Below are 42141 nucleotides of genomic sequence, written 5' to 3' on the forward strand. Positions count from 1 at the left end.
CGGTGATGAGGTGATCGTGCCCGCGATAAGTTTTGCCTGCAGTGCGAATGTCATTCTGCGTGCCGGTGCACGTCCGGTGTTTGTGGATGTCGACTTGACCGGTCGAAATCTCAAACTTGATCAGGTTGCAACAGCAATCACCAAACGCACCAAGGCCATCATGCCGGTGCATTTTGCCGGGTTGCCGGTGGATTTGGATGCACTCTATCGTTTGGCCAACGAGCATCATCTACGGGTCATCGAGGATGCGGCGCATGCGATTGGGAGTGGATGGGGAGGTCGCAAGATTGGTGGATGTGGTGATCTGGTGTGCTTTAGCTTTCATCCCAACAAAAACATCACCACGATAGAGGGTGGTGCCCTCTCTGTCGGTGATCCTGCCCTTGTCCCGGAGCTAGAGAAGCTTCGGTTCCACGGCATCGCGCGCGATGCTCAAGGCTCCATTGATGTGGTCGTCGCAGGGGGAAAGCTCAATTTATCAGACGTATCGGCTTGCATCGGCTTGCACCAACTTCGGCGCCTGGACGAATTCGTGACGCGGCGGACGGAACTGGCCGGCCAATATTTTACGTTGTTTGGGGATCGTTCCGATCTCCTGCTTCCGGCACGCGGGGATGAAGGCCATAGTTGGAATATGTTCACCGTGTTGATTCCGTTTGCAGACCTCGGCATAGAGCGGAGTCGCTTCCAACGAGCGATGGCGGATCGTGGTATCAGCATAGGTGTTCACTACCCCGCCATTCCAGGATTTAGTCTGTACCAAAGCCTTGGTTACCGTGAGACCGAGTTTCCTAATGCCCGGCGCATCGGGCGTGAGACCGTCACCCTTCCGCTGTTTCCTGCCATGACTCATGCAGATGTGGAACGAGTGGGTTCCGCGCTTGTTGAAGTGTTGGACACCGGATCATGAGTCAAGTCGGCAATGAGGTTCATGCTCCTGCTGCAAACAGGGTTGCCCCGGAACTCACCGTGATCATTCCGGTGTATAACGAAGAGGCCATTTTGCCCGCGTTATTTTCCAGGCTTTACACCGCTGCCGATGGGTTGGAGCGAAGTTACGAATGCTTGTTTATCGATGATGGCAGCACGGATCGCTCTGCAGCCATGTTACGGGAACAATTCGATAAGCGCCCGGCCCACACGCGTATCATTTTGTTCAACGGCAACTTCGGGCAACATGCCGCTATTCTAGCCGGGTTCGATTATATGCATGGCCGGCGCGCCGTCACGATCGACGCCGATCTGCAAAATCCGCCGGAAGAGATTGCCAAACTGCTTGGTAAAATGGATGAAGGCTATGATTATGTCGGAACCATTCGCATGAAGCGCCAGGACTGCTGGTGGCGTCGAGCCGCATCGCGCTGCATCAATAAACTGCGCGAAGGGACGACCAGGATTCGCATGACAGATCAAGGCTGCATGTTACGGGCCTATGATCACTCCATCGTCCAAGCCATCAAACGGTCTCAAGAGATCAACACCTTTATTCCTGCGCTTGCCTACCTTTACGCCAGGAATCCCACGGAAATCGAAGTCGCCCATAGCGAACGCCAAGCGGGCGAGTCGAAGTATTCGTTGTACAAGCTCGTTCGTATCAATTTCGACCTGTTGACCGGCTTTTCGTTGGCTCCGTTGCAGATATTTTCAACGGTCGGCATGGTGATCGCCATGTTGTCCGGGTTGCTTGTGGTGGTCCTCGTGCTGCGGCGGCTGTTCGTTGGACCAGAAGTTGAAGGGGTGTTTACCCTGTTTGGGATTATGTTTTTCCTCATTGGGGTCGTGCTGTTCGGTATCGGGATGTTAGGAGAGTATGTCGGGCGCATCTATCAACAGGTGCAGAACCGTCCGCGCTACATTGTTCATGCCACACTGGAGAATCCTGCTCCAGGTCAAGAGATGAGAAAATGACCAGAGCTGTTGTCTTTGCCTACCATAATGTGGGTGTGCGCTGCCTGTCCGTTCTCCTTGCCGGTCAGGTCGAGGTCCCGTTGGTGGTGACCCATGACGATTCCTCTGACGAGAACATCTGGTTCGAGAGCGTGGCGGCATTGGCGGAAGAGCATTCAATTCCCTTCGTGACGCCGGAAGATCCCAATCGGCCGGATCTTATTGAACGGATACGCAAGCTTGCTCCCGAATTTATTTTTTCCTTTTATTACCGGCGAATGCTGGGAGCGGAATTACTGGCATGTGCTTCCCGTGGGGCCTTAAATATGCACGGGTCGTTGCTGCCAAAATATCGTGGACGCGCCCCGGTGAACTGGGCGGTGCTCAAAGGGGAAACGCAAACAGGGGCGAGCCTTCATTATATGGAAATCAAGCCGGATGCCGGCGCGCTGGTTGATCAGCAAGCCGTCCCCATACTGCCGGATGATATCGCGCTGGACGTATTCAACAAGGTGACCTGGGCCGCTGAGTTGGTTCTACACCGAAGCTTGCCTTTGTTGATTGAGGGTCGGGCCCCAGGTCAGCCGCTGAACCTTAAGGAGGGATCCTATTATGGTGGACGTCGGCCGGAGGATGGGGTCATCGATTGGCGGGAAAGTGCGGAGACGGTCCATAACCTGATCCGGTCGGTTGCCCCTCCCTACCCAGGGGCGTTTTGTCTCCTGGATTCTTTACCCATGCGGATCCTGAGAAGTCATCTTGATGGGGAACCGGCACGCCATCCTCCTCGTGCGCCCTGCTTCTACTGGGAGACGGGGCGGTGCTACGCCGATTGCCGTGATGGACGTCGTCTCCACATCGGCCAGTTTGAACTGGAGGATCAACGCATAACCCCTGAGGCATTTCATGCCCGTTATGGGGAACAGATAAAGGATTTGGGTCAACAAAAATGAAAAAAGTTTTAATTCTTGGCGTCAATGGGTTTATTGGTCATCATTTGAGTAAGCGTATCCTGGAGACCACCGATTGGGAGCTTTATGGAATGGATATGCAAGCCGATCGCCTGGCCGACCTGCTGCCAAATTCAAAATTTCATTTTTTTGAAGGGGACATCACGATCAATAAGGAATGGGTGGAATACCACATACGCAAATGCGACGTGGTGCTTCCGTTGGTCGCTATCGCGACACCGGCGACCTATGTGAAAGAACCGCTCAGAGTATTTTCGCTCGATTTTGAAGCCAATCTCGCGATTGTTCGGCAGTGCGTCCAACACAAAAAGCGGATTATCTTTCCCTCAACCTCCGAAGTCTATGGGATGTGCGAGGAGAAGGAATTTGATCCCGAGACTTCGAATCTGGTGCTCGGTCCAATCCACAAGCAGCGCTGGATCTACTCTTGCTCGAAACAAATGCTGGACCGGGTCATCTGGGCCTACGGTGTGGAATGTTCCTTGGATTTCACGCTGATCCGTCCCTTCAACTGGATTGGCCCAGGACTTGATAGCCTGTTTACAGCCAAAGAGGGGAGTTCGCGGGTGATGACGCAATTCTTGGGGCACATCGTGCGGGGTGAGAATATTTCTCTCGTGGATGGGGGCATGCAAAGGAGGACCTTCACCTATGTGGACGACGGCGTTGATGCGCTGATGGCGATTATCGAAAACCCAAACCGGATCGCCAGCGGTCAAATCTATAACATCGGCAATCCGGCCAACCAGTACTCCGTGCGTGAACTCGGAAAAATGATGGTGGCCCTCGCCTTAGAATATCCGGAATATGCCGAAACGGCTTCAAAGGTACAGTTCATCGATATTAGTTCAAATATATATTACGGCGAGGGCTACCAAGATGTTCAACACCGCGTTCCTGCCATTGTTAATACATGCCGTGATCTGAATTGGTCTCCCAAGACGACGATGGACCAGATGTTGCGCCTCATTTTTAATTCTTACCGCAGTGAAATTGCGCAGGCCAGGGCGTTGTTGGAATAACGCCCCATGCGCATCGCACTCAAAGTCGATGTTGACACTCTTCGTGGCACATTAGAAGGTGTGCCTAACCTGGTGCGTATATTGGAGCATCATGGCGTCAATGCGACTTTCCTGTTCAGCCTTGGGCCTGATCATACAGGCCGTGCCCTGCGCCGGATCTTTCGGCGCGGATTTCTAAAAAAAGTTATGCGCACCTCAGTCGGGGCCAATTACGGGTTCAAGACGTTGTGTTATGGCACGCTGCTCCCTGGTCCGGACATCGGGCGAAAGACCGCCCCTATCATGCGGAAGGTGCGTGATGCCGGCTTTGACGTCGGTATTCATTGCTATGATCACATTCGCTGGCAGGACAATGTTGCCACCAAGGGAGGGGAGTGGACCCGGCGTGAAATGACCTTGGCGGGCGAACGGTTTATGGAGATTTTTGGCGTGACTGCGCGTACACACGGTGCGGCCGGATGGCAGATGAACGACCAGGCCTTTCGCATGGAGGAAGAGTTTAAATTTGCCTATTGCAGCGATACCAGGGGTACGCACCCGTTTCTTCCTTTTGTAGCCGGTAAACTCGTCGCATGCCCGCAGTTACCCACGACATTGCCCACACTTGATGAGCTGATCGGAGTCGATGGAATTACTGAAGATACTGTGGCTGATGAATTTCTGAGACGGAGTGAACTATCAGGTCCTTACGGACACGTGTACACCCTGCATGCAGAGCTTGAGGGTATGCGATTTATGCCCATGTTTGAAGCGTTGCTTACTGGTTGGAGGGAACGCGGGTATCAGATCAACTCCATGGAAGAACTCTCTCTCGGTCTCGATATCTCTTCTTTACCTGCGCATCGCATAATGTCTCAAGAAATAGAAGGACGCACTGGGACGTTGTCAGTCCAGGGAGAGGAAGTCAGTCCTCCACCTTTGAGATCTGCAGGACTACGGAAACCACAGGGCGTCTAGGAAATCTTCTGCCCCCATACTCTCAGATACATCACTGCGGTCGGGCTCCTTCAATGGGGGGGCGCGGGTCCGGCAAAAAATCATAAAGCACGTAGCGTCCCTCGGCCATCTCCCAAATCTTGATCTCTCGAAGCCTGTCCCCAAGATCATCGGAAAGTGATGGGGGGCGATACTTCCCGATGAGCAAGAGTCCACTCGGATTCTCCTGCATATAGCGATGAACTTCTTCCGGTGATTGCAGATTTTGCACAATAATGCCGGTGTAAAATGGCAGTGCTGCCCGCATCTCTTCATGTAGCTTATAGCCAACCAGTCGGGGCGGGAGGGCATCCAGGGCCGCAAGATTGACGGTGATGGGACGCAAGAACCGTCCGCTCCCCAGAACCGGCCATACAAACAGATTAACCGTCAGCATGATTGTGAACATCAATCCGGCAAAGGCCGGGATGGCCCGCGCCTCTGTGCGCCATGATTTGGCGATAGAGAAAACGGCAGCGGACCGGCTCCGCAAATTTTCGGGAAGACCGGCCAAAGAAAACTTGTGGTCAGTACGGGGTCTAAGAAGACCAAGAGGTGCCAATAGGAGGGCAAAGATGCGAATGATGAGTGATGCGAGAGCAGGAAGGATGGCTGACACTGTACCGAAGAGGTTGGCCGTCACGCGTGAGATCCTTGCTGGTGTCTCTTGTCTGGCCATTGCAGCAGCCCAGGTCCCAATGAATACGGCAAGAGGAGCAAGAAGGGGCATGAGATATACTTCACGTTTGGTGCCGGGAAGGCTCAGCAGTAAGAGCCCGAACGGGAAAATCATGGAAATGAAGCGAAGTCCTGCATGGTTCCAACCCTGGGGCATCTTGTCACGAAATGCCCAGAAATAGGCTGCAGGAAGCGTAAGGAGCCATGGTCCTATTTGATTGAATAACTTGGGGAAATAAAACCAGAAGGGTTTTTCATGCCCGCCTGTATATTGCTCAGGATCTGGAGCGATACGATACAGTATGTTGTGGACGACAAACTCATTGAATAGGGCTTCCCCTTCGTAGAGGTAAAGCAGTAAAGGCCAAATGAGGCATCCTGTGGTAAGAATGAGAAGACCGGGAAGGTGAACCCAGGACCGCAAAAAATCCCAGCGACCCCAAAATATGATTGCCAGAGCCAATGGACTTCCGAGCAGGATAACTCCCACAGGCCCCTTAGTCAGGAATGCCATCGCCCCTGCAAAATAAATGACTAAGACCAGGGCACAGAAGGGTAAAGGCGAATGTGTACCGATCCTGGGTTTTTCCCTGAACATGGCGAGCGCAAATGCCCAATATCCAAGCATGACGAACAACGCGAGCAACGGGTCCACCATGCAGCGATGCGCATGCCGAAAGAATCCCCACATGGTGCTTAAAACCAGTACTGTCAGTAAGCCGCTACCCGGGCCGGCAAGCCGCCGGCTGAGGTCAAAGGCAAGTAAGAGGGTCAAACATCCAGCGATGGCACTGGGAAGTCGGGCGATGCCGTCGGAGACGCCAAAAGCATGGAACGCCGCCGAAATCAACCAGTAATACAGTGGCGGGTGCTCCATAAAGGGTTCCCCTCCAAGCGTAAGTACCAGTAGGTTGCCACTCGTGAACAATTCCCGCCCGATCTCGCCGACTCGAATCTCGTCAGAGGCGATGAGCTCATGATCGAAAATTCCCGTAAACGAGATCAGCACACTCAGCCCAATAGCGGCGAGGACACTCAGACGCCGTATTACGGCGTCATCTATGAGAGATGTGCTGATTGAGAAGGGAGATGTGGTCACGGTATCTTCGAGGTCAATTGATTATCTGCTAACTGGCTTTTTCGCATCTTGGCTGACAGCTTCAGGGGGATATGCTTCCTGGCTATGGTGAAGTTCGCTCGCCAAGGATCACTTAGGACCTGGGTATCTGTAGAAAAGGGTTCTTTGAGGCCTGTCCGTCCGTAGCCGTGGGAATACCCGATAGAAGCGCAACGAGATAGGTTTATCCTGCAACCATACTCATTGGCTATGAGTTGGCCTGGATGTGGCTATACGCCTTATTGCTCTCACACACTTTTATGAAGCCGGAGACCCAGCACCATAACGACGGTGATCCCTATCGAAATCCCTTCCGCACGTGGTCCTATTGATAACGGGCCTCTTTAACGGAGCCATTTAAAGGGATATTAGTTGGTCGACATAAGCTGGAGATACTTTTCCGCGATCCGGCCAACCTCGAACTCCCTAGCGCGGGCATGCAACTGCTCTTGGCCAAGGGGATGGTCAAGAACTCCGAGAATAGCTTCAGCCATCGCTTTGTCATCACCTACTGCTACCAATGGGCCAAAGGCCCCATTTTGGAGAATCTCGGAAGGACCGCTCGGGCAGTCTGTGCTGACAATCGGACAGCCACACGCCAACGCTTCGATCAGCACATTCGGACAGCCTTCCCATGCCGAAGAGAGCACAAATACCGAAGCTCTGGCCATAAAGGCGAAGGGATTGTCGACAAATCCCGGCATGGAAATATCTTGGGTGAGGCCCAAGGTTTCAGCCAGCTCTTCAAGCTCATTCCGTATTCTTCCCTCCCCGAGGATAACCAATCGGGCTGGACGCACAGAACGAACTCGGCCAAAGGCCTTTATGAGACACGCGAAGTCCTTTTGTGGCACATGTCTCCCTACACCTAAAATGATCGGCAGCGTGTCTGCTGGAAACCACGGATGGTCAACCTGGATGCGTGCTTTTTCTTGTACCTGGGTGAGAGCCACCGGATTGTAAATCGTCGTAATACGATCACGATGGATTCCCGTTAACGAGGCTACATCTTCGGCGACGCCATCCGACACGGTCAGGATTTCATCTGCCCATGGGTATACACGTTGTAAGAGAGGTGCAAGGAAACGCCAACGCCACTTTTTGGAAGTCTTGATAATGGGAGACAAGCTGGTTTGCTCGTTGATCACCATGCGAGTTGTTCCACCTGCCAGGCGTGCGGCTAACAAGGCTATGAGGTTCGCAGGAGTTTTCGCGGTGAGCATCGTATCTGGTTTCTCACGCCGTAAGTATTCAACCAGATCCGGGAGATACCCGATAGTTTTGGGAGGATGGGACGAGAGCACGATCGGGAGGAGCATCGACCAAAGAGCACCAAAATCAGCTGACACGGCATGGAAGCATCCCCGCCATTTTGTCCCTCCCTTGAGCCCGATGACCTTAACCTTCGGAGAAACGCTGTCCAGGTAAGGCCCTGAGACCTGACATAAGATCAGGTCCACCCTGTGGTTGCGATCGGCAAAGGCCTCTGAGAGATAGAGCATGGCCCTTGCGACACCGCCTCCGGCTAGAGATGGCAGAAATATCGCAAGATGTTTACGGTCCGGAGTTTCACTTTCTCTATTTAATACTTGATTCGAGGGTGAGGCTCTATCCGAGTAATTCGACGTCATCATTTTATTACAGGTTGCTTGAGGCTTAATTGAATGTATGTTGGGCTGATCGAGTGAGGACGTGTTCTCGTATGGTATTCCCGAGGCTTTTGCGAAGGGGCGAGTGAAAATAATATTTCAGGGCGACCCACCCCATGCCGTTCCAGGCCGACCAACAGGCCCGCATCCATTTTTCGCTGACCGCTTGCGCAAATGCTCGCTCCGAATACCGGCGTGTCTGCAAATTAGCCTCTTGAAGTTTCAGTAACCAATTTTCCGCCCATTGAAGATAATCATGGTCCGGCGTGAAGTGGCATTTTCGCATGCGGGACAACGTCAAATGTGGACCGAGATCCTCCTCCGTAAAGGGTGCCCCCAATATATTGAGTTGATGGCGGATGATTTCCCGTTTTTTTTCATCACCCAGCTCTACCGTTTGACTGGTAATTTGATCGGCATGTATGCGGCCGTAGACCAGGCATTCAGGGAGGTTGCCGAGTTTATATTTTTGGGCCAGTCTCACGTGGAGGTCATAATCCTGGCAGCGTGGGTAGTCATTTCGATAACCATATTCACGCAAAATTTTGGTTCGAGCCATAATAGACCGGTTACTCAGGGAACACCGGAACAGAAGTTGCGTATCAACGTCCTCCGGTGAAACGGGCTGGCGCTTAATCTTTTTTAAGGGCTGACCTTGTTCGTCCATCATGCGGCACCAGCTTCCCACTTGGGCATAATCATGATGGGCATCCAAAAAGTCGACCTGTTTCTCCAATCGTGTCGGGAACGCCCGATCATCGCTATCCAGCATAGCGATATATTCGCCACGAGCATGCTCAATACCTTTGTTGCGGGTCCTGGGAATCCCGAGATTGCTTTCATTCCTGATTATGCGCACACGGGGATCGTGATAAGAACGCATGATTTCAATAGTTCTGTCTTTCGAACCATCATCTATCAGGAGTATTTCAAAATTGGTGAAAGTTTGTGCCAAAATACTTTCAATGGCGTCTCCAATATATTTTTCGCGGTTATAAGCCGGGATAAATACGGTCACTTTTGGATTGTCGAGCATAGTCGTCTGACCGGAATGTTTCAGTGGAACCAGAGGAGTACCCAATTCATGCGCGATTGGAGTTAAAATCGGATAAGATGTTGACTCTATTCTAAAAAAAGTTCATAACACGTGTCCTGAAGGCTAACGCGCCGATAAAGTCATCGGAGCTTCTCAGGCACTTGGCCGTAACGCATTCTTCTATAGGGGTTGCAAATCATATCCGATGTATCCCCCGTTTTCCAAATTTTCGGGTATTTGACACGACCAGTTTACACCGGACAATCCTCAACGCGATGTCTTTTCAATTACGAGTCAAACAACGATCGCCTTTCTTATGGAAGCGAGTCCGATATTTTTTATCCCGGCTTTTTGGAGTTCGCTTGCAAAAGGCGAAAAGCCTACATTTTGTGACCATCAATGGGCAGCAATTTAAGCGATTGGTCTTTTGTGATTCTTTTCTGGCTTTTGAAATTGAGCGAAATCTCGAGTGCTTCCGGGGGGACGGGATTTTCCCCAATATTGTGATTCGTTATGAGCGGGAAATCTGGGTGGAGTTTGTTCACGGGCAGTTCATCAGGGAGATTAATGAACCACTGGTTGAACAAATGGCCATTTTTTATAGTCGTTTATATTCTGAAGCTCCCCGTTTGGTGGAAACGAACAAGACCCTTTTCCCCGATCGCCTGGATAGGGATCTGCATTTTCTCAATCAGGTTGGAATCCTTTCAAATGGATTGTTGGAGGAAATCAGAAAATCCGTGGATGTCCTGCAGCCCACACACTGTTGGATCGGGTTTGATTATACCGACCCCGTCAAGAAAAATTTTGTCCTCAATCCCAAGACTCAGATGCTGTGTGCCGTCGATGTGGAAGGCCTCGTCAACGAGCATCTCATAGGCATGGGTGCTGCCAAAGCCTTGGTGCGGTGGTTGAATCCCTTCAAGGAGGAATTCCTCCAATCGCTGACAAACAAGGGCGTCCCGGATATTCAAGCCTATTATGGATTTATCGAATTGTGTTTTCTCGCCCAGTGGATGAAACGGGCATTTTTTGAAAGAGATTGGAAAGCCATAAAGCCTGCGTATTTTGAAGGGTATCGGAGACTGTAGGGAGTATCGGCAATGGGCGTTGGAGCGTATTGAGAAATTTAGTACCCCTTAGGTCTTTTTCCCAGGACCCGCTGGATTCGGTCAAGCAGAGAGAGCCGATTGATGACGACAATGAACACCTTTCGCATGTGCCCTTCCGGGCATTGAACGGGGCGCACCCCATGCCAGGATTTATCCAATCTTTGAAATAACAGACTGAAATTTCCAATGGCTGTTGAAGCCAACGACTGTGGGAAATCTTCAAAGCTGGGAGCGCTTTTTCGACTAAACTGCCCTTGATCGTCGAGAATAACGGTCTCCCCACCCCAAGTGGGGTCCCAATCCTCTTTTGTGTTGAAGTAGAAAATGTGAGATCCAAGTTTATGTTGAGCATCACAGTGTGGAGAAACAGAGCATCCATTGGGGGTATAGTGCCAATGGAAATTCAATTCAAGTGATTTGACCCCAAACAAACGTTTTAAAAAATTGGAATAGGGTTTTCCCTGAAGTTCGGCCAGGAATTGATCCCAATGGGGGGAGAGAGATAAGCCTTGGCGATAGTCCAATGTATAGCGATCGTGACTTTGTTGACCATGAGCACGCTTGACCCCAAAACGTTTTGCAAACATGGAGACATCCGGAAGTGTCTCAACCAGGCGTTGATAACCCTCATCGGTCAGAAACCCGGACGGATTCATCCAAGGATAGGGCTTTGCTTCCTGAAAGGATTGGGGTGAAATAGCTTCTAGAGCGGGAAAGTTCAAATAGTTCATGGTATTACCGGATTTTTCAGAATAATTTAAGGCAAAATAGTATGGAGAAATCGATGAGCGTAATCCTGTATTTTTGGCTTCCATCGGAGATAGGAGTAACCTCCAAAATTTCCCTTTTCGTCAAATTTGCATATGACCGGTTCGGCGGTTTTTAAGGTGACTTTTGGGATGTCCTGATCACTGATGCCGGCAAGATATTTTAACAAACTTCGCAGGCTATTTTGATGGGCAATGATCAGAATATTCCTGTTCTGAAGGAGCGATGGGAAAATTTCCGTCTGCCAATAGGGAACAAGGCGGTTTTGCGTGTCTTCCAAGCTTTCCGAACATGGAAGATCTTGAGAGTCGACAGTTGCATATTGGGAATCATTTCCCGGAAAACGGGGATCGTCCTGGGTCAATGCCGGCGGTTTGGCGCTAAAATGTCTTTGCCAAATCAGGACTTGTTTTGTGCCATAGCGGGTGGAGGCTTCCCACCATGTCAATCCTTGCAGTGCTCCATAGTGACGCTCATTGAGCCGCCAACTCCTATGAACAGGGATGGATTCCTGCCCCATCGTTTGTAAGACAATTTTGACGGTGTCCGCCGCCCGGCTTAATAGGGAGGTATAACACATATCAAAGGTCATGTGTTGAGCTTGCAGTACGTGTGCGGCCCTCCGGGCTTCCTTCATGCCTTTTTGGCTTAAGGGCGTGTCTGTCCAGCCAGTGAACCGTTTTTCACGGTTCCAGAGACTTTGACCGTGACGCAAAAGAACAAGGTAATTAGGGCGTAATTTCACTGAATGAGCTGGCAAAGAAAAATCCGGTAATCGAGCTTGGTATTTTTGAAGAAAAATTTTATGTCACAGAAGCCCAGTGTCAGAAAGAAAAGTCAAACAAGGTTTATTATAGCAAATACCATGAGAGTCAGGACAAAAAATGTTAACCGGATAGGGAAGACGGATGATTTCGCGGGTATAGATCATTGAAATGGGATTAGCATCCTAGGAGCCTTTTGGACTTAGGAAGAATTAGACTGCAACAGTGTCTCAGCGGTCCCTATTTCACCGCTTTTTTGGCCTATAGTCCCACTATGAGCTTGCGAAATCGTCAATATCTGGTCTCGCTCGTCCGCTTTTTCGCTTTCGATCCCCTAATTCCGACAGACTCCTAGGGGGTGGATGAAACGTTTTTTGCGACCGGCTGATTGTAGTCACGGTGATGAGTCAATAAGAATTTCTTCTAATTTTGAACTGATAAATCCAGCCATGGCTTCTGATCCGGCTGGCAAAAAATGAACATGATCGTAAAAGGCCCAATCCATACCAGAGAGCTGGTGAGAGGCATCGAAAACAGGAATGTTTTTGCTTTGTGCCACATTTTTGATAATGGCATCTTGATGAGAGAACGTTTCCAGAATGGCATCATGACTGAGTCCGACATGATGGTAATCTATCCGCTTCTTTTGTTCCTCGGTATTTTCAGGATGAACCAGCCTGGCTTGAGTGATAAGTATGGGTTTGGCTCCAATATTCTTTGCTAGATCCGCAAACATTTCGACGGCAAGTTGATATTGGCGGAATTGTAGCGTGTTAAGGGATGTGATAGGAAAACGTGCATCCTGAGATGCAATAATCCCTTCTCGCCCCAGTTTGATGGTCTTCTTAAAGTAGACCCGCCGTAAGACATTATAAAGGTGTGAGGCGTTACATAACCATTGATCCAGCAGATTAGCATTATGAATTCTGTAATCAAATTGATGAAGAGCCGGTTTGACCGTTCTTAAAAAAGACTGTCCGGCATCAAAATATTTCATGTCGTTCCAGGCATTATACAAGAGCACAAAGTCCGGGGAGAACCTGAATCCTTCTGTAAAAAATCTTCCTACCGATTCCACGGCAGTATGTCCAGGTATGCCGGCGTTAATGACCTCAACATGAGGAAATCCTGCTTTGTGAAGGTACTTTTCCACGAGGTGAGGCCAGTCAGAATTTTTATCCGCTCGAGTATCGAAAGCTGCTGATCCTCCATACACGATAATTCGAATGGTGTTTTCAGGTTTAAGATTTTCAAAATTTGGTCCTCGGTAACCTTTTTCATTGATTTCCCATTGAAGGCCTTTCTTGTTCCCGAAGGCATGGGAAACCGAATGAGTCTTGGCCTGAAAAATGTGTCGAGCAAAGAGGGCAGGTTCATACTGCAGGGATTGCTGACGAAGCACATCTGGGGAAATGTTCGAACTTTCCACGAACAGACGAACACCAATTTCACCAAGAACTAAGATGAGTCCAAGGGAAACAATTGAGGTTATTACCGTAAGGGATTTTCTATTCAATCTTTTCAGGGATGAAGGCATTGTTTAGGGTGCTTCCAATTAAGTGGATGAGGGTGACCATACAGGCACCGCTGGAATTTCTTTGGGCATTTGCACGATCTATGATGTGTCAACTAGTTCCGGGCCAATAAAAGCTCTGAAAATATTTACTTCAAGGGGTGCCAGATTTTCCCAAATTATGCCCAGATTTACCTGGTAAGACATTACTGCTAGGGAAAACCTATGACGCATTCTCACAGCGAAACAATCTCAATGGCACTTCTAAAAAATTCCAGTTTTTGGGTCGTCCCTTCCTGGCCGTGCTTGTGGGATGGGCGAAACGCCCTGAACACCGTGTGCGTGGGAGTGACTGGTTGTCTGCTTGACGCTCAAGGCCTTCTCTGCTCCCTTTGTTAGGCCATCTGGTGCGGACTCGTGGCAGTGAGAAACCGTACCCGTTGAAAGTTATAGGCCAGATTGTTGAGCCCGATCTTGTCCCAAGCCCGGATCACCCCAATCGTTCGAATACGCTTCCCGCCTATTGCCGTGACTTGGTGGCCGAAGACCTGCTCGAGGCGAACTGACGTCCGCGCTCGACGCCGATTCCGCGCTTTTTGGTGCGACGCCAGAGGCTTGCCCCGATAGCCTTTTTCTTGAATGTGAGAACGGAGGTGCTGCCTCTTGAGTAACGCTTCCGGCTCCTGGGAACGATACACTGAATCCGCCCGCACACCTCGTCCGGCAGATGCCGATTGTAACACGGTTTCCAGCGCCTGGCTGTCATCCGCCGCGGCATTCGTCACGGTATAGCGGCGAATCAGTTCGTGTTGCTTCTCGACATTCACATGATTCTTGTAGCCATAGTGTTGGTCCCTATGCTTGACCGTCCAATGGGCAGCGATCGCTTTCTACCGGTGTTTGGCCGGGTCCGCCTCCCACCCGGTGGGACTTTGGCCCGCTTTAATGGCCGCGTTTTCATCTCGTGTATTCCGTTGCTTCGGGACCGGGACCAGTGACCCATCGATCAGTTGGCCTGGAGTCACTGATCGGCTAGATAAGCGTCACATTGCTAGAATAGGGCTTCTACGACGTCCGCTTGGGCCAAGGTTTCCCGAAACAGCCAGATTGTCTGCGCATCGGGGATGTATTGGGCCGGATCGAGGACGAGGAATCGCATAAACGACAGGCGATCGCGGATCTGATATTCCGTTTGGTCATTGGATAAGTTATAGAGGACTTGCAGCACGAAGACTTTGAACTTGCAAATGGCATCGAAGGACTTTGCCAAGGCCAGCCGAGGGCTTCTCAGGGGACCACTTGCGCGAGTTGTTCTAAGGGATCGCCCTGCTGACTGAGGGCCCTCATAGCGCGTCGTGAGATCAACAAATCCAAGTAGGCTCGGTGTCGACATAATCAGATCCTCCTTGGACACGCAGCATCCCATAATCGAATCCATTTGTCAGGAGTATTTAGAGATGCCCTCAATAAGTTGTTATTCAATAAGGTGGTGGCAATCCATTCACCAACTACACGATTGGCGATAAGGGAATAGTGGCTGCTATTCTTGGTAAAGAGATCTTCAATTGAATCTTCTTTGGATTGAGAGATGAGGCCAAAGGCTGGGTCGATGAGGTTATATCTCGAACTCAGGCCATCCAGAAGTTCTTGGTACTCAAGTGGTTCTCCGTTAAGAAGATTTTGCAGCGGGCTCTTTGTTGGTAGGTGCACGATGATAAAGCTGGATTGCGCCTCAAGAACTTCACGTTCAAATTCCTCAATGATACGCTCTGTTAATTGCCGGGAGGGGGATGCATCGGCAAAAAATTCATAATCTTTTCGCCTTGATGAAAAATTATTGGTCAGACCGGAAATAATAAATGCCGCCAATCGGCTTGCATACCACGGACTCATTTTGTAATCATCTTCCTGGTAGAATAATTCATATGGTTTAAGCGGCCACTGGTCAAAGTCTGAATAAATATTAAGAATGTCTTCTGGTTTTACCGTGGGGGTGTTGAGAAGGCTAAGGTTATTTCCAGGGACAAGAAGAAAACGAGGTTTCGAAAAAATAACGTCGCTATCCGGGCTGTAAAACATTCTGATGATATTCATGTTCCGTTTAATATTTGAAGGTTGAAAACCGAACAGAACCAAATGAGGCTTTAGAGATTTCCCATTTTTCTTCCATCGAAGAAACGCCTGGTCTATTCCGTATCCCTGCCCTCCGAGGTTGAGAACCTCGGCTTTGATCCCATTACAATTTAAATGATTCTCAAGAATAGCTCCCCAAGATACTTCAAAAGGCACATCATCGCCGTGGGTGAAGGAATCTCCTAAAATGGCAATTCGAAAAATTCCCGGAGGAGCTTCTTGGGTAATTTCCTGGCGTACTTTTCCAACCCGGACGCCTGCGGCATTAGAAGCATACAATCCATTTTCACTCTGGCTGTTTGGTCGCACAGACCAGCCAAGTTCTGGATCGTACTGGTTGTAGGGCCTTTCCTTCCCCAAAAAATCTTGACTTTTTGACACTAAGGTTTTGACTGGCAAAAAAAATGGTCTCAAGCGAAGTTTTCCAATATAGACATTTCCATCAATATCTTGGCGAGAAAGTGCACGCAAAGCTACTTCAGCAACCACAAGTGCACATATGACAGAACACACAATGAGCAAGAAGTTTAGTGAAGTTTCTCGACGAGCCATCAGTAGTTCCTTTTTTCTAATTACAGCATACTCATTGAATATTACCTGCCGAGAGGCGGTAATTGTATTATTGAGTGAAGGCTGTTGTGAAGTGTTCTGAAAAATAATTCATTGGCGGTGACAGCCAGTTGGCAGTAAAAATTGCTCCTCGACTATTTATAAATTGGACAGCGAATTTCTACAATGCCAAATGATTTCCTGGGAATGAATGAGGCCCCTCAGGCTGAGAATTTCTGACTGAACGGACAATGCGATGCCTAATTGACAAAATGTATCCTTTCAGGAACGATAAATGGTTTTTTTAAGGCATCGGCGAGCAAGGCTGCTTATTGTTCTCTATTGACGGTGTGAGCCAAATGTCAAATTTCCGATTTTAACTCGCCACGAGATTGGACGCATGCCTTCATCTTCTGAAAATTCGGAAATGGCCAAGCAGCCGATTCGTCAAAATCGGCTCTATAAGGTACTGCATAAAAATCTGAGAATTCCTCCGTGGGTGGTTCGACCATTTTATCGCGCTCTGAAAATCACCGGTAGCCCCGCTCAATATCGTTTGCGAAAGCGATTGGCCAGAGAAATTATGGTGATCACGAAGCCCCTGATTACTATTCCAGACAGAGCCGGATACCGGATTTTTGGGCCTGACGATATTGAAGAAACTGCTCAAATTGTCAGGTATTGTGGAGCAGTGTATCAGCAATCACGAGCGGCGTTCCCCCCGGAATATTTTCAAAAACATCCTCATAAGAAATTTCTGTTTCCTATTCTGGAAGGTGCCGAATTCTGTCGCCATCCGGAATTGCTCAAGCTTATGGTGTCTCGCCATATTCTTGATGCCGCAGCGGCGTATCTGGGAACGGTACCCAAGTTGACCGGAGCCAGGCTCTGTTGGTCGCCTGAAAATGAAACGGCTCGATCCAGCCAGCTCTTTCATTTCGATTATGAAGATCTCAGGCAAGTCAAAGTTTTTATTAATATCTTTGAGACGAAGGAGGACCAGGGGCCGCTGACGTTCCTTCCCGCCGATATATCCCATCAGGTGCAGAGAGCAATCGGGCGTGTGCTTGGTCGTGTGCAGGACGAACGAATTTATGAGGGAGGTGGACGAAACCATGAGGTGAAGTTGATCGGACCGCCAGGCTCAGGGGCATTTCTGGACACGTCCCGCTGTCTTCACTATGGAAGCCGGTTTAACCGAAGAGATCGCGTGGTCCTGATCATCCAATTTCTCAATGGCTATTCCGCGTTCCGACCAACAGCTCCATTCATTGTGCCTCGTGACCTTCCAGGATTTAAGCCGGACCTTGTTCAGAAGCTGGCCTTAGGAATCAATTGATTGGATCGGTTCCCATAGGGGCTTTATTCTTCCAGAAGGGACGAGGATTGGCCCGTATCCTCAATTTTTTATATGCAACCTCGACGATATACACACTACAAAGATGATAGATCTCATTTGGGAATAAGAAAAATGGCTCCTGGTAATTCATCCACCTTTCCCGCGAAATTACCAGGTTTCCCGTGAGGAAATTCCCCCAGGAATTAAAGCATTCGTTCATCGACATCTTTGCGATAGCGAAATATGTTGGAAGTGTAGATAGAGAGTTCCATTCAAGCCGTCAATGTTTTTGTGGAAAGGTCGATGAATTGCGACCGGATGGTCTCGAGCCCCATCTTGTGTTTTCTGCCATTCCCCGCAAAATTCGCCTATGACCTGCAATGGTCAGTGGCAGTCCAATCTCTTCACTCCAAGATCTTGAAGCCGATTGACTTTCTAGCTGAAAGATCGGGGCTTTCCTGCTTTGGTTTTCCTGTTAGCAGGGCTATGCGTGTGAGGGTGATGCAATCCGTCGACGGATTCGGCGTAGAAGTTTATTGGTTTTGCGTTTTCCCAAGAAAGAGAGCTGTCGAAGTGTCCATGTCTGCTTTAGCCACCATAATCGCCATCTGATTTTTTGTAGGGATGAATGATGCTGAATGCTTTGAGCTGGAACCCCGGGAAGGTTTTTGGCTTCAGGCTTTCTTGCTATGGCCCGGATGTGTCGGAAATCACTTATCCGGCGGTTGTCAATTGTGCATTCAATCAATGTAAAGCCGGCTGCTTCGAGATATCTGGCAGTGGTCTGTGCCGTGAGATGATATTGATGGACGGGACCTGACTGAAACACCGATCGGGTCTTGTACCGGGAAGGTCGTAGCACATCCTTCTCGTCAAGAAAGAGATAGCCGCCTGGTGTGAGCAGGCTGAAAATTTTTTCAAGGAGCATGCGGGGAGACAGGACGTGGGCCAGGACATGATGCGTCAGGACATTGACTGCATCGAAGGGACCCTGAAAGGGAATCGGTAACTGGGAGAAACGGGAAAATGGCAAAGGAAAGATCTTGGATAATCCGCGTCGCTCACTAGCGTACTGTCTGTTTTTTTCGAACGGCTCCACGCAGAATATGTTTGCCCCCGCGGATCGGAGCCGTGCCGAGAATGCACCTGTTTGGCATCTCAGATCGAGAATCTGTTTGTCTTTAACCTGAATGTAACGGTTGATGATGTTCAAACCCCACTCCGCGAAGGCATCCTGTTTTTGAATGTCATCTTCATCTTCGATGCCTTCCCCCGGCCTACTGCGGCTACCAGGGTCGTTGGCAAAGCTACTTTCATAGAATCTGTCCAAGTCCTCCTGTTCAATTTGTGGAAAAGCGTACAGCAATTGACAGTGGATACAAATGACAATGCGGCAATTCAGTTCCGATGGTTCTGCAACAACACATGCTTCTGTGGAACGACAGAGATCACAGTCTCCTGTTACGACGCTATCCCGGTCCATTGCCTGAAAGGGATGGTCTAAAAATTTACTCAAGACACCATTCCTTTTCTAAAGAGGAAAAGTGAGCCTTTGAGGAAAAACTTTGATTGGTCCGTCAGGGGCTGAACATAGGGGATGTTCATTGCCAACGGAGCCATTCGACCTGCAAAATGACCTCTGATTAATAGATAGTTCATCCTCATCTTGATTGGCATTCGGAGGTTATGCCCGAGTTTTGGTATGAATGTATTCGGCCAGTTCCAAATCCCACATGGTATCGATACTGACCAGATACTCATCGAGAAGGAGCGCTCCAGTTCGTTTACCCATGATACTTCTTCCTTTCAGAAGACAGTTTCGTGTCATGACATATGCCACCCCGTTCCGGTGATAGACCGGGGTTAGTTGTTGCCGGGCAATGATTTGGCTTCCGTCGGGGTCATAATAGTCGATCCTGTCTGAGTTAAGAGTTAGTTGTTTGAGAGGGTGTGATTTGGAATCGGTTTCGGACAACGTCCAGACGGCATCCCATTGTTCATTCACCAGCATCTCAATGGCATGGATGACATGGTCTGGCCGACGAAGAGGGGAAGTCGGTTGGAGCATGACCACAATGTCATATCGCACAGCATCCAGGCGCTCCATTTCTTCTAATGCGTGGATCAATACCGGGGCGTCCGATATTCGGTCCCCTGAAAGGGCGGGAGGCCTGAAGAACGGGGCGTCAAGTCCGAATTTTTTTGCGATCTCGGCAATTTCAGAATGATCGGTGGAAACTACGGCTCGGTCGATGATGGGGATCTCTCTAACCAACTGCCCAACTCTTGCGACTAACGGAATTCCAAGAAAGGGGGTCAGGTTCTTGAGTGGAATCCCTTTGCTGCCGCCCCTGGCCGGGCACACAGCCAGAATCCGTTGGGTACCTATCATAGGGTCTTTTTAGCGATACACGGGGTTGTTGATATAGCCATTGATTTGGTTCAAATCATAACTTCCTGTGTCAAAAGTGTAAAGAATTTCCAATCACAATGGTGCAAGGAAATGCTCAATGGTTTGGGGTAAGTGTATTTCTGTTTTCCTGAAGATTTTGGACGATCGCTCTGAGTTTATCCAGGTTTGTCACATGGAGTGAGGGTATCTGGCTGAAGCGGCTGTGATCACCAAGAATGACTCCCGCAAAATGACAGCCAAATGTACCAGCAGCCTCCAGATCATCCTCACTGTCTCCGACAAAAAGCATCTCATCGGGTTTTGCCTGAGTCAGCTCTTGGATGTGACGCAAGTTTTCCAGTTTACTTGCCGGGGCTCCATATATACCCGAGAAATAGTGTGAGAGGTTTCGTAGGGTCACCAGTCGATTGAGGGCTTTGGCCGGCGTTCTTGAGTTGAGGTATAGAGGAATCTCTTGATTCAACAGCCATGAGAGTATCCCTGAGGCCCCAGGGACTTCCGGACACCCGACAACGGCCGTTTCGCAGGTGGTTGTGTAAGTCTCGGCCCATTGTAAACCGAGGGTCTCTGTGCCTGTGTGTGGCGGAATGAGCCCTTTCGCCATGAATTCTCGGACAAGTTCACAAGTGATTCCGTATCGATCCTTATGAGAGCATCGTTGAAGTACTTCGGTGACGGTGCACCCGCTGGGATCGTAGTCCTCGACAATCTTATAAAATGACTGAACCTTCACCTGATTGGAATCAACCAGCGTTCCGTCAAAATCGAATGCGACGCAAGCAATCATTGCGCATGAGGATCGGGCAATGGCACTTCGGGAGCCTTCTCCACTGATGGCTGCTGGGCGATTTGAAAACGTCCCCAATGATCAACCATTGTTTTCCGCTCAGATCGTTGCAGCTTATTGATTCGTTTGTCGGCATAGAAGGAATCATTGTTATAGTGGGTGGTGGACACTTCTTCAAAGACAACCCCGGTGTCTGTCCAAAAGGAATGCCATACTCCAGGTAGGATGAGAATGGTTTCACCGGGATGCAAAATGCGGGGATATCCGTCGATATTCACGTGGAGGATGCCAAAAAGTATTTGAAATGTTTCCTCCTTCTTCGCATGATAATGTGAGGGGTGTCGCTGCCCAGGCAGTTGAATGACGAGTTTTTTGCAATATTCCCGATTTATGCATTCGATAAGGACCGCTCCGGTTTGTCGAAAATTTTCAAGGCCGTAATGGTGCGAATATTCGACTTTAAACTCACTGCCTAATTGAATCTTGGCTTCGTTGAGTAAGGCTTTGACTTCGTGAATCGCTTGTTTAAGGGTCACGAGACCTTGATTCACCGTGATCTCGGCAGCGTCCCGCATGACCGGTTGATCCGGCGTCATGTCCTGGACTGCCGTATAGCCCTCCTTCCATGCCCCGCTTTCCATCTGTCCTTCGACGTAGGGCATGGCAAAATACACAAGGTCTCGTGTGAGTTCACGGCCTTTTTTAATGAGCCGTTTGGCAAAGACCCCGCGTCGAAGGCCGTCCAGTGAGGCCTGTTCCACTTCGGAGGCCGGTGGACGAGTTTTTGGCCCACACAATACTTGTGCCCGATGATAGGCTTCCAGCCAGGTGTCCACTTGTTGTGAGGTGGACGAATAGGCATTCAATTTGATGGATTCGGTTTCCAGTCCAATGTGCCGTTCGAAAAGTCTGGCTCCAAGAGCGACGGCAATTTGAACAGGGACCGTGTCACCGGGATTTTCATGCGTGGACCAGCCGATGGGAATATTGGGGTACCGGTTGCGCAACACCTGTATTTGATTCAGGTTCATCAACGGGTCAGGAGTTGGATAGATTGACACGCAGTGCATTAGCGCGAATTGCACAGCCCGATGCTGAAAGAAACTCACCACATTATCGATATCCTCCAGTGTCAGTCCACCGGTTGAGCACACGACCGGCGGGCCGGCGCCGGCAATTTCCTCAAGAAGCGGCCAATCCTTGGCTGAACAACTGGCGACTTTCAACAGATTAAAACCCATGTCGACGGCAATATTGACAGACTCTTCATCGAAAGGGGTGCACATGGCTAGCAGGCCCTGGGCCCATACTTCATTGAGCAATGTTTGAAATTGTGCCTGGTCCAATCTGGTGGATTGAAATCGTTGGATGTATTTGAGTTCGCTGTTTGACTGATGATTGGTATGAATGAAGGTGTCGAGTTGGCGGAATTGAAATTTGATCGCTGCCCGGACGTGGTGCCGATTGATCACCTCAGCCATTGATTGGATAATGCCCAGGCCGTGCTCGACACTTCCCTGGTGGTTATTCGCTAGATCCAATATGAATAAATCATGGAAATTGAAATCTTGGTCTGTCATGCTTTTCCCCTTCCTCGGAAGATCTACAGCACTTCTAGTGCCTGTGGTGTATAGCCCTTCTCGTAATCGATGCGCACAGTTCGTTTCTTGTCTGACGAGAGATGTGCGGCGGCGACCACCAGCATGGTTTCCAGGCCTCGCTCCAGTGAAAGGACGGAATCTTTTGTTTTGCCTGTCATCACGGCCTCGATATGCTGTAATTCCCAGATGAAATCATCTGGCCGCGTTTTTTGAATGGTGCTGAATTGGATGTCACCGCCACCGGTTTTCCAATCGACTCTGTCGAGCCCTGGTTGGTGCCCGATCGTGAGTTCCGCGAAACCGTCATTTCCTTGAATCCTTGCCCATTTTCTGGAAGGCGAGGTAATGACGTCTTGCACCACCCTTCCGATTAGCCCTTCTTCAGTCCTCAGGGTAAGCAGGCAGAGTTTGTCGTACTCCACCATATCTGTCTGGACATAATCCAGTGTCGCGGATACTTCGGTGATGCGGCCTTTTCCCAGACCTCCACTCAAAAATTGCCAAAGGTTAATCGCGTGGGAATGTTCCCCGCTGGCACCTCCCCCCCGTTTCCAAAACCCCAGATAACTGTCCTGTGGACCCTGTAACCATGAATGGGCCGCGAAGATGCCGCCCCAATGTTCACGGAATTCCACGTCAACGGTTTCAATGGTCGATAATTGGCGACCGGCTTGAAGTGTTTCCTGCGCGGCCTTTCCCACGACGTGGTCATATCCGACGAATGCGAATGTGCCGGTCTCGGTTACCATATTGTATAATTTTTGGGCCTGGTCCAAGTTCGGGGGGCAGAGAGGTTTTTCCACAAGAATGGCTTTGGGCTTTTCCTCAAGAGCCGCGAGGGCCAGGGGAAGGTGGGAATCTGGCGGAGTCCCAACGACAACGAGATCAAACCCTCCTCTCGGGGCGTTTTTGACCAGGGAAAGTTTGATGGCCTCGTCCCATTTTCCATAACGAGTTGGATAAATGGTCTGTTTTGTTCGATCCAAAGCCGCTTGGTCCACATCGCATATCGTGACGTTCCAACCCAGGGAGCGGGATGCATGAGCCAAATGGTTACCGATTGACCCCGCTCCAAAAATTTTTACGTTATACATGTATCCTCCTAAGAATGTTCAAGAAACTCGGTATATGGATGCACATTCATGCTCCGCATCATTGCGGTTGTAGGCATTCTTCTTTCCTGAGTAGTTAGTTGGGGAATATTTCAAAAATATTGTCTTGCAGGGGCCTGACTTGTGTGTGATGAAACCTTCCTAAGGCATGTTGCAATCGCTTGATGCGGTCTTCGATATGCGCCTGGTTGATTTCAGGGAAAATGTGGTTCAGGTAATTGTAGCGTTGCGATCGGTTTTGATCACCCATGCGAAATTGAGCGTTGAACCGCCGTCGTAATTTTCTGACGAGCGCCTGGGATTTTGCGGCTAATAGTGTGCCCAATTTCAGCGTCGAGGGTGAAAAGGTGGTGTCGAATGTTTCGAGCGTATTCACGATGTTTTCTGAGGCAAAAGGCCCATGGAGGGCCGCGAGATATTGTTCAATTAAACGGGTTTTGGCTTCAGAGTCATGTTCCTGTGCAGACTGGACACCTGAAAGGCTTGCTTTGACGAGTTCAATTAATTCCGGAGTGGATGTTGCCCGGCGGCTAACGGCATTTGGAAGTTTTTTGTCAAAACGGTCGGACATGATCGGCTGATAGGAAAAAACGGGACGTTTCAGGAGATACCCTTCCAAGCCGGTGGTGCAACTATTATGAATAATGGCATCGGCCGCCAATAACCAGGGAATGACATGCCCTTCTATATGAACCTGGACATTTGGATACCCTTTCGCAGCCTGTCTCCATGTCTCATGGTTTTCAGAGGGATGGGGACGGATCAATATGGTGTGTGCGGGAAAGGCTGCGGCCATTCGGCCTACCATGTCCTGGAAATGCTGGAATAGCGTCAGGCGGTGCCGGGCCATTCCAAGTTCAAATTCGTCCACGTCCAAGGGTGAGACTGTCGCTCGTTCAAGTGCCTCCTTTTCAGCCCCCTTGTTAGGCCTAAAGTGGTTCAGTTTACCGAAATTGGTATTGATCAGGATGATCTTTCCGAATTTTTCATGGATGCTTTCGACTTCCGGATTCCAATATTGGCGCAGTTCGGGCCGTAATAAATCCACACGGGAATTTCCGGTTATATGGATGGGCATTCCGTTGTATTGGGGCTGTGACTTCCAGATTCTGGCATTTTCTGGTCCCCATGCTAAAAAGAAATTTGGTCGGGAAAATTCTGTCGAGCCCAATTTTTCTTTCACATACACTTCCGGAGAACAGTACACAATCGCCTCCTCGTCCGTTCCCACCAGCGCGTGCCCCAATTGAGCCAGAAGGGAGAAGACAATAGCATTCCGGTTATGAAGGTTTGTGGGGAGGTAGATGGATCTGGGTAAAGAGGCCAGATTGAGTTGAATTTCATGCTTCTCGCCAATAATGACGGAAAATCCCCGTTCTGCGGCGAAGCAGGAAAGCAAAACTTTGGCGTCAAATTCCCTGTTAAAGACTTCAACGGGGATAGTTAGCTTTTGGTGGGGTTTTGGCATGCGTGAGATTGAAATTTCCGTAGATTTTCAGGACTGATCAAAAAACCCCAAGGCCTTTTTGACTTTTTTGGCGACGTCCCCGGTTTCGTTTAATTGTGGGCGCTTCCCGTTTTCGATGGGTTCGCCAAATGGTCGAGCCACTCCATTTTTGAAAAGGGAATCATGCAACATGGTGAGATTTCGACGAGGCTGAATCAACCCCGAACGAATCAGGCGGGCGCAAAGCCGTTCAATCCCTTGTTGTGGACGGGCGGTTCCCCGTTTGTTTAGGGGTTGGAAGTGCGCACGTTGTACAATCTTTTCACTGAGGCGCACCCCCCACGTGGGGGAATGTTCAGGAAGTGGGACGATATAGACTGGCTTGCCCAGGGACGCGGCTTCGGCCAACATCGATTCGCTTTCTCCTGTGACAATAAGCACGTCTGCGCCAGCTAAATAGGCGAAATACGGATTGTCAGATTGGTTCGGTTGCCATGTGTGAACAACATGGTCAGGAGTCAGAGTTTCTTCAAGAGCTTGGCTCAGATCCTTACCCGTTCTGGGAGATGTGACAGCAAAAATCTTCCCATGGCATGTTTCGGCTAAGTCTTTGAGTTGGTTGCCAATCATGCGAGCCATATCTGGGGTAAATTTGAACCGTGCAGTGGAACCTCCCACAACAAAGACGATGCGAGGATGGGGAGCGTTGCCAAACAGGTCCGGCCAACGTTGGCTGACAGTCTCCAAGTCTTCTTGGGTCAATCCGTTCAACGGGGCGAGTGTCTCAATCCGGTTCGGATGCGGCGAAAATCCATAATAGGTTGGTGTAATCACGACATCAAATAAATCAGCAGGACCTCCTCCTTTGCGACCTAATTGAATGATTCGTGTTCTTCCCTGGCTCTGGTCACGAATCCATCTGGCAATTGGTGCGGGTCGCCATCCCGTCGAGATCACGACGTCAGGCCAAGGGGCTTGGAGGGGGGAAGAGTGACGTTGATCCAACCCTATGATATTTGGGGGGACCAACCCCCACAGGAGTTTTTGAATTTTATGCCATCCGTAGAATCGTAACTGTTTAATATCATAAGGCCACCCCAACGATTTCGCGAGTAATTCTGATTGGGTGGTATGTCCAGCTTTGCCGTCTGAGAGTATCCATATTCGTGGAAGAGTCCCAATCCAATTGCCTCCACAACGGATGTGACTCTGTGGAATTCCCTTGGAGGAGTGTGTGTGGAACACGACTTTCCAGTGAATAGCCGGATAGCGGGCACTGATTGAGTCGATATGACTGATCCACCAGTTGAAATCTCGCTTTAAATGTGATTGGAGAGGGCCAGCCGTGAAGGATTGGAGTGGAGAAGTGCTTTCTATTCCCACATAGACCATACCGGTTGCACGATGAAATAGGGATTCAATGACCCATGGAACATCGTCTTCAGGAATGAGTTGCAGCCCTTTGGGTGCAAGGACAATGTCGAATTTTTGAAATTCTAGAGCCCCAGGGTCTTGATGACAAAGGTCAAAGGGAGTCATGCCTAATGGAGAAAGGTCGCCGGACCTCAGATGTTCTGGAAGACAGTGAACACGTTCCCCGAGATGACAATAGAGAAGAGTTTTGGGCTTGAGAATGTGGATCGCTTCTTCAATCTCGGGCACGGTCTCGGTATCCTGGCTAGGGACGTTGGCCTGGATTTCGCTTGCTTGAGTCGCGAATTTGGTAAATAGTGAGGATGGATTGGATTGGGTGAAGGTAAGGAACCCTTGTTGATTGGCGCTGTATTCCAAGTTAAACCACACATCTCCAACCGAGCTTTTCTGATAAACAAATTCCTCGGGGAAAGGCTGCCAGGGTTGCGTATGAAGAGCGGTAAAATGGAGGACTTTGGATCGTCCTGTTCGATATTCTTCATCGCGGGCATTCCATTCGGGTTCCAGTTGCCCCCAGAGGTTGGGTACGTTTAAGGCGCGTTCGAGGAGTGCATTTTTTCTCTCAAATTTGGCTGCGTTCAGCGACCAGACCTTTGCCAATTTGGTGCAATCCATCAGCATGACCGAGGAATCATTTTGAGCAATAGAGAGAAAGCCATGATCGTTTAAATCGTGGTCGAATAATTCCCCAGGGTCTGCCAGGTAGATTTGATCCACATCGTTGTAAATCGCCCGTCCGACCTGGCCCGCAAATGATGGAATCGCAAATCGATAATTCGTAAACCCTGTCAGCCATTTCCGTCTGTCAAATCCTGATAATTCCTTCATGAGAAAAATTTCGTACACTCGACCTGGATCACGAACCTGTTCAATGGACCACACGAGGATGCGTTCAGCCCTGTATTGGGCTGGTTCACTTCCAATAAAAATTCTGACCGGAGATTTCCCAGAGGAGGTATTTCCTTCTCTGGCTTCCAAGGTTATTTTTTCGGGAATTGCCCTAATGCCGTTTGGTCTAGAGCGGTGGCGTGTCATGGGAGGTTTGGAAATAGGTTAGGGTGGTTATTTCGACATGTGATCGAAGCGCGAACATTTTTTAATTGAGGATTGCATCCGGTTGCACCTGAGCAGGGTTGGTGTGGGTTTGAGTGATATGAGGCAACTCTGCAAATGCAGAAATAATTTTTTCAATTTGTTTCTTTGTATGAGCTGCACTGACACTTAATCGAAGGAGGCATTCGCCGTTTGGAGTGGCAGGAGGAATCATGAGGTTGACATAAATGCCATTTTCCAAGAGTTGTTGCCACATAGCAAGAGCCAATTCTCTGGTAGGGATCATCGCGGCAATAATCGGTCCGACCTCTGCCCCTAGCGTATACCCGCTCTTTATTAATCCCTCATACAATTGCTGTGAATTCGTCCATAGCTGTTGGCGAAGTTCGGGGTGAGTCTGGATAATCCGGATGGTTGCCCGTGTGGAAGCGACAACAGATGGACATGGGGAGGCCGTAAAAATATAGGGACGACTGGCATAGCGGATTAACTCGAACTCTGGATGAGAGCTTATACCGAATCCGCCAGTCGAGCCCAAGCTTTTGCTGAATGTTCCGACGATGCAATCGACGTCCTGTTCGACGCCTGTTTCCTCGGCCAAGCCCCGTCCATGTTGGCCGAGTATGCCCAACGAATGGGCTTCGTCAACGATGAGGGTGGCCCCATATTTTTTCTTCACTTCGACGATCTCGGCCAGAGGAGCTCGATCTCCCAGCATGCTATAAATGCCCTCGACGACAATTAAGGTCCGATGACTTCTCTCCCCCAATCGACGGAGACGTTTTTCTAAGTCTGCCACGTCATTGTGCTTAAACCGGATGATCTCTGCGCCTCCAAGCCTGCATCCATCATAAATGCTGGCATGAGAGTCCCCATCCATTAATATGGTATCCCCAGCGCCTGCAAGAGCAGAAAGGACGCCAAGATTGGCTTGGTATCCCGTGGAAAAAACGATCGCATAAGGCGCACCATAGAATTCCGCGATGGCTTTCTCCAGATCCCTGTGGCTCGCAAAAGATCCATTCGCCATCCTCGATCCCGTTGTGCCGGTCCCTTCCTGGGCAAGAGCCTGTTGACCGGCCAGAATGGCGTCAGGGTGAAAGGTTAAGCCTAAGTAGTTATTGGTACCAACCAGAATAGTCGTTCGGCCGTTGATAATGGCTTCTGTTGGTGAAAGGATCTTGTCGACAGTGACATGAAACGGGTTGACTCCACTTTTTAGCAACTCATTTCTGGCTTCTTGAATAGGAAGAAATTTGTCGAATAATGACATGATTACCCTTTCAGCAATTTCTCAATCTCTTCGCCTAGGTCCTTCACTGTTCGGATTTTGGGAAGATTATTCAGAGGGATGGAAATATCAAAGTGATCCTCGATTTTCAAGAGAACTTGCATGACCTGCAAGGAATCTAATCCCAACTCGGCAACCAGCTCTGTTTGTTCTTTTAACCGAAAGTTCTCTTTGGTAAAAGGCTTAAGGGTGTCGAACAGTTGAGGGAGAATGTCAGCATAACTTATCATAATAGCCTTCTTGATGAGGGAGGAGGACGGATCTGTACTAATCCCTATGGGATGGCATGAGACTATCCGATGTGAACAATCGACGCAAGCCTTCTTTGAGTGAGATTTGAGGAGTCCAGCCGAGGGTCTGAGTCACGTGAGTATTGTCACAGACCCAATTGAGGTGTAGGAGTTCAGCAACCTTCCCTCTGGTGAAAAGAGGAGTATATCTCAAGAGGTGGGAGAATACTTCGTTACTTTTCCCTCCAATTTTTAGGAGGCTTGGTGGAATACGCAAGCACAGGTGGAGGCGAGGATTGGAAATACGAAAGACATCCTCCCAGGAATATCCCCCAGGGAAGCCATCATCAATCTCAAAAGTTTGAGAAGGTGGGTCCCCGCTTTTTAGCCAATGAAGAATAGCGTTGGCGAGATCATCGACATGAATCAAGGAAAATTTGGCCTGGGAAGGACCAAGTTGAATCCCAATTCCTTTGCGTAACATGGTAAAAAGTGGAAGCAGCGCACGGTCTTGCGGTCCATAGACGGCAGGTGGACGAAAGATACTCCAGTTCAGTGCCCCCGCCTCACGGGTTAACACTGCTTCACCTTCATATTTGCTCCAGGCATAGGGTGAGAGTGATGGCTCACGAGCGGCGAGAGATGAGAGAAGAACGAATCGTGGGAGAGGGGAATGCGCGAGACAGGCTTGAATGATATTAGAGACTCCCGTCACATTGGTCGGATAGAAGTCCTCTCGGCTAATTCCGCGGATCGCACCTGCGCAGTGAATGACAGCAAACGAGTCTTTGACCAGGGCTAAAAGACTGGCAGGATCTTCCAATTGGCATTGGACCGGTTCTATTCCCAGGTTTTCGAGCTTTTGAGCTTGGCGTGGAGAGCGAGCCAAGCCACGCACATGCCATCCGGCTTCCTTTAAATGCTGCGCGATGACTCCTCCAATGAAACCGGCAGCCCCTGTTAGGGCAACGGTAGTACCCATAGTAGAGGACGTGAGGAAAGGATAGTCCGGTCTTAAGCAGACCTGGCTATGGTTGACAGCATTGGAGTGACCTCTTCCCACTGAATACGAGTGAGGAAGTCCGCTTTGGCACGAGATCGGGAAAGTTTTCCAGATGATGTACGCGGAAGTGTCCTTGGAGGAATGAGCTCAATATAGCAGGGAATAGACAACTCCTTGTGAACTAAGGATCGTAGGCGCTGAACCAAGTCCTCCCGTTTTTGAGTATCCATTTCACGGCATTGCACAACCATGATGGCGATCTCGTGGCCGTCAGGGGAGGAAACGGAAAAAGCGGATGAATCACCAGGTCGGACTTCTGCCTGTTGTTCTGCCATGAATTCTAAGTCTTGAGGCCAGATATTCCGTCCATTAATGATAATCATATCTTTGGACCGGCCAATAATGACGAGACTGTTTTTGACCCAATAGCCGATGTCGCCCGTATTGAGCCAACCATCGGGGGAAAGGACCTCTTCAGTCATGATCGGATCATTAAAATATCCGGTCATGGTGCTTGCCCCACGCACAAAAATTACTCCACTTTCTCGCTCATCGAGGACATCACCGTTCATATTACGTATTTGGACTTCATATCCAGGAAGAGGGACTCCGCAATTCACAAACTTGCTGCATCGAGCCTGGTTGTCATCAGTCGAGAATGGGGCAAAAGGGATGGCTAGCCTGTTATTCGAGAGCTGATCTCCGTCAACCCTGTCAACCTCAAGCCCTTTGTTTAAGGGAGCAAAACTAATTGCCAAAGAACATTCAGCCATCCCATAGCAGGCCAAAAACGCTTCAGGTTTAAACCCGCTGGCCTTCAGGGTTTTGGCAAAACGGGAGAGACTATCGGCACGAATTGTTTCTGCTCCAGCACCAGCGATTCGCCAAGAGCTGAGATCATACTGTTCATTGAAATCTTCCCCAAGTCTTCGCACGCAGAGCTCGTATCCAAAGGAAGGGCTGAATGAAATTGTTGCCCGACTCTTCGTCATTAATTCTAGCCACTGACGTGGGCGCATGGCAAAATCGCGTGTGCTCAAATAATCAACCGAAAGCTGTGAAGCAATTGGACCAAGAACGAATCCTACTAATCCCATATCATGGTAGAAGGGAAGCCAAGAGACACAACGGTCACCAGGCTGAACTTGTAAGCCATGCTGAATGATTCCGGAAAGATTCGTCATCACGGCCGCTTGAGTGACTTCGACACCTCTAGGCCAACGTGTGCTACCAGAGGTGTATTGAATATAGGCAAGTTCTTGTGGCTCCAGTGGGCTGAGGGGACCATGATTTTCTTCCAATGAGGCGAATGTTTCCGGACCTCCAATGAGGACCAGGTCCATCTCGGCTGCTGCTTCCTCTAAAAATGGCAAAAAGCCTTCAGGTGCCATAGCGATAGAGGCTTGGCAGCTCTCGAGCAGCCGTTTAAGTTGGGTGACGTATGCCTGATGTCCCCCTAAATGCAGTGAAATAGGGAGAGGAACCGGAACCAGCCCGGCGTACTGACAGGCGAAAAAGAATCGAATGAAATCTGGGGTGGTATCAGCAATGAGGGCCACCCGAGCGCCACGTGCTAGTTCTAATCCGTTCAGTCTTCTGGCTAAATTTTGTGCTTGTTGTTGAAGGCCGGCATATGTCAGAACGTGGGTGAGCTTGCCTCTCCCTGAGTAAAAATTACAGCCGGTTTCTCCTGAAGCCGCATAATCAAGGGCCTCTGAAAGGGTGGAGAAGTTCCCATGTTTAAGTCTGAGTTGGTGCTGAGTTGGTGTAGCGTTCATTCTATCTCAATGATTAAAGGCAGTATTATTCCAAATGGTTTGCTAAAAAGCATTTAATTAAGTAAGCAATTATAATGCCATGACAATTTATTTATTAATGACTAAGAACGAAGGAAAAGCGAAAGTAAATGTTCCTATTCGGTTTAGGTTGTAGCAAAAAAACCGCAATTTGAGTCTATTTTGCAACAGGCAGATTCTGGCATTTAAGTACTTTTGGCTAAATTTAAATTCCATGAATCCAGTTGCTTTTGAGGTGGCTGAAAATTTCTTGGTGCACCTCTTCTGATGTGTCATTTGGATTCTTAAGGAGAGGTGCCCCAGGCCATCCAGGGTCAAGAAATTGCTGTTGAGAAAATAATCGAGGCGTGTCATATCGGGGAATGACATGAAAATGAACCTCGGGGTCAACCATCATCAACATGAGGTAATTTATTTTGCTATAGCCAAAAGTGCGTGAGACACTTGTCTCAATCTCACGTATGATCCCTGGCAGTTCTGTAAATGCATCGGCACTAATTTGGGAAAACGCTGTGGCCTCCTCTCGACAAATTAATACCAGTGAGCCAAGGGTCACCTGTTGGGGGCGTAGGAGAATGACCCACTGGGAAAATTCTTTGAGGCAGGAATTGGGATACCCAAATTTTTTCATCGTGGTGTTCATGAGCCTGCTCTTATACCCAAAGAGTTATTCTTGTGTCTATGAGGCAATGAGTCTCTCCCGTCCCCATTGGCCTATGTTGGCATCCCGAGCGGCACATCGAAATATACACGGGTTTTGTGCCAGGGGTTCCAACGTTATCATGTGGCAATGTTAGGCATTGAACCCGTAAAGGATTGAACGAGGGCTTTGGGCGTTGGTGAGGGAATCAATGGATTCCGTTATAATCGTTCAGGCTTTTTGATTGGAGGTATTGGTTTCCAGTCGTCTATTCTTGTGGCTTCTTCCGAAGGTTTCTATAATTGCCACAGGGGTTAATCCTGAAGATTAAGGTGTGGGGTCGATTGAGGACAACAGGCAAATGAGGAAAGGGATGGAGGTTTCGTGGTGTTAACCAGTCAATGGTATCGTGAAAAGTATCTCCTTGATCGCATGACGTTTCGCGATCTGATGTGGGCGTACGTCCTATACCCGAGTATTCAAATATATGCGGTGTTATTGGCCTGTAGTATCGTCGGTGCTGTTGTCCTTTCCCACTATTTCCCGGTTTCTCCATTTCGCGTGGCAGGAAGTATTGTTCTGACCCTGCTTGCCTATCCCTTCGTGGAATATGCTGTTCATCGGTTTATTTTACATGGGCGATACCTGTATCGGTCGCCATGGACCGCAGCCTTGTGGAAACGGATTCATTATGATCACCACCAGGATCCCAATGATTTGCGGGTGTTGTTTGGGGCAGGCTCAACCACCCTGCCCACGATTGTTGTGGCCACCTTCCCTATTGGGATGAGTGTTGGAGGCTGGGTAGGGGCGGCCCTTTCTTTTGCGACAGGATTGGCGTGTTTTATGGTGTATGAACTCTGTCATTGCATGCAGCACCTGCGCGTGAATCCCAAGATCAAGTTTTTACGGAGGATCAAGCGACATCATTTACTGCATCATTTTCATAACGAACAAGGAAACTTTGGGATCACCAGTCTGTTGTGTGACAGGATTTTCGGTAGTGGGTATGGGAGTGCTGAGGATGTGCCGTTCAGTCAGACTGTTTCCAATCTTGGCTATGCGGATGAGGAACGATCACACTATCCTTGGGTGGCTCAACTATCAGAACAGAAGCCATAAGAGACTCATGGACATTCGTCATAGTGACCCTCACATTGCCTCACGAGTCCGCACTCCCTATAGCAGAGTGGTGCGCCAAGATGGTTGGGAAAAGGCGTTTTGATTCGTATTGAACCGGTCACCGACCGCGCCGGGCTCAAAGAGTTTATTCGCCTTCCCTGGAAGTTGTACCACTCAGATCCTCATTGGATTCCGCCTTTATTGGTCGAACGGCTCCATACCTTTTCCCGGAAAAATCCCTACTTTCAGCATGCTCGTTGGCAATGTTGGCTGGCCTATCGCGGACAGGAACCCGTTGGTCGAATTTGCGCCCAGATTGATGACCTGCATCTCAGCCGTTATCAGGATCAGACGGGGTTTTTTGGTTTGCTTGAAGCAGAGGAGGAGGCCAGCGTCTTTCACTCGCTATTCCAGACTGCGGAAACCTGGCTTCGGACCCAGGGGATGACGAACGTTCGGGGGCCGTTTAATCTGTCAATCAATCAGGAGTGTGGGTTGTTGGTCGATGGATTTGATTCACCGCCCATGATTATGATGGGCCACGCCAGGCCTTACTACGCGTATGGTGTTGAACAAAATGCCTATAAAAAGGCCCAAGATCTTCTGGCCTATCGTATTGGAATACATTTTAGTTTTCCCCCTGGAGTTTCTCTGTTTCTCAAAAAAGCGAAAACCTCGATGCGCATTCGTCCGTTACGGCGGAAGCATCTGAAGGAAGATTTAGCAATTATCAAGGATATTTACGAAGAGGCCTGGTCAGATAATTGGGGGTTTCTTCCGTTTACCGATGCAGAATTTGCCGAGATCGGACAGCAGCTTAAGCTATTGGTTAAAGATGATTTTGTCCAGATCGCTGAAATCGATGGAGAACCAACGGCGATGTTGGTTGCCTTTCCCAATATCCATGAGGTCATTCGAGATCTGAATGGGCATCTGTTTCCATGGGGTTGGCTGAAAATCTTATGGCGGTTGAAAGCGTCCTATCCCCGGTCGGGTCGGGTGGCCCTCATGGGAGTGCGTAAACGATTTCAATCCAGTCCGATGGGTGCTGCGATGGCCTATGGTTTAATTGAGGCGGTGAGGGAGGCAGGGCTTCGAAACCAAATTCAGCATGTCGAAATGTCCTGGATTTTGGAAGAGAATAAACGCATGCGCCACATTTTAGAATCTCTCGGCGCCGAACCATACAAGACGTATAGAATTTATGAGAAGCATCTTCAATGATTGCAGATATCTGTTTCATGGAGCCGTATGGAGCTTGACCACCAACCTGTGACGGCCCTCATATTAGCTGGTGCTCGAACCGGCCGAGATCCTGTTGCCCAGATGGCAGGGGTATCAACCAAGGTCCTGGCAAAGGTGGGTGGGGAACCTATGATTTCCCGTGTATTACAGACGTTAGACCAGTCGCGCACTGTGGGGAAAAGAATTTTATGCGGGCCTTCATGGGAAACGGTCCAAGATAATCCGTTTCTAGGGACATTGATTGAGTCAGGAGCGGTCCAGTGGGTGGAACCTCAACAAGGTCCGAGTCTCAGTGTTGCGAGGTTTTTAGAGAGACATCCTCAAGAATTCCCTGTCCTGGTCACGACGGCGGACCATGCCTTGTTAACGGCAGAGATGGTTGATTATTTCCTCCATGCGGCGCAGGAAAAACAGATGGATGTGGCCGTGGGGCTGGTGCCCTATTCCTCAGTTGTGGCGTCGTACCCTCAATCCAAGCGAACGGTCACACGCCTCACGGGCGGAGGGTTTTGTGGGTGTAATCTTTTTGTTCTCTGTACCCCAAAGGCTAAGCGAATGGTGGAGTTCTGGAGCCGGGTTGAGCGTGAGCGCAAGCATCCCCTTCGCCTGATTCGGACCCTGGGGGGGCTGGCGCTGGTCCGCTATATACTTGGTTGGTTGTCGCTTGCAGAAGCTTTGAATCGGCTTGGGCGGAAGCTCAATCTTCATGTGCAAGAAGTGCTGCTTCCTTTTCCCGAAGCGGCTATTGATGTCGATACTCCTGAGGATCTTGCCTTAGCCGAAGCAATCTTGGCCAAACGACAGGAAGACATGTAAAAGGGCGTGGCTCCGGCCTAATCACGGAGGGATTGGCATGGGCGTCTTCCGCGACAATCATTTAAAGTAAAAAGTCGATGGAGCTCCATTTCACGAGGGATGAATTTTGAACAAACGTTCAGCATGGTCTAAGTCGGATGGATTATCGATCTCGGCCCAATTCAACCCCTTAATGCAAAAAGTCGACACATGACCCTGTTGGGCTAATTCGTCGAGGAGTGATAAGTACCATTGCTTGAGCGCCTCCGGTTTACGAATTCGTTGGTCTAATGTTGAAAGAAAGATTTTAGGTCCATTGCCCTGAAATCGGATCATGCCGATGGACTCTCCGTTCACGTGTTCGATTGGCAGGGTTTTGCCAATTCGATCCAATTGTGTGCCATGCACGATGACTTTCATATCGTCAGCATCGTAACGAACTTTCTCATCAGTCACTAAGGTAATGGGAGCAGAGGGGGCCTGCAGCAGACCTTTTAGGACCGCTGATTCAAATAGGGTGTCCCCATTTATTAAGACAAAATCCTGAGTCATGTCGTTTCGGGCCGCCCAACAACTCATCAAATTATCTGCCATGGCAAAAAATGGATTATAGATGGTGTGGACAGAACCGGAGGCGATATCGTCAGCCAGAAGAGCTTCGACTTTCTCAGCCCCAAATCCTACCACAATGTGAATGGAATCAATTCCCAGGCGAAGAAGTTCTTGAATTTGCCATTTCACAATTGGTTGTCCATTGACCGGAACCGTACATTTGGGTTTATCGGCTGTATGCGGGAGTAACCGTTTTCCTTGTCCAGCACTTAATATGACGGCTTTCATCGTGGTAAATCTCCTATCATGAGATGTTCACTGGATATTGCTGTGTTGAGGTCTGTTCGATGTTAGTCAGATACCTCGTTCGAGAGGTCCTGAAGCCCACAGCTGTCGTCTGTGGGCTTTTGGTGGCGTTGTTTGCGGGATATAGTTGGGTCACCTTTTTGTCCAAAGGCATGAATACGTTGTTGCCCGGGAATATGATTCTCACGTTAATCATGTTAAAAGTTGGGATTGCCCTTGAAGTCCTTATCCCTATTTCATTGTATTTCGGGGTTATTTTGGGGTTTGGTCGTTTGTCTGCCGACTCTGAAATGAAAGCGTTTATGGCATGTGGTGTCAATCCGTATCGGATCCTTCTTGCGATTTTTGTTCTTTCCTGTTTTGTGGGCGTGATTGTCAGCATCTTTTCTTTGTATCTCCGTCCATTGGCCTATGAGCAAAGTTATCGATTAAAAGCTGAAGGAGAGGCTGGATTTCGTTTGAGCAATTTAGATGCCGGGCATTTTTATGAACGACGAAATGGATCCCTGGTGTTTTTTGCAGAGGATATCGATCAAGACCATCAAAAATTAAGTAGGGTCTTTGTTCAAAGTGAAAACGGAGATAATTTGCAGGTCTTTTCGGCAAAGACCGCACAAGAGCAGATTGATCCCCAAAGTGGTATCTCGATTCCAATTCTCTTTGATGGATTCGAATATAAACTGACAAGGGAGGGGGAGATCAAGCACATTTCCGGTTTTTCACGGTTAGCAATTTATCCTCAGGAGCTCGAAGAGGAAAATAGACGCAAAGCGAAATCCACACAAAATTTAATCGCATCTGATTCTCGCAAGGATATCGCAGAACTTCAATGGAGGTTTATAGCACCTTTTTCGACTATTCTCCTGGGGCTGCTAGGGGTGCCCTTGAGTCGTGCTTCTCCAAGACAAGGTAAATACGCCAAAACCTTCACAGCCACCGTAATTTTTTCAATTTATTACTTTACCGAGTTGATGGTGAAGACCCTGGTGGAGCAAGGCAACATCCCCATCATTCCCGGTCTTTGGTTGACGATTCTTGGGTTAGGAGCCTTACTGGCCTATTGGCTGGCCCCCACGCGTTTCCCCAGGTCCCTATCGTAGCGGCTGGAGTCCATGGTCTTCCAATATTCTCAGATGATCGGGATTCATATCTGGTAGGAGATGAACCCCTGTAAATGGGCTTCACGATATTTACATGAAAACTCTTAATCGGTATCTGGCGGGTAGTTTACTAAAAGGATATCTTCCGATCCTGGCGATCTTTTTAGCGGTTTTTAGTTTAATTGTTTTTGTTGAAGAACTGGATGAGGTGGGGAAAGGCCGGTATACATTTTGGAGCGCAAGTGAGTATTTGTTGCTGACCATGCCAGGCCGATTGGTGTATTTGGCCCCGTTTGTCGCCTTATTGGGGAGTATCATGGCCTTAGGGGGGCTTGCCAATGGTTGTGAACTTATTGCGATGCAGGCGGGGGGAGTTTCTCCCTATCAAATAGCCTGGTCGGTGATGAAGGTTGGGGCATGTTTTATGGTACTCGTGGGGGTTCTGGAAGAGGTTGTCAATCCTCCCCTGGACCAGGAGGCCTATTTGAAGAGATCCATGGCCTTGTCGGATACAGGCGCCTATAAGGGAAAGCAGGGTTTCTGGTTTCGGGAGGGGAGCCGCTTCGTCAGAATTCATCAGATTCGCTACGGAGAGAGTCCGCAAGGCCTTGATATTTTTGAATTCCATGATGACGGACAATTGGATTTCTATATGCATGCTCAAGAGGCAGAAATTGTCAATCCTCAGAAGTGGACTCTGAAAAATATTAAAAAGCAGGTCATTCATGGATATCATGTTTCTCAGGAGCAGTTGGCGAGCCTGGAATGGAACTCTCCGCTTAAGCCGAATGAAGTGCGGTTATTGACACTTCCTTCTTCCACTTTGGCCCCTTCGGAACTCTACCAATACATGGAATTCTTAAAACGTAAAAAACAAAATTTCCTGAGATACGAGTTAAGCTTTTGGGACAAAATATTTATGCCCTTAAATACCGGTCTCATGATCTTAGTGGCCATCCCGTTTGTCTTTGGTCCCTTGCGAATGTCTCCAGCAGGAAAGAGGGTATTCATTGGGTCCCTGGTCGGTCTGGCCTATCATTTGATGACGGAAATTTCTAAACATGTTGGACTTTTGCTTGGAGCCTCTCCTTTTTTCACGACGGCCGCTCCCTTCCTCATGTTGTCTCTTGTCACGGTTGTTTTGTGGCGGCGTTACCTCAATTAAAAAGTAGTGGAAAGTGGACCCGGGGATCATGCATGATCAAAAAAAATTTCACCTTTTGTGGGTAGATACCAAGAGACGGTAGGGTATGCCTGAGGCTCATGGGAATTCTCATGAAATTGGAATAAACAATATTGCACAGGATCTCAGGCATAAGGCTTACGGCTTTGTCGGAATGACTTCCTCATGCAGCCATTGGTCGGTTTGGAGCCGTAAGCAGGGTTGTCTCGAATAATTCATGGGGTAGTTGATCGACTCTATTATTCTTTCATGCGTAAGGGAAATAAGGCGTGGTAATTCAATGACTGTGTCTGCATATATTATCAATGATCCGAATATCCGTTTGTGGAATTTGACCTCCCATACCCGTTATCAACGAATGTTAAGTCGAATGGGGGTTGAAACATTCATTAATAATATCAACGAACTTCCATCCGATCATTCGCTTCTTATTATTAGAGGAGATTTTTTATTTGATGCGCGAATATTCTCCTTCCTCTTGAAGCAAACCAATGTTGTCCTGGAAGTTCAGGCTCAAGGTGGGTTACGCCCGGTTGTGGCTCATGTGGATTCCACTTTGGCTTCCGCAACGTGTGAAGGGATACAACGAGAAGACACCAGAGATGTTTCAAACCTACAATTTGTGACATTGCAAGATCTATCAACGTCTTTTTCAAACGAATTGCGAAAAACCGATCACCCCTATGTGTTTCCCATTCGTGAAGATAATCGGGTGACTCTGGAAGAACACTTATTTACGGGGTCATATAAAGGGGTCACTGATCTGGTGACGAAGTTTCTTTGGCCTGTTCCGGCCAAATGGGCCACCCGGCTTTGTGCGCGTTGGGGGATTTCTCCTAATCAGGTGACATCGCTGAGCCTATTACTGGTCATTGTGGCGGGAGTATTGTTTACCTTCGGACAGTTTTTCTGGGGGCTCGTCCTGGGATGGATGATGACGTTTCTTGATACGGTGGATGGGAAATTAGCCCGAGTAACGGTGACCTCCAGTAAATGGGGTAATATTTTTGATCATGGCATTGATTTAATCCATCCTCCTCTTTGGTATTTAGCCTGGGGCGTGGGTCTCACCGCATTTTCCCCTTTTCTTCCTTGGTTGACTCTGGAAATCACTTTTGGGGTTATTTTACTCGGATATATTCTGGGACGTATGGTTGAAGGAATTTTTCAATGGTGGTTGGGAGGATTTGTCATCTTTTGTTGGAAACCCTTGGATTCCTATTTCAGGCTTATCACGGCTCGTCGGAATCCTAATCTTATCCTCCTGACGGGTAGTCTTTTTTTGGGGCGTCCTGATTTGGGCTTGGAGGCTGTGGCGATTTGGACAGTTGGCTCAACCCTGATTCTTTTGGCCAGACTCCTTATGGGGGTTTGGGGGAAAACCACTATGGGTTCCCTCACTTCGTGGTTGGCCGAGATCGAACCCGATAAACGAAATTCCCTGGCAGTGAGAATGTTTACCAATCCTCCGGTCACCATCAAATGATCTTTCATGTAGATATGACATATTTTTACATCTACCAGTACTCCACAATGTAGATGCTTCCTATCCCATCTTTGCCGTCGCTTGAGGTCGGCCGCACGAGGTCTATGATGCGTGTGGGGATCCTTCATAATTCGCTGAGTGGCCGTAATAGGAGAAAGCCAGCCCTTTTTCAAGAAATTTTCATCAAATATCCCGAAATGCAGCGGGCTGAGGTCAACACGCCTGCAGATATCCTCGAAGCTCTGAAGACGTTTGCCCACCGTCAGGTGAATTGTGTGGTCGTCAACGGAGGGGATGGGACCATTCAAGCCACCATGGGGGCTTTGTTTCATCATCGTCCTTTTGCCGTCATGCCCCGGTTGGCTGTGTTGCCCGCAGGGACGGCCAATCTGATTGCGGGAGATGTTGGTTTAGGGAAATTTGAGCCACACACGCTTGAACAGTTGTTAGGTCAAGCCAAAGCGATGATTCCGAGATTATCTTTTGAAACACGACCAGTTCTTCGTATTCGATTTCCAGAAAGCCGAGAGCCGCTGCATGGGATGTTTTTCGGGGCCGGGGCTATTTATCATGGCACGCAACTAGGCCTTGATACCAAACAGTCGATAGGCCGGTTAGGGGAATGGGGGGCCGGGCTGATTCTGCTGAAATTTTTATTGGCGCTGGCCACCGGGTCCAGAAAAGGATTGAACCCAATCACGGTGCGTGTAGCAACTGGAGAATCAGCATCTCTCCAGCATGAGTATTTAGTCTTGCTGGTCACCACCTTGAATCGCTTGTTTTTAGGGATGAAGCCGTTTTGGGGCAAGCAATCCTGGCCTTTACGCTATACGAGTCTTCGGGTGCCATATCGCTATTTATGGCGTGTCTTGCCAACATTGTTTCGTGGAAGGACACATCCTTTGGCCACGACTGAACATGGCTATGTCAGTGAAAACCTCTCAGAGCTTCGTTTAGCGTTTAACAGCGGATTTGTCTTGGATGGTGAGGTGTACGCGTCTTCCATGCCTGAAGAGCCTTTAACCCTGGATTCTCCTGGCGAGCTGTCATTTGTGCGGTTAAAGACCGAATAACTGTGATGGACGGTTCCCCAACAGTCCTCGAGGTCGTGAGCCAGCCGAGCGCTCGACCCATTCCTGTGTCCATTGAAGCAGCGGGAAATTTCCTGGCTGAAAAATACGGGAAGGCTGTCCAAGGAATCTTATTGTATGGCTCCTGCTTGCGGGCGGGAACGGATCAAGACGGATTAGTCGATTGTTATGTCATTGTGGATCAGTATGCTTCGGTCTACCAATCCGTTTGGTTGGCCCTCCTCAATCGTTGGCTCCCACCGAATGTGTTCTATGGAGAAGTGAACCTGGAGGGGCGGATCGTCCGTATGAAGTATGCCGTGCTCTCGTTAGGGGATTTTGAGCGAAGTGTGACTTCAAAGTGGTTTCATTCATACTTTTGGGGGCGCTTTGCGCAGCCGACGGCCGTGATGGCCTGTCCCAGCTACATGATGAGTCAACGGATTATTTCAGGCTTGGAAAGAGCGGTCCTGACATTTTTGGGGAATGTCGTTCCACAAATGCCGCAACAATTTTCTGCCAAAGACGCATGGAATATTGGTTTGGCCCTCAGTTATAGCGCCGAGTTACGTGCCGAATCAAAAGGCCGAATCGCCACATTGTGGGACAGCAACCACGCCTATTATGAACAGGTCGCCCATGCGACGTTTCTAGCACATTTTCCAAAGATCAAGGTCATTCAGGGGAATGACCTCATACTGTATGAAATGGAATATTCCAGGTGGGACTACATCAAGAATCGAATCGCCTGGATTGTTCGAAAAGTGCAGGGGAAGGTGTTATCTATTTTGCGGCTGATGAAAGCCGCTTTTACGTTCCAGGGAGGGGCGGACTACCTCATCTGGAAAATCGAGCGGCATTCCGGGGTGAAAATCGAATTAACTCCAGCGCAACGGCGGCATCCCATTTTGGCTGGCCTCACGACATTCTGGCGACTCTATCGCAAAGGGGCCTTCCGGTAG

Annotated in this window: 37 protein-coding genes; 15 read left to right on the forward strand and 22 right to left on the reverse strand. The window is 49.1% G+C overall.

The window, feature by feature from the left end:
• The 5 genes from AAH187_RS04880 to AAH187_RS04900 form a co-directional block, all read left to right on the forward strand.
• The coding region (locus tag AAH187_RS04880; protein ID WP_342347313.1) for a DegT/DnrJ/EryC1/StrS aminotransferase family protein at positions 1-910 on the forward strand (910 nt) is incomplete at its 5' end.
• Complete coding sequence (locus AAH187_RS04885) at positions 907-1908, forward strand: glycosyltransferase (RefSeq protein WP_342347314.1); 1002 nt, start codon at positions 907-909, stop codon at positions 1906-1908. The genes AAH187_RS04880 and AAH187_RS04885, both read left to right, overlap by 4 nt.
• On the forward strand, positions 1905-2840 hold the full coding sequence (locus AAH187_RS04890; protein WP_342347315.1) for a formyltransferase: 936 nt from the start codon (positions 1905-1907) through the stop codon (positions 2838-2840). The genes AAH187_RS04885 and AAH187_RS04890 overlap by 4 nt, the downstream gene beginning before the upstream one ends.
• A complete protein-coding gene (locus tag AAH187_RS04895; protein ID WP_342347316.1) occupies positions 2837-3880 on the forward strand; it encodes a bifunctional UDP-4-keto-pentose/UDP-xylose synthase in 1044 nt (347 codons plus the stop codon). The genes AAH187_RS04890 and AAH187_RS04895 overlap by 4 nt, the downstream gene beginning before the upstream one ends.
• Positions 3881-3886: 6 nt before the next feature.
• Complete coding sequence (locus AAH187_RS04900) at positions 3887-4837, forward strand: hypothetical protein (protein WP_342347317.1); 951 nt, start codon at positions 3887-3889, stop codon at positions 4835-4837.
• A 31-nt stretch (positions 4838-4868) separates the two neighbouring features.
• Here the strand turns inward: AAH187_RS04900 and AAH187_RS04905 are convergent, their stop codons facing one another.
• The 3 genes from AAH187_RS04905 to AAH187_RS04915 form a co-directional block, all read right to left on the reverse strand.
• Positions 4869-6632: a glycosyltransferase family 39 protein gene (locus AAH187_RS04905; protein ID WP_342347318.1), complete on the reverse strand. Its 1764-nt coding sequence runs from the start codon at positions 6630-6632 to the stop codon at positions 4869-4871.
• Positions 6633-7018: 386 nt separating this feature from the next.
• On the reverse strand, positions 7019-8284 hold the full coding sequence (locus tag AAH187_RS04910) for a glycosyltransferase (protein ID WP_342347319.1): 1266 nt from the start codon (positions 8282-8284) through the stop codon (positions 7019-7021).
• Between the two features lie 22 nt (positions 8285-8306).
• The gene (locus AAH187_RS04915) at positions 8307-9335 is read right to left on the reverse strand and encodes a glycosyltransferase family A protein (protein ID WP_342347320.1); all 1029 of its coding nucleotides are present in this window, start codon (positions 9333-9335) and stop codon (positions 8307-8309) included.
• A 275-nt stretch (positions 9336-9610) separates the two neighbouring features.
• On the opposite strand from AAH187_RS04915, the gene AAH187_RS04920 reads away from it, so the two are divergent.
• A complete protein-coding gene (locus AAH187_RS04920) occupies positions 9611-10426 on the forward strand; it encodes a hypothetical protein (protein WP_342347321.1) in 816 nt (271 codons plus the stop codon).
• A 38-nt stretch (positions 10427-10464) separates the two neighbouring features.
• On the opposite strand, the gene AAH187_RS04925 is transcribed toward AAH187_RS04920, so the two are convergent.
• The 6 genes from AAH187_RS04925 to AAH187_RS04950 form a co-directional block, all read right to left on the reverse strand.
• Positions 10465-11178, reverse strand: a complete 714-nt coding sequence (locus AAH187_RS04925) for a 2OG-Fe(II) oxygenase (protein WP_342347322.1) — start codon at positions 11176-11178, stop codon at positions 10465-10467.
• 26 nt (positions 11179-11204) lie between these two features.
• Positions 11205-11975, reverse strand: coding sequence for a 2,3-bisphosphoglycerate-dependent phosphoglycerate mutase (locus AAH187_RS04930; protein ID WP_342347323.1), 771 nt, complete (start codon positions 11973-11975; stop codon positions 11205-11207).
• 398 nt (positions 11976-12373) lie between these two features.
• A complete protein-coding gene (locus AAH187_RS04935) occupies positions 12374-12976 on the reverse strand; it encodes a hypothetical protein (RefSeq protein ID WP_342347324.1) in 603 nt (200 codons plus the stop codon).
• 911 nt (positions 12977-13887) lie between these two features.
• Complete coding sequence (locus AAH187_RS04940; protein WP_342347350.1) at positions 13888-14376, reverse strand: transposase; 489 nt, start codon at positions 14374-14376, stop codon at positions 13888-13890.
• A gap of 167 nt (positions 14377-14543) precedes the next feature.
• Positions 14544-14885 carry a transposase gene (locus AAH187_RS04945; RefSeq protein WP_342347325.1) on the reverse strand — a complete coding sequence of 114 codons (342 nt, stop codon included), beginning with the start codon at positions 14883-14885 and terminating at the stop codon, positions 14544-14546.
• A gap of 2 nt (positions 14886-14887) precedes the next feature.
• Positions 14888-16177: a hypothetical protein gene (locus AAH187_RS04950; protein ID WP_342347326.1), complete on the reverse strand. Its 1290-nt coding sequence runs from the start codon at positions 16175-16177 to the stop codon at positions 14888-14890.
• A gap of 397 nt (positions 16178-16574) precedes the next feature.
• Here AAH187_RS04950 and AAH187_RS04955 point away from each other — a divergent pair, with 397 nt between their 5' ends.
• Positions 16575-17513, forward strand: a complete 939-nt coding sequence (locus AAH187_RS04955) for a hypothetical protein (RefSeq protein WP_342347327.1) — start codon at positions 16575-16577, stop codon at positions 17511-17513.
• Positions 17514-17997: 484 nt separating this feature from the next.
• On the opposite strand, the gene AAH187_RS04960 is transcribed toward AAH187_RS04955, so the two are convergent.
• From AAH187_RS04960 to AAH187_RS05015, 12 genes are all read right to left on the reverse strand, one after another.
• Positions 17998-19029 carry a methyltransferase domain-containing protein gene (locus AAH187_RS04960; protein ID WP_342347328.1) on the reverse strand — a complete coding sequence of 344 codons (1032 nt, stop codon included), beginning with the start codon at positions 19027-19029 and terminating at the stop codon, positions 17998-18000.
• Between the two features lie 168 nt (positions 19030-19197).
• The gene (locus tag AAH187_RS04965) at positions 19198-19905 is read right to left on the reverse strand and encodes an acylneuraminate cytidylyltransferase family protein (RefSeq protein WP_342347329.1); all 708 of its coding nucleotides are present in this window, start codon (positions 19903-19905) and stop codon (positions 19198-19200) included.
• Between the two features lie 115 nt (positions 19906-20020).
• Entirely contained in the window at positions 20021-20713 is a 693-nt protein-coding gene (locus AAH187_RS04970; protein ID WP_342347330.1) for an HAD hydrolase-like protein, read from the reverse strand.
• Entirely contained in the window at positions 20710-22293 is a 1584-nt protein-coding gene (locus AAH187_RS04975) for an N-acetylneuraminate synthase family protein (RefSeq protein WP_342347331.1), read from the reverse strand. The genes AAH187_RS04970 and AAH187_RS04975 overlap by 4 nt, the downstream gene beginning before the upstream one ends.
• Positions 22294-22316: 23 nt before the next feature.
• The gene (locus AAH187_RS04980) at positions 22317-23408 is read right to left on the reverse strand and encodes a Gfo/Idh/MocA family oxidoreductase (protein ID WP_342347332.1); all 1092 of its coding nucleotides are present in this window, start codon (positions 23406-23408) and stop codon (positions 22317-22319) included.
• 94 nt (positions 23409-23502) lie between these two features.
• Complete coding sequence (locus tag AAH187_RS04985; RefSeq protein ID WP_342347333.1) at positions 23503-24894, reverse strand: surface carbohydrate biosynthesis protein; 1392 nt, start codon at positions 24892-24894, stop codon at positions 23503-23505.
• 27 nt (positions 24895-24921) lie between these two features.
• Positions 24922-27285, reverse strand: a complete 2364-nt coding sequence (locus tag AAH187_RS04990; protein WP_342347334.1) for an ELM1/GtrOC1 family putative glycosyltransferase — start codon at positions 27283-27285, stop codon at positions 24922-24924.
• A gap of 118 nt (positions 27286-27403) precedes the next feature.
• Positions 27404-28633, reverse strand: a complete 1230-nt coding sequence (locus tag AAH187_RS04995) for an aminotransferase class I/II-fold pyridoxal phosphate-dependent enzyme (RefSeq protein WP_342347335.1) — start codon at positions 28631-28633, stop codon at positions 27404-27406.
• A gap of 2 nt (positions 28634-28635) precedes the next feature.
• On the reverse strand, positions 28636-28881 hold the full coding sequence (locus AAH187_RS05000) for an acyl carrier protein (RefSeq protein WP_342347336.1): 246 nt from the start codon (positions 28879-28881) through the stop codon (positions 28636-28638).
• 37 nt (positions 28882-28918) lie between these two features.
• Entirely contained in the window at positions 28919-29863 is a 945-nt protein-coding gene (locus AAH187_RS05005) for an NAD(P)-dependent oxidoreductase (RefSeq protein ID WP_342347337.1), read from the reverse strand.
• A 32-nt stretch (positions 29864-29895) separates the two neighbouring features.
• Positions 29896-31662, reverse strand: coding sequence for a fatty acyl-AMP ligase (locus AAH187_RS05010; protein WP_342347338.1), 1767 nt, complete (start codon positions 31660-31662; stop codon positions 29896-29898).
• A 223-nt stretch (positions 31663-31885) separates the two neighbouring features.
• Positions 31886-32323: a hypothetical protein gene (locus tag AAH187_RS05015; RefSeq protein WP_342347339.1), complete on the reverse strand. Its 438-nt coding sequence runs from the start codon at positions 32321-32323 to the stop codon at positions 31886-31888.
• 381 nt (positions 32324-32704) lie between these two features.
• Between AAH187_RS05015 and AAH187_RS05020 the strand changes: the two genes are divergently transcribed.
• The 3 genes from AAH187_RS05020 (at position 32705) to AAH187_RS05030 (ending at position 35503) form a co-directional block, all read left to right on the forward strand.
• A complete protein-coding gene (locus AAH187_RS05020) occupies positions 32705-33442 on the forward strand; it encodes a sterol desaturase family protein (RefSeq protein ID WP_342347340.1) in 738 nt (245 codons plus the stop codon).
• 99 nt (positions 33443-33541) lie between these two features.
• Positions 33542-34666 (forward strand): hypothetical protein, encoded by a 1125-nt coding sequence (locus AAH187_RS05025; protein WP_342347341.1) that lies wholly within the window; start codon positions 33542-33544, stop codon positions 34664-34666.
• Between the two features lie 27 nt (positions 34667-34693).
• Positions 34694-35503: an NTP transferase domain-containing protein gene (locus tag AAH187_RS05030; RefSeq protein ID WP_342347342.1), complete on the forward strand. Its 810-nt coding sequence runs from the start codon at positions 34694-34696 to the stop codon at positions 35501-35503.
• A gap of 90 nt (positions 35504-35593) precedes the next feature.
• Here the strand turns inward: AAH187_RS05030 and AAH187_RS05035 are convergent, their stop codons facing one another.
• Positions 35594-36322 carry a phosphocholine cytidylyltransferase family protein gene (locus AAH187_RS05035; RefSeq protein WP_342347343.1) on the reverse strand — a complete coding sequence of 243 codons (729 nt, stop codon included), beginning with the start codon at positions 36320-36322 and terminating at the stop codon, positions 35594-35596.
• 59 nt (positions 36323-36381) lie between these two features.
• Between AAH187_RS05035 and lptF the strand changes: the two genes are divergently transcribed.
• From lptF to AAH187_RS05060, 5 genes are all read left to right on the forward strand, one after another.
• Entirely contained in the window at positions 36382-37440 is a 1059-nt protein-coding gene (gene lptF, locus AAH187_RS05040; protein WP_342347344.1) for an LPS export ABC transporter permease LptF, read from the forward strand.
• Between the two features lie 94 nt (positions 37441-37534).
• Positions 37535-38605 carry an LPS export ABC transporter permease LptG gene (gene lptG, locus AAH187_RS05045; RefSeq protein ID WP_342347345.1) on the forward strand — a complete coding sequence of 357 codons (1071 nt, stop codon included), beginning with the start codon at positions 37535-37537 and terminating at the stop codon, positions 38603-38605.
• A gap of 298 nt (positions 38606-38903) precedes the next feature.
• Positions 38904-40109 (forward strand): CDP-alcohol phosphatidyltransferase family protein, encoded by a 1206-nt coding sequence (locus tag AAH187_RS05050; protein WP_342347346.1) that lies wholly within the window; start codon positions 38904-38906, stop codon positions 40107-40109.
• A gap of 104 nt (positions 40110-40213) precedes the next feature.
• Positions 40214-41182: an acylglycerol kinase family protein gene (locus AAH187_RS05055; protein WP_342347347.1), complete on the forward strand. Its 969-nt coding sequence runs from the start codon at positions 40214-40216 to the stop codon at positions 41180-41182.
• Between the two features lie 5 nt (positions 41183-41187).
• Positions 41188-42141, forward strand: a complete 954-nt coding sequence (locus AAH187_RS05060; RefSeq protein ID WP_342347348.1) for a hypothetical protein — start codon at positions 41188-41190, stop codon at positions 42139-42141.

The organism is uncultured Nitrospira sp., assembly GCA_902500695.1.
Taxonomy (GTDB): Bacteria; Nitrospirota; Nitrospiria; order Nitrospirales; family UBA8639; genus Nitrospira_E.

Excerpts from the sequence above, each read along its gene's own strand:
- AAH187_RS05005 (WP_342347337.1), bottom strand. The coding sequence starts at position 29,863 with ATGGGTACTACCGTTGCCCTAACAGGGGCTGCCGGTTTCATTGGAGGA.
- AAH187_RS05030 (WP_342347342.1), top strand. The coding sequence starts at position 34,694 with ATGGAGCTTGACCACCAACCTGTGACGGCCCTCATATTAGCTGGTGCT.
- lptG (WP_342347345.1), top strand. The coding sequence starts at position 37,535 with ATGAAAACTCTTAATCGGTATCTGGCGGGTAGTTTACTAAAAGGATAT.
- AAH187_RS04955 (WP_342347327.1), top strand. The coding sequence starts at position 16,575 with ATGCCTTCATCTTCTGAAAATTCGGAAATGGCCAAGCAGCCGATTCGT.
- AAH187_RS04920 (WP_342347321.1), top strand. The coding sequence starts at position 9,611 with ATGTCTTTTCAATTACGAGTCAAACAACGATCGCCTTTCTTATGGAAG.
- AAH187_RS04910 (WP_342347319.1), bottom strand. The coding sequence starts at position 8,284 with ATGATGACGTCGAATTACTCGGATAGAGCCTCACCCTCGAATCAAGTA.
- AAH187_RS04965 (WP_342347329.1), bottom strand. The coding sequence starts at position 19,905 with ATGATAGGTACCCAACGGATTCTGGCTGTGTGCCCGGCCAGGGGCGGC.
- lptF (WP_342347344.1), top strand. The coding sequence starts at position 36,382 with ATGTTAGTCAGATACCTCGTTCGAGAGGTCCTGAAGCCCACAGCTGTC.
- AAH187_RS05035 (WP_342347343.1), bottom strand. The coding sequence starts at position 36,322 with ATGAAAGCCGTCATATTAAGTGCTGGACAAGGAAAACGGTTACTCCCG.
- AAH187_RS04900 (WP_342347317.1), top strand. The coding sequence starts at position 3,887 with ATGCGCATCGCACTCAAAGTCGATGTTGACACTCTTCGTGGCACATTA.
- AAH187_RS04970 (WP_342347330.1), bottom strand. The coding sequence starts at position 20,713 with ATGATTGCTTGCGTCGCATTCGATTTTGACGGAACGCTGGTTGATTCC.
- AAH187_RS04895 (WP_342347316.1), top strand. The coding sequence starts at position 2,837 with ATGAAAAAAGTTTTAATTCTTGGCGTCAATGGGTTTATTGGTCATCAT.
- AAH187_RS04925 (WP_342347322.1), bottom strand. The coding sequence starts at position 11,178 with ATGAACTATTTGAACTTTCCCGCTCTAGAAGCTATTTCACCCCAATCC.
- AAH187_RS05010 (WP_342347338.1), bottom strand. The coding sequence starts at position 31,662 with ATGAACGCTACACCAACTCAGCACCAACTCAGACTTAAACATGGGAAC.
- AAH187_RS04980 (WP_342347332.1), bottom strand. The coding sequence starts at position 23,408 with ATGTATAACGTAAAAATTTTTGGAGCGGGGTCAATCGGTAACCATTTG.
- AAH187_RS05015 (WP_342347339.1), bottom strand. The coding sequence starts at position 32,323 with ATGAACACCACGATGAAAAAATTTGGGTATCCCAATTCCTGCCTCAAA.
- AAH187_RS05060 (WP_342347348.1), top strand. The coding sequence starts at position 41,188 with ATGGACGGTTCCCCAACAGTCCTCGAGGTCGTGAGCCAGCCGAGCGCT.
- AAH187_RS04950 (WP_342347326.1), bottom strand. The coding sequence starts at position 16,177 with ATGGCTCGTCGAGAAACTTCACTAAACTTCTTGCTCATTGTGTGTTCT.
- AAH187_RS04995 (WP_342347335.1), bottom strand. The coding sequence starts at position 28,633 with ATGTCATTATTCGACAAATTTCTTCCTATTCAAGAAGCCAGAAATGAG.
- AAH187_RS04975 (WP_342347331.1), bottom strand. The coding sequence starts at position 22,293 with ATGACAGACCAAGATTTCAATTTCCATGATTTATTCATATTGGATCTA.
- AAH187_RS04985 (WP_342347333.1), bottom strand. The coding sequence starts at position 24,894 with ATGCCAAAACCCCACCAAAAGCTAACTATCCCCGTTGAAGTCTTTAAC.
- AAH187_RS04890 (WP_342347315.1), top strand. The coding sequence starts at position 1,905 with ATGACCAGAGCTGTTGTCTTTGCCTACCATAATGTGGGTGTGCGCTGC.
- AAH187_RS04915 (WP_342347320.1), bottom strand. The coding sequence starts at position 9,335 with ATGCTCGACAATCCAAAAGTGACCGTATTTATCCCGGCTTATAACCGC.
- AAH187_RS04945 (WP_342347325.1), bottom strand. The coding sequence starts at position 14,885 with ATGTCGACACCGAGCCTACTTGGATTTGTTGATCTCACGACGCGCTAT.
- AAH187_RS05050 (WP_342347346.1), top strand. The coding sequence starts at position 38,904 with ATGACTGTGTCTGCATATATTATCAATGATCCGAATATCCGTTTGTGG.
- AAH187_RS04935 (WP_342347324.1), bottom strand. The coding sequence starts at position 12,976 with ATGAAATATTTTGATGCCGGACAGTCTTTTTTAAGAACGGTCAAACCG.
- AAH187_RS04885 (WP_342347314.1), top strand. The coding sequence starts at position 907 with ATGAGTCAAGTCGGCAATGAGGTTCATGCTCCTGCTGCAAACAGGGTT.
- AAH187_RS05055 (WP_342347347.1), top strand. The coding sequence starts at position 40,214 with ATGATGCGTGTGGGGATCCTTCATAATTCGCTGAGTGGCCGTAATAGG.
- AAH187_RS05000 (WP_342347336.1), bottom strand. The coding sequence starts at position 28,881 with ATGATAAGTTATGCTGACATTCTCCCTCAACTGTTCGACACCCTTAAG.